Origin of the sequence: Streptomyces sp. NBC_01275 (assembly GCF_026340655.1) — a bacterium.
Taxonomy (GTDB): domain Bacteria; phylum Actinomycetota; class Actinomycetes; order Streptomycetales; family Streptomycetaceae; genus Streptomyces.
This window is the reverse complement of the sequence record NZ_JAPEOZ010000001.1, coordinates 7,554,274-7,611,944: the sequence shown is the minus strand read 5'-3', so window position 1 is coordinate 7,611,944 and position 57,671 is coordinate 7,554,274. Positions and strand designations below refer to the sequence as shown.

General features: G+C 72.6%; 30 protein-coding genes (1 of these 30 running past the window's edge). 9 read left to right on the top strand and 21 right to left on the bottom strand.

Annotated features, from left to right (window positions below; genetic code table 11):
• From kdpB to OG562_RS33560, 12 genes are all read right to left on the bottom strand, one after another.
• Positions 1 to 674: the 5' portion of a potassium-transporting ATPase subunit KdpB gene (gene kdpB, locus OG562_RS33615; protein WP_266404712.1), read on the bottom strand. The gene continues 1,456 nt to the left of window position 1, outside the view; 674 of the gene's 2,130 nt are visible here — the first part of the coding sequence; its start codon is at positions 672 to 674; the stop codon falls past the left edge of the window.
• Positions 671 to 2,335, bottom strand: a complete 1,665-nt coding sequence (kdpA, locus tag OG562_RS33610; RefSeq protein WP_266409654.1) for a potassium-transporting ATPase subunit KdpA — start codon at positions 2,333 to 2,335, stop codon at positions 671 to 673. The genes kdpB and kdpA overlap by 4 nt, the downstream gene beginning before the upstream one ends.
• Positions 2,336 to 2,367: 32 nt before the next feature.
• Positions 2,368 to 2,457 carry a K(+)-transporting ATPase subunit F gene (gene kdpF, locus OG562_RS33605; protein WP_009326374.1) on the bottom strand — a complete coding sequence of 30 codons (90 nt, stop codon included), beginning with the start codon at positions 2,455 to 2,457 and terminating at the stop codon, positions 2,368 to 2,370.
• Between the two features lie 300 nt (positions 2,458 to 2,757).
• Positions 2,758 to 4,044, bottom strand: a complete 1,287-nt coding sequence (locus tag OG562_RS33600) for a cytochrome P450 (RefSeq protein WP_266404708.1) — start codon at positions 4,042 to 4,044, stop codon at positions 2,758 to 2,760.
• Positions 4,045 to 4,094: 50 nt separating this feature from the next.
• Positions 4,095 to 4,883: a thioesterase II family protein gene (locus tag OG562_RS33595; protein ID WP_266404707.1), complete on the bottom strand. Its 789-nt coding sequence runs from the start codon at positions 4,881 to 4,883 to the stop codon at positions 4,095 to 4,097.
• Between the two features lie 15 nt (positions 4,884 to 4,898).
• A complete protein-coding gene (locus tag OG562_RS33590; protein ID WP_266404705.1) occupies positions 4,899 to 5,075 on the bottom strand; it encodes a hypothetical protein in 177 nt (58 codons plus the stop codon).
• Positions 5,075 to 5,875, bottom strand: a complete 801-nt coding sequence (locus tag OG562_RS33585) for an SRPBCC domain-containing protein (RefSeq protein WP_266404704.1) — start codon at positions 5,873 to 5,875, stop codon at positions 5,075 to 5,077. Before OG562_RS33585 ends, OG562_RS33590 begins: the two co-directional genes overlap by 1 nt.
• A gap of 5 nt (positions 5,876 to 5,880) precedes the next feature.
• A complete protein-coding gene (locus OG562_RS33580; protein WP_266404701.1) occupies positions 5,881 to 7,197 on the bottom strand; it encodes a cytochrome P450 in 1,317 nt (438 codons plus the stop codon).
• Positions 7,194 to 7,409 carry an MbtH family protein gene (locus OG562_RS33575; RefSeq protein WP_266404698.1) on the bottom strand — a complete coding sequence of 72 codons (216 nt, stop codon included), beginning with the start codon at positions 7,407 to 7,409 and terminating at the stop codon, positions 7,194 to 7,196. The genes OG562_RS33580 and OG562_RS33575 overlap by 4 nt, the downstream gene beginning before the upstream one ends.
• On the bottom strand, positions 7,406 to 31,780 hold the full coding sequence (locus tag OG562_RS33570; RefSeq protein WP_266404695.1) for a non-ribosomal peptide synthetase: 24,375 nt from the start codon (positions 31,778 to 31,780) through the stop codon (positions 7,406 to 7,408). Before OG562_RS33570 ends, OG562_RS33575 begins: the two co-directional genes overlap by 4 nt.
• A 191-nt stretch (positions 31,781 to 31,971) precedes the next feature.
• The gene (locus OG562_RS33565) at positions 31,972 to 34,038 is read right to left on the bottom strand and encodes an ABC transporter ATP-binding protein (RefSeq protein WP_266404693.1); all 2,067 of its coding nucleotides are present in this window, start codon (positions 34,036 to 34,038) and stop codon (positions 31,972 to 31,974) included.
• Between the two features lie 357 nt (positions 34,039 to 34,395).
• A complete protein-coding gene (locus OG562_RS33560) occupies positions 34,396 to 34,719 on the bottom strand; it encodes a DUF5132 domain-containing protein (RefSeq protein WP_266404692.1) in 324 nt (107 codons plus the stop codon).
• Between the two features lie 622 nt (positions 34,720 to 35,341).
• Between OG562_RS33560 and OG562_RS33555 the strand changes: the two genes are divergently transcribed.
• From OG562_RS33555 to OG562_RS33545, 3 genes are all read left to right on the top strand, one after another.
• On the top strand, positions 35,342 to 36,850 hold the full coding sequence (locus tag OG562_RS33555; protein ID WP_266409653.1) for a family 43 glycosylhydrolase: 1,509 nt from the start codon (positions 35,342 to 35,344) through the stop codon (positions 36,848 to 36,850).
• A gap of 44 nt (positions 36,851 to 36,894) precedes the next feature.
• Positions 36,895 to 38,343, top strand: coding sequence for a family 43 glycosylhydrolase (locus tag OG562_RS33550; RefSeq protein ID WP_266404690.1), 1,449 nt, complete (start codon positions 36,895 to 36,897; stop codon positions 38,341 to 38,343).
• Positions 38,344 to 38,408: 65 nt separating this feature from the next.
• On the top strand, positions 38,409 to 39,203 hold the full coding sequence (locus OG562_RS33545) for a polysaccharide deacetylase family protein (protein WP_266404687.1): 795 nt from the start codon (positions 38,409 to 38,411) through the stop codon (positions 39,201 to 39,203).
• A 70-nt stretch (positions 39,204 to 39,273) separates the two neighbouring features.
• Here OG562_RS33545 and OG562_RS33540 read toward each other — a convergent pair whose 3' ends face one another.
• Positions 39,274 to 40,491 (bottom strand): cytochrome P450, encoded by a 1,218-nt coding sequence (locus OG562_RS33540; RefSeq protein WP_266404684.1) that lies wholly within the window; start codon positions 40,489 to 40,491, stop codon positions 39,274 to 39,276.
• Between the two features lie 173 nt (positions 40,492 to 40,664).
• Here OG562_RS33540 and OG562_RS33535 point away from each other — a divergent pair, with 173 nt between their 5' ends.
• Entirely contained in the window at positions 40,665 to 41,105 is a 441-nt protein-coding gene (locus OG562_RS33535; RefSeq protein WP_266404681.1) for an SRPBCC family protein, read from the top strand.
• Between the two features lie 54 nt (positions 41,106 to 41,159).
• On the opposite strand, the gene OG562_RS33530 is transcribed toward OG562_RS33535, so the two are convergent.
• Positions 41,160 to 42,299, bottom strand: a complete 1,140-nt coding sequence (locus OG562_RS33530) for a hypothetical protein (RefSeq protein ID WP_266404679.1) — start codon at positions 42,297 to 42,299, stop codon at positions 41,160 to 41,162.
• A gap of 125 nt (positions 42,300 to 42,424) precedes the next feature.
• Between OG562_RS33530 and OG562_RS33525 the strand changes: the two genes are divergently transcribed.
• Positions 42,425 to 43,858 carry a lanthionine synthetase LanC family protein gene (locus OG562_RS33525; RefSeq protein ID WP_266404676.1) on the top strand — a complete coding sequence of 478 codons (1,434 nt, stop codon included), beginning with the start codon at positions 42,425 to 42,427 and terminating at the stop codon, positions 43,856 to 43,858.
• Here the strand turns inward: OG562_RS33525 and OG562_RS33520 are convergent.
• The 5 genes from OG562_RS33520 to OG562_RS33500 form a co-directional block, all read right to left on the bottom strand.
• Positions 43,810 to 45,006: an XdhC family protein gene (locus OG562_RS33520; RefSeq protein WP_266404674.1), complete on the bottom strand. Its 1,197-nt coding sequence runs from the start codon at positions 45,004 to 45,006 to the stop codon at positions 43,810 to 43,812. The two genes, OG562_RS33525 and OG562_RS33520, sit on opposite strands and share 49 nt — an antisense overlap.
• Before the next feature lie 85 nt (positions 45,007 to 45,091).
• Complete coding sequence (locus OG562_RS33515) at positions 45,092 to 46,549, bottom strand: NCS2 family permease (RefSeq protein WP_266404671.1); 1,458 nt, start codon at positions 46,547 to 46,549, stop codon at positions 45,092 to 45,094.
• Between the two features lie 88 nt (positions 46,550 to 46,637).
• A complete protein-coding gene (locus tag OG562_RS33510) occupies positions 46,638 to 49,058 on the bottom strand; it encodes a xanthine dehydrogenase family protein molybdopterin-binding subunit (RefSeq protein ID WP_266409651.1) in 2,421 nt (806 codons plus the stop codon).
• 62 nt (positions 49,059 to 49,120) lie between these two features.
• Positions 49,121 to 49,705 (bottom strand): (2Fe-2S)-binding protein, encoded by a 585-nt coding sequence (locus tag OG562_RS33505; protein ID WP_266404669.1) that lies wholly within the window; start codon positions 49,703 to 49,705, stop codon positions 49,121 to 49,123.
• Positions 49,705 to 50,604: a xanthine dehydrogenase family protein subunit M gene (locus OG562_RS33500; RefSeq protein ID WP_266404666.1), complete on the bottom strand. Its 900-nt coding sequence runs from the start codon at positions 50,602 to 50,604 to the stop codon at positions 49,705 to 49,707. The genes OG562_RS33505 and OG562_RS33500 overlap by 1 nt, the downstream gene beginning before the upstream one ends.
• Positions 50,605 to 50,945: 341 nt before the next feature.
• Here OG562_RS33500 and OG562_RS33495 point away from each other — a divergent pair, with 341 nt between their 5' ends.
• Positions 50,946 to 52,700 carry a PucR family transcriptional regulator gene (locus OG562_RS33495; protein ID WP_266404665.1) on the top strand — a complete coding sequence of 585 codons (1,755 nt, stop codon included), beginning with the start codon at positions 50,946 to 50,948 and terminating at the stop codon, positions 52,698 to 52,700.
• Between the two features lie 142 nt (positions 52,701 to 52,842).
• A complete protein-coding gene (locus OG562_RS33490) occupies positions 52,843 to 53,622 on the top strand; it encodes a hypothetical protein (protein WP_266404664.1) in 780 nt (259 codons plus the stop codon).
• Positions 53,623 to 53,696: 74 nt separating this feature from the next.
• Here OG562_RS33490 and OG562_RS33485 read toward each other — a convergent pair whose 3' ends face one another.
• Complete coding sequence (locus OG562_RS33485; protein WP_266404662.1) at positions 53,697 to 54,515, bottom strand: GntR family transcriptional regulator; 819 nt, start codon at positions 54,513 to 54,515, stop codon at positions 53,697 to 53,699.
• A gap of 170 nt (positions 54,516 to 54,685) precedes the next feature.
• Between OG562_RS33485 and OG562_RS33480 the strand changes: the two genes are divergently transcribed.
• A complete protein-coding gene (locus OG562_RS33480; protein ID WP_266404660.1) occupies positions 54,686 to 55,534 on the top strand; it encodes a (2Fe-2S)-binding protein in 849 nt (282 codons plus the stop codon).
• A gap of 338 nt (positions 55,535 to 55,872) precedes the next feature.
• Entirely contained in the window at positions 55,873 to 56,910 is a 1,038-nt protein-coding gene (locus OG562_RS33475; protein WP_266404658.1) for a DUF2637 domain-containing protein, read from the top strand.
• A gap of 132 nt (positions 56,911 to 57,042) precedes the next feature.
• Here OG562_RS33475 and OG562_RS33470 read toward each other — a convergent pair whose 3' ends face one another.
• On the bottom strand, positions 57,043 to 57,531 hold the full coding sequence (locus OG562_RS33470; RefSeq protein WP_266404655.1) for an ATP-binding protein: 489 nt from the start codon (positions 57,529 to 57,531) through the stop codon (positions 57,043 to 57,045).
• Between the last annotated feature and the right edge of the window lie 140 nt (positions 57,532 to 57,671).

The window sequence follows — 57,671 nt, the reverse complement described above, 5'->3', positions numbered from 1 at the left end:
ATCCGGTCGATGAAGGTCTCGCCGGGCTTCGTCGTGATCTTGACGACGATCCGGTCGGAGAGGACCTTCGTGCCGCCGGTCACCGCGGACCGGTCGCCGCCGGACTCCCGGATGACGGGAGCCGACTCGCCGGTGATCGCCGACTCGTCGACCGAGGCGACGCCCTCGACGACGTCACCGTCGCCGGGAATGACGTCGCCCGCCTCACAGACGACCAGGTCGCCGATACGCAGCTCGGTGCCGGGCGCCTGCTCCTCGCGGCCCCCCACGAGACGGCGGGCCACGGTGTCGGTCTTGGCCTTGCGCAGGGTGTCGGCCTGCGCCTTGCCCCGGCCCTCGGCGACCGCCTCCGCCAGGTTGGCGAAGACGACCGTCAGCCACAGCCAGACGCTGATGGTCCAGCCGAACCAGTCGCCCGGGTCCTTGAACGAGAACACGGTGGTCAGCACCGAACCGATCCACACCACGAACATCACCGGCGACTTGATCATCACCCGCGGGTCGAGCTTGCGGAAGGCGTCCGGCAGCGACCTGACCAGCTGCTTGGGATCGAACAGGCCCGCGCCGACCCGGCCCTCGGCGGGCTTGTGCCCGGAGGACAGGTCGCTGTGCGGGGCCCGGGTGGGCGTGGCAGTGGACATCGAGTCCTCGTGCTTCTTCGTGTCGGTGATCATGACGCCAGCCCCTCGGCCAGCGGGCCCAGGGCCAGCGCCGGGAAGTAGGTCAGACCGGTGATGATCAGGATCGCGCCCACCAGCAGACCTATGAACAGCGGTTTCTCGGTGCGCAGGGTGCCCGCGGTCTCCGGCACCGGCTTCTGCTCGGCCAGCGAACCGGCCAGCGCCAGCACGAACACCATCGGCAGGAACCGGCCCAGCACCATGGCCAGACCCAAGGTGCTGTTGAACCACTGCGTGTCCGCGTTCAGACCGGCGAACGCCGAGCCGTTGTTGTTCGCGGCCGAGCTGTAGGCGTACAGGATCTCGGAGAAGCCGTGCGCGCCGCTGTTGGTCATCGAGTTGCCCGGGGTGGGCAGGGCCATCGCCGCGGCGGTGAAGACGAGCACCAGCGCCGGGGTGATGAGGATGTACAGGGCCGCGAACTTGATCTCACGGGTGCCGATCTTCTTGCCCAGGTACTCGGGCGTACGGCCCACCATCAGGCCGGCGATGAACACCGCGATGATCGCCATGACCAGCATGCCGTAGAGGCCGGAGCCGGTACCACCCGGCGCGATCTCGCCGAGTTGCATGCCCAGCATGGTGATACCGCCGCCCAGACCGGTGAAGGACGAGTGGAAGGAGTCCACCGCGCCGGTCGAGGTGAGCGTGGTCGACACCGCGAAGATCGACGAGGCGCCGACCCCGATGCGCTGCTCCTTGCCCTCCATCGCACCGCCCGCGATCTGGAGCGCCGGGCCGTGGTGGGCGAACTCGGTCCACATCATCAGCGCGATGAAGCCGACCCAGATCGTGCCCATGGTCGCGAGGATCGCGTATCCCTGCTTGAGGGAGCCGACCATGATGCCGAAGGTGCGGGTCAACGCGAACGGGATGACCAGCAGCAGGAAGATCTCGAAGAGGTTCGTGAACGGGGTCGGATTCTCGAACGGGTGGGCGGAGTTGGCGTTGAAGTAGCCGCCGCCGTTGGTGCCGATCTCCTTGATGGCCTCCTGCGAGGCGACCGCACCTCCGTTCCACTGCTGCTGCCCGCCCATGAACTGACCGACCTCGTGGATGCCGGAGAAGTTCTGGATGGCGCCGCAGGCGACCAGGACGATCGCGGCGACGACGGAGAGCGGCAGCAGGATGCGTACGACGCCGCGCACCAGGTCGGACCAGAAGTTCCCGAGCTCACCGGTGCGGGAGCGCGCGAACCCTCGTACGAGGGCCACCGCCACCGCGATGCCGACGGCCGCGGAGACGAAGTTCTGCACCGCCAGACCGGCCGTCTGCACGACATGGCCCATGGCCTGCTCGCCGTAGTACGACTGCCAGTTGGTGTTGGTGACGAAGGACGCGGCGGTGTTGAAAGCCTGGTCCGGGTCGATCGCGGAGAAGCCGAGCGAGCCGGGCAGGCGGCCCTGGAGCCGCTGGAGCAGGTAGAGGAGGAGGACGCTCACGGCCGAGAAGGCCAGGACGCCGCGCAGGTACGCGGGCCAGCGCATCTCGGTGTTCGGGTTGGCGCCGATGCCCTTGTAGATCCACTTCTCGACGCGCCAGTGCTTGTCGGAGGAGTAGACCCTGGCCATGTAGGCGCCGAGGGGGACGTAGGCGAGCGCCAGCGCGGCTATGAGCGCGAGCAGCTGGAGCACGCCGGCGAGTACGGGACCCATGTCACCCGCTGCGGTAGCAGCTGATGTCATCGTCAGAACCTCTCCGGGAAGATCAGGGCGAGGACGAGATAGCCCAGCAGGGCGACGGCCACGACCAGACCGACGACGTTCTCGGCGGTCACAGCTTCGTCACCCCCTTGGCGACGAGGGCCACCAGCGCGAACACCGCGATCGTGGTGACGACGAAGGCCAGATCGGCCATCGCGAACTCCTAGAAGAGGCTCGGAACAGATGCGGACGGTTCGAGGAAACCCCCGTTCCGGCCGGATTCCGCCGCCGTTGACGCCTCCCTGACGCCGACGCCCCCGCCTTTGACACCCCTCTGACGCCACCGACTCCCGCTGCCTCTACATCCCTCCTCTACGCCCTCCTCTACACCCGTCCTCCAGCCCCTCCTCTACGTCGTCCTCCGCCTACGTCCTCTACACGCGCACCGCCAGTCGCGGCAGCCGTGGGGCCGTGCCCGGGATGATCGTGCGGCGCAGGCTCTCCGGGCCCTCGGCGAGGTGCAGGCCGGGGTGCCGGCGCAGCAGGGCGTCCAGGGCGATCTCGCACTGGAGGCGCGAGAGGGCGGCGCCGACGCAGTAGTGGATGCCGTGGCCGAAGCCGATGTGACCCTCGGTGCCGTCGTGCGGGCGGCGGGTGATGTCGAGGCGGTCGGGGTCGGCGTAGACGCGCGGGTCACGGTTGGCGGAGACCAGGACGAACTGGACGCAGTCGCCCTTGCGGATGGACGTGCCGCGGAAGTCGACGTCCTCGGCGGCGATGCGCATCCGCACCATGATGTCGGGCCCGCACCAGCGGATGAACTCGTTGACGGCGGAGAGCGTCAGGTCCGGGTCGGCCTGGAGGAGCTTGAGCTGGTCGGGGTGTGTGAGGAGAGCGGCGAGGCTGTTGACGACGAGCTGGGCGGTGTTGTCGTAGCCCGCCATGACCACGTTGAGGACCATGGCCACGGCCTCCTCCTCCGTCAGCCGGTACCGCTCGTCGTCGCGGGCGGCGGCGAGCGCGCTCAGCACGTCGCCGGCCGGCTCCCTGCGCCGCTGGTCGAGCAGGCGCAGCACGGTGTCGACCACGGCCAGGGAGGACTCCCGCAGCCGTTCGGGTTCCATGACCAGGATGTCGTCGCCCCAGCGCCGGAAGACCGCGCGGTCCTCCTCGGGCACGCCGGCCAGTTCGCACACGACGGTGACGGCCAGCGGGTAGGCGTAGCCGTCGACCAGTTCCAGGACGCCGTCGGCCGAGCGGCGGCCGAGGTCGTCCAGGAGGTCGGCGGTGAGCTGCTCGACCCGGGGGCGCAGCGCCTGCATACGGCGGGCGTTGAAGGCCCGGCCGACGGCTCCGCGCACCCGGGTGTGGTCCGGCGGGTCGGTGTCCAGGGCCGAGACGAGGAAGTACTTCTGGACCTCCTCCGGCAGGTTCAACATGTCCACCAGGGCGCGGCGCGGGTCCTCGCCGGTGTGGCCCTCGATCGCGTCGGGGCTGCTGGCGAAGCGGCTGTCGCGCAGCCCTTCGCGGACGTCGTCGTAACGGGTCACCACCCACACCGGCTGTGTGTCGGTCAGCCAGGCGCGCGCCACGGGCCCCTGTTCCCGGACTTTGCCGTACCCGCCGGCCGGGTCGGCGAGGAGAGCGGGGTCTAGGAGGTACAGCTCGTCGGGCGGGCGGGCGCCGAGGGGGACGTCGAGGCGGACGGTCGCGTTCTGCAATGTTCAACTCCTTTGCTGTGCAAGTCTGTTCAGGTACTCCGGACACCTGTTCAGGTGATCCGGGTGACGATGTCGGCGACGAGCCTCGCCTCGTGCGGGACGAGGTAGAAGTGGTCGCCCGGGAAGAGACGCAGCTGGAAACGTCCGGGCCCGGTCAGGTCCCCCCAGGCGCGGACGGCGTCCATGGGACAACTGGTGTCGTCGCTGCCCGAGTAGGCGGTGACGGGGGTGCGCAGCGGCACGGGACGCTCGGGGCGGTAGGTCTCGATGAGCCGGTAGTCGGCGCGCAGGGCGGGGAGCAGAAGCTCCCTCAGCTCGGGGATGTCGTACACCTCCGCCTGGTAGTCGCCCAGGCTCCGGACGGTGGCGAGAAGGGCCTCGTCGTCGCCCTCCGCGACACCGGCCGGGCGGGCGCGGTGCGGGGCGGCGCGGCCGGAGACCAGCAGGTGGGCGGGGCGCACACCCCGGGCCTCCAGCCTCAGCGCCACCTCGTAGGCCACGGCCGAGCCCATGCTGTGACCGAACAGGGTGAGCGGCAGACCGGTGTACGGGGCGAGGGACTCGGCGACGGCGTCGGCCAGCTCGGCCATGTCCTCGACGCACGGCTCCGCCAGCCGGTCCTGGCGGCCGGGGTAGCGCACGGCGAGGAGCTCGACGTCGTCGGGCAGCTGGGCGGGCCAACCGTGGAAGAGGTGGGCGGTGCCGCCTGCGTGCGGGAAGCACACCAGCCGACGGGCGGGCCGGGGCGCACGGCACCGGTGCACCCGCAGCCAACGGTCCGCCGTGCGCCGCCGAGGCGCGGGGAGCGCGGCGGCGGTCGTGGGGTGGGGCGGTGCCATGCGGCCTCCTGGCGTCTAACGAAACGCGCTGAACTGGCGGGAGTTGAGCAGGGACAGGAAGTAAGGGAGCTTGTCCACGGCCCGTTTGGGGACGTGCGCGGTCTGGACGGTGTCCCGGCGCAGATCGGTGACGACGAGCGTGAACACGCCGTCCTCCTCGACCAGTTCGGCGGAATACAGAGGCGTCTCCATCAGGGGGCCACCTCCGTCAGCCACTCGTCCCACGCACGCGTCGCGTCCTCGGGATCGACGTCGGGGGCGTACAGGTGATGGCCGAGCCACAGCGGCCAGTCCCAGGGACTGCCGTCGAAGAACCGGTACAGGGCGTCGCCGGTGCGCAACCCCAGGAAACCGGCGTCGAAACGATCGACGACCGCTTCGACGACCGCCTCCGCAGGCGCTCCGGCAGGCGGTCCGACAGCCGATCCGACAGGCGATCCGACGGCCGCTCCGGCCTGGTGCGGCAGGACGATCTTCACGGTGTCCCCCGCGCGGACCGGCCCGGTCATCCCGAGCCGTTCGCATACGGCGGTGAGGGCGCCGGGGGCGGCCGGGTCGGGGCGGACGGCCTTGACGTAGCGGGCTGGGCGGCCTGCGAAGTGGCGCAGGTACTCGGCGAGGCTGTGGCGGTAGAAGTCGAAGTGCCGCTCGGCGGCGTCGGCGCGGGTGTCCCAGCCGTCGTCGGGGCTGCCCGGGTGGACCCAGTGGATGCCCATGGACAGCCGGGTCCCGGTGTCGCCTTGCGCCTCCACGGTGTAGTCGAGGGTGTTGGAGAAACCGTTCTCGCCGTCGGACCGGCAGGCCAGCCGACGGGACGGCGCCCACTCCACGACCGTGGCCTGGCCGCGCGAGACGGTCCCGCCGACGCGGGGCTCGATCTCCATCGGGTACAGCCAGCCGAGGTTGCCCTCGCCGGTGGCGACCGCGTTCCACACCTGCTCGGGGGTCGCGGGCAGCACCTGCTCGCGACGCACCCGGAACTCGCGGGGCATGCGGGTCACTTCCTTTTCTGATCGGTGTACAGGACGGGCAGCGCCGTCAGTCGGCGTTGCAGCGGGTTGGGCCGCCACTGGAGTTCCGCGGCGGGCACGGCCAGGCGCAGGGAGGGCAGTCGGCGCACGAGCGTGCCGATGGCCAGCTCGGCCTCCAGTCGGGCCAGGGGCGCGCCGAGACAGAAGTGCGGCCCGTGACCGAAGCCGAGGTGACGGTGGGCGGGGCGGGTCAGGTCGAGCCGGTCCGGCTCCTGGTGCCGGTCGGGGTCACGGCCCGCCGAGGCCAGCAGGAGATAGACGAGGTCGCCGGCGGGCACGGTGCGCCCGCCCAGGGGCACGTCCTCGGCGGCCACCCGGACGATGGCCTGGCTGGGGCTGTCGTAGCGGACGATCTCGTCGACGGCCGTCCGGATCAGGGTCGGTTCGGCGCGCAGCCGGGCCAGTTGGTCCGGGTGGCGCAGCAGCGCGAGGACACCGTTTCCGATGAGGTTCGTCGTGGTCTCGTCGCCGGCGGTGATGAGCATGAAACAGGTCGAGAGCAGCTCGTGGTCGGTGAGCCGGTCGCCGCGCGCCTGTGCGGTGACGAGGGCGCTGATCAGGTCGTCGCCGGGGGCGGCGCGCCGCTGCCGGGCGAGTCCGGTCAGGTACGCCTCGAACTCGTCGACGACCCGCTCGGCGCGTTCGATGTCCTCGTGGATGCGGCCGAGCCCGCGGAACCACTCCTTCACCCGTTCCCGGTCGGCTTCGGGGATCCCGAACAGTTCGCAGACCACTGTGTGCGGGAGCGGCGACGCGACGGCGCTCAGCAGGTCGACGGGCTCAGCACCCTTGCCCTTGCCCTCGCCGTTGCCGTTGCCCTCGCCGGCGACGGCGTCGTCGACGAGCCGGTCGACCACCGTCTGGATCCGACCGCGCAGCTCCTCGACACGACGGGCCGTGAACGCCTTGTTGACCAGGCCCCGCAGCCGCGCGTGGTCCGGCGGGTCGGTGTTGCTCATGACCCGTCCGAGCCGCGCGGTCAGCCGGCTGAGGTCGCGCATCCGGCCGTCGCGGGCGACGAGCGCCCCGGTCATCCGCTCACGGTCGTTGGACAACCGCAGGTCGCCCAGGGCCTGTTCGACGTCCGCGTGCCGGGTGACGTACCAGACGCCCTGCGGTGCCCGGTACATCGGGCACTCGGCGCGCATCCGGGCGTAGGTCGGGTAGGGGTCGCGGCGGAACGCGTCGGACTGCATGACCGCCGCGAAGTCCACCGCCTCGCTGATCCCGGCCTCGCCGTCCCCCGCCTCGGTCTCCGCCACCCCGCCGATGACGGTGCTCACGAGGTGGCGTCCATCGCCTCGACGAGGCTCTTGGGGCGCATGTCGGTCCAGGTGCGTTCGACGTACGCCAGGCAGGCCTCGCGGGTGTCCTCGGGGTGGGCGACGGTCCAGCCGGCGGGGACGTCGGCGAAGGCGGGCCACAGCGAGTACTGGGCCTCGTCGTTGACGAGCACGAGGTAGGGGGCGTCCTGGTCCTCGAAGGGGTTGTTCACGACGGGTTCTCCTCAGTCGGGTGAGTCGGGTGAGTGGGGTGGGGACGGGCGGACAGTCGCCGCTGGATCTCGGTGATCCGGGCGGCGAGGACCGGGCCGATCTGGGCGAGCGAGCCCGGTCGGGTCATGCGGTCGTGGCGGGCGGTGATGTCGTGGGAGTCGATGCGACCGGCTACGTAAGGGCGCCAGACGTCCGCGCCCGGGGAGTCCTGTTCGCGGTCGATGGTGGAGTTGAACAGGAGCATGTCGCCGTGGAACACGTCGGGCCGGAAGACGAGGGCCAGGCTCGCGTTGTTGATCATGATGGCGACGACGGCCTCGATGTGCCGTTCCGTCAGTCCGGCCAGGGCGCTGCCCCGGCGGCGCAGGACCTCGACGACCTCCTGGTGGGTCAGCGGGTCCTCGCCCACCTCGTCCGGGTCGCAGTCCAACATGCCGACCAGGACGTCCCGTTCGCTGGGCACGGGCGGTTCGTCGAAGGCGAGGTCGGCGACCGGGTAGGCGTCGAGGATCGCGAGCAGGGCGGTGCGCTGCCGCTGGCGCTGGAGTTCCGTGGCGACGGCGTGCGCGATGAGCCCGCCGGCCGACCAGCCGAGGAGGAGGTAGGGGCCCTCCGGCTGGACCTTGCGGATCTGTTCGGCGTAGTCGGCGGCCATCTCCTCGTAGGAGGCGGGGCGTGGTTCGTCGCGGCCGAGGCTGCGGGCCTGGATCGCGTACACGGGGTGGTCGGGGGCCAGGTGGTTGAGCAGTCCGCTGTAGCACCAGCTGACGCCGCCGCCGGGGTGGATGCAGAAGAGGGGGGTCGCCGAGCCCTCCGGCCGGAGCGGCAGCAGGACGTCCAGGGAGTCGTCGGTGTCGCGCAGGGCGAGGCGCTCGGCGAGACCGGCGACCGTCGGGGTCTGGAAGAGGGTGCGCAGTCCGAGGTCGGCGCCGAGCGTGTCGCGGACGCGGGCGACCAGGCGGGCGGCGAGCAGCGAGTGGCCGCCGAGGTCGAAGAACCCGTCGTCGATGCCGACCCGGTCCCGGCCGAGCACCTCGGCGAACAGGTCGCACAGCACCTGCTCGTGCGGGGTGCGCGGACCGCGTCCGACGCCGTCCTCGCCGAGGCCGTACTCGGGTGCGGGCAGCGCGGCCCGGTCGAGCTTGCCGTTGGCGGTCAGGGGGAGGGCGTCCAGGGTGACGAAGGCGGCGGGGACGAGGTAGGCGGGCAGCTCACGGCGCAGCCGGTCGGCGACGGCGTGCGGGTCGAACTCCGGGTCGGAGGCGGCACCGGAAACGGAGGTGACTGTGTCTTCCCTCCGCTTCGCCCTCCCCTTCGCCGTCCCCATTTCCGTGCCCTTGTCCGTACCGCTTTCGGTGCCGCTTTCCGTCCCGTTGCCTACCGGCACCAGGTACGCGACCAGCCGTCGGTCACCGGCCCGGTCCTCGCGGGCGAGCACCGCGGCCTGGGCGACCCCGGGGCAGCGGGTGAGGGCGGCCTCGATCTCGGCGGGCTCGACGCGGAAGCCCCTCAGCTTGATCTGGTCGTCGGCGCGCCCGGCGAACTCCAGGGCGCCGTCGTCGAGCCAGCGGGCCAGGTCGCCGCTGCGGTACATACGCGCGCCGGGCGGGCCGTACGGGTCGGCGGCGAAGCGTTCGGCGGTGGCGGCGGGGCGGCCGGTGTAGCCGCGGGCCACGCCGGCGCCCGCGATGTACAGCTCGCCCACCGTTCCGGTCGGGGCGGGCCGCAGCCGGTCGTCGAGGACGTACAGCCGCATGCCGGGCATGGGCCGGCCGAGGGGCACGGAGCGGGCGGGGTCGGGCGGGGTGTCCATCCGGTGGAAGGCGGCGAAGGTGGTGGTCTCGGTCGGCCCGTAGCCGTTGACGACCCGCAGGCCCGGGCAGGCGTCCATCACCCGGGCGACCGCGGCCGCGGAGACCACGTCGCCGCCGGTCCACACCTCGCGCGCCCCGGCGAGCCCGGCGGGCTCCTCCTCGGCCACGAGCCGGAACAGCCCGGCCGTCAGCCACAGCCCGGTCACCCCGTGCGCGACGACGGTCGCACACAGTTCCCGTACGTCGAGACGGCCCGGCGGGGCGACGACGACCTGTCCGCCGCCCAGCAGCGGCGCCCACAACTCGTAGGTGGACGCGTCGAAAGCGACCGGCGCGTGCAGCAGCACCCGCTCATGCGCGCCGCCCGCCCAGCAGGACGCCAGAGCCAGCCCGGCCACGTCCGCATGGGTGACGGCGATGCCCTTGGGCCGGCCGGTCGAGCCGGACGTGTACATCACGTAGGCCAACTGCGAGGGCAGGCAGTCGACTTCGGGCGCGGTGGTACGGGACTCGGCCGCCAGGAGGGCGGTGAGCACGTCCTCGGTGAGGACGAGGGCGGCGCCGGTCTCGCGGACGACGAGGTCGATACGGGCGGGCGGAAAGCCGGGGTCCAGCGGAACGTACCCGCCGCCTGCCTTGACGACGCCCAGGATCGCCACGACCAGGTCGGTCGAGCGTTCCATGAGCACGGCCACCGGGGTCTCCGCGCCGACGCCCTGCCCGGCGAGGGCGTGGGCCAGGCGGTTGGCGCGGGCGTCGAGTTCGGCGTACGTGAGGGTGGTCCCGTCGGACGCCACGGCCACCGCGTCGGGGGTGGCCCGCACCCGCTCGGCGAACAGGCCGGGCAGGGAGCGGGCGGGCGAGCGGCCGGGCGAGCCGTCGGTCGAGCGGCCGGCCAAGACGCCGCTTCCCGTGTCGTTGTTGCGCACCAGCAGGCGGTGCCGTTCCTCGTCGGGGACGAGGTCGATCCCGACGACGGGGTCTGAGGGCCGGGCGGAGACCGCTTCCAGCAACCGGATCCAGCGGGCGAGAAGGGTGGCTACCGTGGGGGCGTCGAACAGGTCGGTGGCGTACTCGACCGCGCCGGTGATCCCCTCGGGCGCGCCGTCGTCGGCGTACCGCTCGGCGAGGCTGAAGGTGAGGTCGCAGCGCGCGGTGTCGGTCGGCACGCCCACGGGTTCGACGGTCAGGCCGGGCAGGGCGAAGGTCCCGCCGGGGGCGTTCTGCAACGCCAGCATCACCTGGAAGAGCGGGTGGTGGGCGAGGGAGCGGGCCGGGTTGAGGACTTCGACGAGGTGTTCGAAGGGCACGTCCTGGTGGGCGTAGGCCGCGAGTGCGGATTCCCTTACACGGCCGAGGAGTTCGGTGAAGCTCGGGTCGCCCGAGGTGTCCGTGCGCAGCACGAGCGTGTTGACGAAGAACCCGACGAGGTCGTCCAGCGCCTGGTCGGTGCGGCCCGCGACGGGACTGCCGACCGCGATGTCCGAGCCCGCGCCCAGACGGCTCAACAGGGCGGCGAGACCGGCCTGGAGGGCCATGAACATGCTGGCGCCGTGCTCGGCGGCGAGGTCGCGCAGCGCGCGGTGGAGCCGGGCGTCGATGTGCAGCGGCAGTCGCCCGCCCCGCTGCGAGGCGACAGCCGGCCGCGGCCGGTCGGCGGGTAGCGGGATCTGGTCCGGCAGACCGGCCAACGCCTGTGTCCAGTAGGCGAGTTGTGCGGCCAGCCGACTGTCCGCGTCGGACGCCTCGCCGAGCAGCTGCCGCTGCCAGAGGGCGTAGTCGGCGTACTGCACGGGCAGCGGCGCCCAGTGGGGCTCCTCGCCCGCGCTCCGGGCCGCGTAGGCGGCCGCCAGGTCCCGGGACAGCGGTCCCATGGACCAGCCGTCCCCGGCGATGTGGTGGACCGCGACCAGCAGGACGTGGTCGTCGGGAGCGAGCGCGAACAGCTCGGCGCGCAGGGGCGGTTCGACGGCGAGGTCGAAGCCACGACGCGCCGCGCCGGCGAGCAGCTCCGCCAGCCGCACCTCGTCCGCCGCGGTCACCGGCAGCTCCGGCCGGACCTCCAGCACCTGCTGGTACGGCACGCCGTCGGCCTCGGGGAACACGGTCCGCAAGCTCTCGTGCCGGGCGACCACGTCCCCGAGGGCCGTCCCGAGCGCCGCCCGGTCCAGTGGCCCGGTCAGCCGCAGCGCCAGCGGCATGACGTATGTGGCGGCGCTCGGCCCCTCCATCCGGTGCAGGAACCACAGCCGCTGCTGAGCGTACGACAGCGGCACGCGCTCCGGACGCTCCGCGTGGGCCGTCAGCGGGGGCCGGGCCTCCCCGGCCTCGTCGAGCCGTGCGGCGAGCAGGGCCGCCGTGGGGGCCTCGAAGAGGGCGCGGACGTCGAGTTCGGCGCCGAGGGCGGCGCGGACGCGGGAGACCAGCCGGGTGGCGAGCAGCGAGTGGCCGCCCAGGTCGAAGAAGCTGTCGTCGACGCCGACCCGGCCCACGCCGAGGACCTCGGCGAACAACTGGGTCAGCAGCTCCTCCTGCGGGGTGCGCGGCGCCCGCCCGCCGCCGACCGGAAGGTGTCCCTCGCCCGGTGCGGGCAGGGCGGCCCGGTCGAGCTTTCCGCTGCCGGTGAGCGGCAGCGCGTCCAGGACGACGAAGACGGACGGGACGAGATGGTCGGGGAGCCGTGTCCGCACGAAGTCCCGCAGGTCACGGGCGAGGGCAGCGGAGGTGCGGCCCCCGGCCTGCGTGTGGGCGGGCGTGTTGGCGAGCACGTCGGCGCGCCCGGTCCGGTAGGCCACGACGGGGGCGTCCGGGTCGTCCGGGGCGTGCGTCCGGGCGGGGTCGACGAGGACGACGTCGAGCGTGTCGGCGGCGTCGGACGACCAGGTGACGTGCACCCGCCGCCCCAGCGAGACGCCGAGCGCGTGCCAGACCTCGGGGTCGACTCCGGGAGCCGTGCCGACCCGGTCCCCGTGCGGCGCCGGATCCCTGTGCGGCGCCCGGTCTCCGTACCGCGCCTGGTCCGCGTGCAGCGCCCGGTCGGCCTCCGCTTCCCCCGTCAGCCGGGCGTTGGGCACGCCCGTGATGCGCAGGGCCGCCGGGTCGGTCGCCGTCACGAGGTCGCGTACGGCGTCGGGGGTGGACACGGCATGTCCCCATGCGACCTCCGCGACGGTGCCGTACTGCCGGGCGGGCCGGGTGTGCAGGGTGACGTCGTAGCGGTGGCGGGTGAGTTCGTTGTGGCTGCGGCCGCGTTTGATCTCCACGGCGACCGCGCCCACCGCGTCCACCCGGTCCGGCAGTCCGGCGAAGAAGTCGGGGTCGACGAGGAGTTCTTCCTCGCCGCGCACCGCCCGCTCGACGGCCCGGCGCAGCTCGGCGGGATCGGCGACGCCCCTGCGCTGCGACTGGACGGCCGTGGCCAGCGTCCGCAGCAGCCGCAGATTGCGCACGTCGCCGATGAACAGCGCGCCGCCGGGCGCGAGCAGCGAGGTCAACTTCCGTACCACGTCGAGCAGATAGTCGGCGCTCGGGAAGTACTGGACGACCGAGTTGAGCACGATGGTGTCGAAGCCGCCCGGCAGTCCGGCGACGTCGTGCGCGGGCCGGGTGTGCAGGACGACCCGCTCCGCGAGCGCCGGATCCTGTCGTACGTGCTCGGCGAGCGCGTCGACGGCCGTGGCGGAGAAGTCGGTGGCCCAGTACGCCTCGCAGTCCGGGGCGATGCGGGCCAGCAGCAGCCCGGTGCCGACGCCGACCTCAAGGACGCGCCGGGGCCTCAGCGCCCGGATCCGGTCCACGGTGGCGTCCCGCCACTCCCGCATCTCCGCCTCGGGAAGCGGACGGCCGTCGTAACTGCTGTTCCAGCCGGTGAAGTTCTCCCCGAGAGCGGTGTGCGCGGCCGCGACCGGCAGCGCGTCGTAGATCTCCCGCCAGCCGGCGATGTGGTCCTGCTCGCGACGGTGGTCACGCTCGAAGCGGGACGCGGTCGCGTCGGCATCGGCGGCGGCGGTGACAGGGGCGGTGGCGGTGGCGGTGGCGGTGGCGGTGGCAGGGACGACATACCCGACCAGCCGCTCCTCGCGTACGGCGACCACGGCCCTCCCGACGCCCGGGTGCTCGGCGAGCACGGTCTCGATCTCGCGGGGTTCGATGCGGAACCCGCGCACCTTGACCTGCTCGTCCGCCCGACCGACGAACTCCAACTCCCCGTCGGCACGCCACCGCACCACATCTCCGGTCCGGTACATACGAGCGCCCGGTCCGCCGAAGGGATCGGCGACGAAACGGCAAGCCGTCAGCCCCGGTTGGCGCAGATACCCACGGGCCAGACCCGCACCGGCGACATACAACTCACCCGGCACACCCGGCGGAACGGGTTGCAGCGCCGAATCCAGCACGTACACCCGCGCGTTGGCGATCGGCCGCCCGATCGAAGGCACCCCGCCCGACCCCGGCAGGGACGCGGTCAACGGCGCGCTCATCGTCGCGCACACCGTCGTCTCCGTCGGACCGTACGCATTGACCATCCGCCGCCCGGGCGCCCACCGCTCCACCAGCTCGGGCGCACACGCCTCACCCGCGACGACCAACGTCGACACCGAAGCCGACAGCGACTCCACCGCCGCCAACACCGAAGGCGGCAACGTCACATGCGTGATCCCCGAAGTCAGGCCCGCCATAGGGTCGTTCGCCGGGGGCAGCACAAGGGTCGCACCGGTGAGCAGGGCCGTGTACAGCTCGGAGACGGACGCGTCGAAGCTGGGCGAGGCGAACTGAAGCACCCGGCTGCTCGCGTCGATCGCGAACCGCTCGACCTGCGCGGCCACCAGGTGCGCGATGCCGGCGTGGCTGACGACGACGCCCTTGGGGCGACCGGTCGAACCCGAGGTGTAGATGACGTAGGCGGGATGCCGTACATCCACCGCCACCTCGGGATCGGTCGCCGGATGACCGTCGGCGAAGCCCACGTCGTCCACCACCAGCGCAGGTTGGGCGTCCACCAGCATGTGCGCGATGCGCGCCTCGGGATACTCAGGGTCTACGGGCAGATAAGCCGCACCCGCCTTCATCGTCCCCAGAATCCCGACCACCAGGTCGACGGAACGCGGCAGGACGAGCGCCACGACGTCCTCGACCCCGACGCCCCGCGCGAGAAGCGCGTGCGCGAACTGGTCGGCGCGGGCGTCTAGTTCGGCGTACGTCACCTCGGTCCCGCCCGACTCGACGGCGACCGCGTCCGGGGTGACTCGCGCCTGGCGGGCGAATGCGGTGGGCAGCGGGATCGGGGCGACGGGGACGGCGGTGTCGTTGGCGTCGTGCAGGAGGCGGCGGCGTTCGTCGGCGGAGAGGAGGTCGATGCCCCCGACGGGGCGGGCGGGGTCGGCGACGACGGCGTGCAGCAGTCGTGTCCAGCGGTCGACGAGGGCGGCGACGGTGGCGTGGTCGTAGAGGTCGGTGGCGTACTCGACCGCTCCGGCGATGCCCGCGGGGACGCCGTGGCCGTCGTACCGCTCGTACAGGTTGAAGCCCAGGTCGAACTTGGCGGTGCCGGTCGGCACGGCCATCGGCGCGACCCGCAGGCCGGGCAGGCCGAACTCGCCCATCGGCGCGTTCTGGAGGGCGAACATCACCTGGAACAGGGGGTGATGGGAGAGGGAGCGGGCCGGGTTGAGCTCCTCGACGAGGTTCTCGAACGGCAGGTCCTGGTGGGCGTAGGCGCCCAGGGCGTTCTCCCGGACCCGCTGGACCAGCTCCTCGAACGTCGGGTTCCCGGAGGTGTCGGTGCGCAGCACGAGCGTGTTGACGAAGAACCCGACGAGGTCGTCCAGCGCCTGGTCGGTGCGGCCCGCGATCGGGCTGCCGACGGGGATGTCCGAGCCTGCGCCGAGGCGGCTGAACAGCGCGGCGAGCGCGGCCCGCAGCACCATGAACAGACTCGCTCCCGAGCGGCGCGCGAGCCGGGCGAGTCCGGCGTGCAGCTCGGCGTCCAGCTCGAGAAGCAGGTGTGCGCCCCGGTAGGAGGCGACGGCGGGGTGCGGCCGGTCGGCGGGGAGTCGGAGCTGCTCGGGCAGCTCGGCCAACCTCTCTTTCCAGTAGCCGAGTTGGGCAGCGAAGACGCTGCCGGGGTCGCCCGGCTCGCCGAGCAGCGCGCGCTGCCAGAGGGTGTAGTCGGCGTACTGCGCGGGCAACGGCGTCCACTCGGGCTTGCGTCCGGCGCTGCGGGCCGCGTACGCCTCGGCGAGGTCGCGGGCGAGCGGTCCGGTGGACCATCCGTCGCCGGCGATGTGGTGCACGACGAGCAGCAGCACGTGCTCCTCGGCGTCCAGGGTGAACAGGTGTCCGCGCAAAGGGACTTCGGCGGCCAGGTCGAAGGGCCGGCGGGCCGCCTCGGCCAGCTCCCGCACCAGCCGGGACTCGTCGGTGCGCAGGGCACGCAGCCTCGGGCGCGCGGCGTCGGGGTCGAGCACCTTCTGGTACGGGGTTCCGTGCGCCTCGGGGAACACCGTGCGCAGCGTCTCGTGCCGGGCCACGACGTCCGCGAGCGCCTCGGTCAGCGCCCCTTCGTCGAGCCTGCCGGACAGCCGCAGGGCGAGCGGGATGTGGTAGCCGGCGCCGGAGCCCTCCATCTGCTGGAGGAACCACAGCCGGCGCTGGGCGAACGACAGCGGCGTCCGCTCGGGCCGGTCGACGGACGTCAGCGCGGGCCGGGCGCGACCGGCGCGGTCGAGGGCCGCGGCGAGTGCGGCCACGGTCGGCGTCTCGAACAGGGTGCGCAGGGCGATCTCCGCGCCGAGCACCGCCCGTACGCGCGAGACGAGCCGGGTGGCGAGCAGCGAGTGGCCGCCCAGGTCGAAGAAGCTGTCGTCGAGGCCGACCTGCGCGACGCCCAGCACTTCGGCGAACAGCTCGGCCAGCAGGTGCTCGCGCGGGCTGCGCGGCGGCCGCCCGGCGGATTCGGAGGCGAACTCCGGGGTGGGCAGGGCCGCCTTGTCCAGCTTGCCGTTGGGGGTCAGCGGCAGCGTGCCCAGGACGACGAACGCGCTCGGCACGAGGTGGTCCGGCAGCCGCTCCCGCAGAAACGTCTGGAGTGCGGCCGGCTGCGGGTCGGCGGCGGCGTCCCGTTCCGCGACGACGTACCCGACCAGCCGTCCCTCGCGCACGGCCGCCACGGCGTGCGCAACGGCGGGGTGCTCGGCGAGTGCGGTCTCGATCTCGCCGGGCTCGATGCGGAACCCGCGCACCTTGACCTGCTCGTCCGCCCGACCGACGAACTCCAACTCCCCGTCGGCACGCCACCGCACCACATCTCCGGTCCGGTACATACGAGCGCCCGGTCCGCCGAAGGGATCGGCGACGAAACGGCAAGCCGTCAGCCCCGGTTGGCGCAGATACCCCCGGGCCAGACCCGCACCGGCGACATACAACTCACCCGGCACACACGGCGGAACGGGTTGCAGCGCCGAATCCAGCACGTACACCCGCGCGTTGGCGATCGGCCGCCCGATCGAAGGCACCCCGCCCGACCCCGGCAGGGACGCGGTCAACGGCGCGCTCATCGTCGCGCACACCGTCGTCTCCGTCGGACCGTACGCATTGACCATCCGCCGCCCGGGCGCCCACCGCTCCACCAGCTCGGGCGCACACGCCTCACCCGCGACGACCAACGTCGACACCGAAGCCGACAGCGACTCCACCGCCGCCAACACCGAAGGCGGCAACGTCACATGCGTGACTCCGTTCGCGTGCGTGAGGCCCTCCAGCGGGGCCTCGGTCGGTGCGAGGACCAGGCGGGCTCCGGTGAGGAGGGCGCTGCACAGGTCCCAGAAGGAGGCGTCGAAGCTGGGCGAGCTGAGCTGGAGCACGCGGCTGGCGTCGTCGACGCCGAGCCGTTCGGTCTGGGCCGCGACCAGGCTGGGCACTCCGCCGTGGGTGACGACGACGCCCTTGGGGCGACCGGTCGAACCCGAGGTGTAGATGACGTAGGCGGGATGCCGTACATCCACCGCCACCTCGGGATCGGTGGCCGGATGACCGTGGGCGAAGCCCAAGTCGTCCACCACCAGCGCAGGTTGGGCGTCCACCAGCATGTGCGCGATGCGCGCCTCGGGATACTCAGGGTCTACGGGCAGATAAGCCGCACCCGCCTTCATCGTCCCCAGAATCCCGACCACCAGGTCGACGGAACGCGGCAGGACGAGCGCCACGACGTCCTCGGCCCCGATGCCCCGCGCGAGAAGCGCGTGCGCGAACTGGTTGGCGCGGGCGTCTAGTTCGGCGTACGTCACCTCGGTCCCGCCCGACTCGACGGCGACCGCGTCGGGTCGCCGGGTCGCCTGTCGGCGGAAGAGTGCGGGGAGCGCGGCTTGCTCGACGTCGGTGGGGCGGTGGGTGTGCAGCAGGGTGTGGCGCTCGTCGGGGTGGAGTACGTCGAGGGCGCCGATCGGGCGGTCGGGGGCGGCGACGGCGGCGGTGAGCAGGCGTACCCAGCGGGCGAAGAGGGTGCGGACGGTGTCCTCGTCGAAGAGGTCGGCGCTGTACTCGACGATCGCGTCGAGGCCTTCGGGCGTGCCGTCCGGGCGGCGGCGTTCGGTGAGGGCGAAGGCCAGGTCGAGGCGGGCGGTGCCGGTGCGCACAGGCTCCGCGGAGGTCTCCAGACCGTCGAGGGCGAAGTCGCCGTCGGGGACGTTCTGGACCGCGAGCAGGGTCTGGAAGAGGGGGTGGTGGGAGAGGGAGCGGGGCGGGTTCAGGGCCTCGACGAGGTGCTCGAAGGGCACGTCCTGGTGAGCGTAGGCGGCGAGGGCGGATTCCCTTACCCGGCCGAGGAGTTCGGTGAAGGTCGGGTCGCCCGAGGTGTCCGTGCGCAGCACGAGGGTGTTGACGAAGAACCCGACGAGGTCGTCCAGCGCCTGGTCGGTGCGGCCCGCGAAGGGGCTGCCGACGGGAATGTCGGCGCCCGCGCCGAGGCGGGTGTAGAGCGCGGCGAGGCCGGCCTGGAGAACCATGTAGAGGCTGGCGCCGTTTCGGCGGGCCAGGGCGGCGAGCGCGCCGTGCAGGTCGGCGTCCACACGGGTCGTGAGCAGACCGCCGCGGTGCGAGGCGCCGACGGGGCGGGGCCGGTCGACGGGCAGCTGGATGCGCTCGGGGAGTCCGGTGAGGGTGTCGGTCCAGTAGGCGAGTTGGCGGGCGTAGGTGCCGGCGGTGTCGGACTCGTCGCCGAGCAGGTCGCGCTGCCAGCGGGTGTAGTCGGCGTACTGCACCGGCAGCGGAGCCCACTTGGGCTCCTCCCCCGCACGCCGGGCCGCGTACGCGCTCGCCAGATCCCTCGACAGGGGGCGCAAGGACCAGCCGTCGGCGGCGATGTGGTGCAGGGCGAGGAGGAGGACGTGTTCGCCGGATCCCTCGCCCTCTCCTTCGCCGTCGCGGGATCCGTCGCCCTCGCCTGCGCCTTCGGCGGATTGCTGGCCGAGCGCGAACAGGTGGGCGCGCAAAGGAGGTTCGGTGGCGAGGTCGAAGTCGTGGCGGGCGGCCGCGGTGAGCAGCGCGGGCAGGTCGGTCTCGTTCGTGTCGGCGACCGTCAGGGGGATCCGGGCCTCGGCGGCGGACAGGATCCGCTGGCTCGGTACGCCGTCGGCGTGCGGGAAGACCGTGCGCAGGGTCTCGTGCCGGGCCACGACGTCCCCGAGGGCGGCGGTCAGCGCGGCCCGGTCCAGGGGGCCGCGCAGTCGCAGCGCGAGTGGCATGTGGTAGCCGGCGTCCGCGCCGTCCAGCCGGTGCAGGAACCACAGGCGGCGCTGGGCGAACGACAGCGGCAGCGGCTCGGTCCGCGCGCCCGGGGTCAGGGCCGGGCGGGCCGCGTCGGCGTCGGTCAGCCGGTCGGCGAGTCCGGCCGGGGTCGGGGCCTCGAAGAGGTGCCGCAGGGGCAGTTCGACGCCGAGGGCGGCCCGGACGCGGGACGCCAGCCGGGTGGCGAGGAGGGAGTGCCCGCCCAGGTCGAAGAAGTCGCCGTCGGCGTCGGCGTGGGGCAGGCCCAGCACCTCGGCGAACAGGTCGCACAGGATCTGCTCGCGCGGGCTGCCCGGGGCTCGTCCCGCCCGGGCGTCCGGAGGGGGCGCGGGCAGGGCGGCACGGTCCAGTTTGCCGTTGGGCGTGAGCGGGAGGGCGTCCAGGGCGACGATCGCGCTCGGCACCATGTAGTCGGGGAGGCGCTCGCGCAGGCCGTCCACAAGGGCGGCGGGCACGACGCTCGCCCCGGCGGCCGGGACGACGTAGGCGACGAGCCGGTCCTCGCGGAGCACCACGGCGGCCCGGGCGACCGTCGGCCGGCCGGTGAGGGCCGCCTCGACCTCGCCGGGTTCGATACGGAAACCGCGTACCTTCACCTGCTGGTCGGCGCGGCCGAGGAACTCCAGCTCGCCGTCCGCGCGCCGGCGGGCGAGGTCTCCGGTGCGGTACATACGGGTTCCGGGCGGCCCGTAGGGGTCGGCGACGAAGCGCTCGGCGGTCAGGGCGGGCCGGCCGAGGTAGCCGCGCGCCAGACAGGCCCCGGCCAGGTACAGCTCGCCGGGCGCCCCGGGCGGTACGGCGTTCAGCGCGGCGTCGAGGACGTAGGCGCGGGTGTGGTCGACCGGTCGGCCGACGGGCACCGGCAGCGGGCAGTCGTCGAGGTCGGCGGGCAGCGCGTACGCCGTGACGACATGGGTCTCGGCGGGCCCGTAGTGGTTGTGCAGCCGTCGGTCCGGGCGGCGGGCCTGGAAGCGACGCAAGGCGTCGCCCAGCCGCATCGCCTCGCCGGCCTGGGCGATCGTGCGCAGGTGGGGCAGGTCGCGGCCGTGCTCCTCGGCGGCCTCCGCCACGGCCTCCAGGACCAGCGTCGGCGCGTACAGCTCCTCGACGCGGTGCTTCTCCAGCCAGGCGGTGAGGAGTTCGGCGCTGCGCCGCTGCTCGTCGGTGGGGACCACCAGGGTCTTGCCGAACAGCAGCGCGGACAGCGTCTCCTGCACGGACACGTCGAAACCGGTCGCGGTGAACTGGGCGACGCGGGTGCCGGGGCCGCCGCCGATGCTGCGGTGGTGCCAGTGCAGCAGGTTGGCGAGCGCGGCCGACGGCATGACGATCGCCTTGGGGCGGCCGGTCGAGCCCGAGGTGTAGACGACGTACGCGGGATGGCGGCCGTCGAGCACGGTTTCCGGGTCGGTTGCAGAGTCCGTGTCGGGGTGCCCGGGGCCCGGGTCCACGGCCGCCGGGTCGTCCAGGACGAGGGCCGGGCGGGCATCGGCCAGCATGAACGCGCGACGTGCTGCCGGGTAGTCGGGGTCCACCGGCAGATAGGCGGCCCCGGCCTTGAGGACGGCCAGGATCGCGACGACGAGTTCGGGCGACCGGGGCAGCGTGAGCGCGACGACGTCCTCGGGGCCGATGCCCCGGCCGATCAGCGCGTGCGCGAGCCGGTTGGCGCGGGCGTCGAGCTCGGCGTACGTCAGGACGGCGTCCTCGAAGGCAGTGCCCTCGAAGACGGTGTTCTCGAAGACGAGGGCGGGGGCGTCCGGGGCGGCGCGCACCTGACGCCGGAACAGCTCGGGGAGGCTTGCGGTGACCGCCGTCGGGTGGTCCGCCGTCGGATCGCCCGCCGTCGGGGCGTCCGCCATGGCCGTCCCGAGGAGCTGGTCGCGTTCGTCGTCGAGGAGGACGTCGAGGCGGCTCAGCGGCCGGGCGGGGTCGGCGGCCGCCTGGCGCAGCAGCCGTGTCCAGCGGGCGAGGAGGCGTTCGACGGTGGTGTCGTCGAACAGGTCGGTGGCGTACTCGACGTAGCCGTGGACGCCCGCCGCCTCCCCCGCGCCGCGCTCCAGGAGGTGGAAGGACAGGTCGAACATGGCGGTGGCGGGCTGGACCGGCAGGATCTCGGTGTGCAGGCCCGGGAGTTGGAAGTCGCCGCGCGGCACGTTCTGCAGGGCGAGCAGCACCTGGAACAGCGGCTGGCGGGACAGCGACCGGGCGGGGTTCAGCGCCTCCACCAGATGGTCGAAGGGCAGCTCCTGGTGTGCGTACGCGCCGAGCGCCGACTCCCTTGTCCGGCCCAGGAGTTCGGTGAAGTCGGGGTCGCCGGAGGCGTCGGTGCGCAGGACGAGGGTGTTGACGAAGAACCCGACGAGGTCGTCAAGGGCCTGGTCGGTCCGGCCTGCGATGAGGCTGCCGACGGGGATGTCGTCCCCTGCGCCCAGTTTCTTCAGCAGGGCGGCGAGACCGGCCTGGAGCACCATGTAGAGGCTGGCGCCGTGCCGGCGGGCCAGGCCGAGGAGGTCGGCGTGCAGGTCGGCGTCGAGGGCGACGGGCAGCCGACGGCCGTGGAAGGACGGCGTCGCCGTGCGGGACCGGTCGGCAGGCAGCCGGATCTGCTCGGGCAGGCCGTCCAGCGCGGCCGTCCAGTGGGCCGCCTGCCGCGCGAACAGGCTGTCGGCGTCGCCGGGTTCGCCGAGCAGCTCGCGCTGCCACAGGGTGTAGTCGGCGTACTGCACCGGCAGCGGCGCCCACTGGGGCTCCTCCCCCGCACGCCGGGCCGCGTACGCGGCCGCGAGATCCCTCGACAGCGGACCCAGCGACCAGCCGTCGCCGGCGATGTGGTGCACGACGACGAGCAGCACATGCCGGTCGTCGGCGGTGTCGAACAGATGGGCCCTGACCGGCAGTTCGCTCGCCAGGTCGAAGGTCTGCCGGACGGCGCGGTCGAGCAGCGCGGGCAGCTCCGTCTCGTCGGTCCCGGTCGGAGGCAGGCTCAGGACCGGGTCGGTACGGGCCCGCTCGGCGCCGAGCACGAGCTGGTACGGCACTCCGTCGGCGAGCGGAAACAGGGTGCGCAGGCTCTCGTGACGGGCCACGACGTCGCCCAGGGCCCGGCCGAGAGCGGCGCGGTCGAGCGGGCCGGTCAGCCGCCAGGCGAGCGGGATGTGATAGGCGGCGCCGGTCCCGTCCAACTGGTGCAGGAACCACAGTCGGCGCTGCGCGGACGACAGCGGCATCCGCTCGGGCCGTACGGCAGGAACCAGCGCGGGCCGCGCTTCCCCCGCCGCGGTCAGTCCCGCGGCCAGCCCGGCCACGGTCGGCGTCTCGAACAGGGCGCGCAGTTCGAGCTCGGCGCCGAGGGACGCGCGGACCCGGGCGACGAGCCGCGTGGCGAGCAGGGAGTGACCGCCCAGGCCGAAGAAGTCGTCGTCGACGCCGACCCGTTCGACGCCCAGCACCTCGGCGAACAACTCCGCGAGCACCCGCTCCTGCGCGGTGCGCGGCGGCCGCCCGGCCTCGGTCGGCGTGAACTCCGGCGCGGGCAGGGCCCGTCGGTCCAGCTTGCCGTTGACGGTGAGCGGCAGCGCGTCCACCTCCACGAAGGCGGCCGGGACCATGTACTCCGGAAGGCGCGCCCGCAGGTGCTCCCCGAGGCGCTCCCGGAGGGCAGCGGCTGCGCTGCCCGGTGCGGGGACGACGTACGCGACCAGCCTGGTGTCGTCCGCACGATCCTGCCGCGCCACGACCGCGACATCGCGGACCTCGGGGCGGGCGGCCAACGCAGCCTCGATCTCGCCCAGTTCGATGCGGAAGCCACGCACCTTGACCTGGTCGTCGGCGCGTCCGGAGTACTCCAGGTCGCCGTCGGCGCGCATCCGGACCACGTCGCCCGTGCGGTACATGCGGCTGCCGGCCGGTCCATGGGGGTCGGCGACGAAACGGGCGGCGGTCAGGCCGGGGCGGCCCAGATAGCCGCGGGCCAGTCCGGGTCCGCCGACGTACAGTTCGCCCGCCACGCCCGTCGGGACGGGCCGCAGCCACCCGTCGAGCACATAGGTGCGCAGGTCCGGGATCGCCGTGCCGATCACGCTGGCGGGGTCGTCGACGGATCGTGCGTCGAGGGGGGTGTGGGTGACGTGGACGGTGGTCTCGGTGATGCCGTACATGTTCACGAGGACGGGAGCGTCGTCCGCGTGGCGGGCGTACCAGTCGGCGAGACGGGCGGGCTCCAGCGCCTCACCTCCGAACACCACCGTCCGCAGGGCGAGTTCAGTGCCCGGGTTCTCCCGGTCGGCCTGCATCAACTGATAGAACGCGGACGGCGTCTGGTTCAACACCGTCACCCGTTCCTCCGCCAGCAGCCGCAGGAACGCCTCCGGCGAACGCGACGTCTCGAACGGGACCACCACCAGCCGACCGCCGTGCAGCAGCGGACCCCACAGCTCCCACACCGAGAAGTCGAACGCGTAGGAGTGGAAGAGCGTCCACACGTCCTCCGGGCAGAACGCGAACCACTCCCGCGTCGCCGCGAACAACCGCACCACGTTCCCGTGCGGAACGACCACACCCTTCGGACGACCCGTCGACCCCGACGTGTAGATGACGTAGGCCGGGTGCTGCGCGGACAAGCGCACTCCGGGGTCGTGGTCCGCGAGGCCGTCCGCCTCCAGCGCCGCCAGGTCGTCGACGACCAGCACAGGGCGGGCGTCCTCGACCATGGACTCCCGTCGCGCCGCCGGATAGTCCGGGTCGAGCGGCAGATAGGCGGCCCCCGCCTTCAGGACGCCGACGACCGCGACCACGAGGTCGGCCGAGCGGGGCAGGGCCAGGGCGACGAGGCCCTCGGGGCCGACGCCCCGGCCGATCAACGCATGGGCGACACGGTTGGCGCGGCGGTTCAACTCGCCGTAGGTGAGTGACACCTGACCGGATGTCACGGCCACCGCATCGGGCGTCTGGCGCACCCGTGCCTCGAACAACCCCACAAGGCTGTCCTCGACGACGGACTCCACGGCTGCGGGCAGCGCCAACCGCCGCTCCGCCTCCGTCAGGACGTCGAAGCGGCTCAACGGCGTCCCCGGCTCGTCGACCGCCGCCCTCAGCAGCCGCACCCACCGCTCGCACATGATCCGGACCGTCTCCGGGTCGTACAGGTCGCCGGCGTACTCGACGAAGCCGTCCACGCCCTGCGGGGAGCCGTCGTCGCCGTGCCGCTCCGACATGGAGAAGATCAGGTCGAGCTTGGCCGTGGTGGTGGTGAGCTGGACGGTCTCGGTGCGCAGGCCGGGCGGGGCGAACTCGGCGCGGGGGGCGTTCTGCAGGACGAGCATGACCTGGAACAGCGGGTGGTGGGCGAGGGAGCGCACCGGGTTGAGGGCCTCGACGAGGTACTCGAAGGGCAGGTCCTGATGGGCGTAGGCGGCGAGGGCCACGTCCCGGACGCGGTCGAGGAGTTCGGTGAAGGTCGGGTCGCCGCCGGTGTCGGTGCGGAAGACGAGGGTGTTGACGAAGTAGCCGATCAGGTCGTCGAGGGCCTGGTCGGTGCGGCCGGCGATGAGGCTTCCGACGGGGATGTCGTCGCCGGCGCCGAGCTTGTTCAGCAGGGCGGCGAGACCGGCCTGGAGCACCATGAAGAGGCTGGTCCCCTGGGTGCGCGACAAGTCCTTCAGTTCCCGGTGCAGTTCGGCGTCCAGCCGCACGCGGACGAAGCCGCCCTGGTGGGAGGCGACGGCGGGGCGGGGCCGGTCGGTGGGCAGCTGGATCTGCTCGGGCAGGCCGTCCAGCGCGGCCGTCCAGTGGGCGGCCTGCCGGGCGAACAGACTGTCGGGATCGGCGGCGTCGCCCAGCAGCCGGTGCTGCCAGAGGGTGTAGTCGGCGTAACTCACGGGCAGGTCCGCCCACACCGGCTCCTCGCCCCGGCTGCGGGCCGCGTAGGCGTCGGCGAGGTTCTGCGCCAGCGGGCCGAGGGACCAGCCGTCGCCGGCGATGTGGTGGATGACCAGGAGGAGGACGTGGCTCTCGGGGGCGAGTGTGAACAGCTCGGCGTACAGGGGCAGATCGACGGCGAGGTCGAAGGGGCAGCGCAGCGCCTGCGCGAGGACGGCGTCCAGTTCGGCCTCGGTCGTGTGGTGCACGCGCAGCGGCAGCCGGGCCTCGTCGAGGGTGAGGATCCGCTGGTAGGGGGTGCCGTCGACCTGGGGGTAGAGGGTGCGCAGGCTCTCGTGGCGGGCCAGGACGTCGGCGAGGGCCCGGTCGAGGGCGGGGCGGTCGAGCGGGCCGGTCAGCCGCCAGGCGAGCGGGATGTTGTAGTTGGCGCTCGCGCCCTCCAGCTGGTGCAGGAACCACAGGCGGCGCTGGGCGAACGACAGCGGGACCAGTTCGGGCCGGTCGTCGTACGGGGTGAGGGCGAGGCGGGCCTGTCCGGCGCCCGCCAGACTCGCGGCCAGTCCGGCCGGCGTCGGGACCTCGAAGAGGGTGCGCAGCTCCAACTCCACGCCCAGGGTGGCCCGGACACGGGCGACCAGACGGGTCGCGAGCAGGGAGTGGCCGCCCAGGTCGAAGAAGCCGTCGTCCACGCCGGCCTCGGCGACCCCGAGGATCTCCGCGAACAGCTCGCACAGGATCTGCTCCTGCGGGGTGCGCGGTGCGCGTCCGGCGCCCAGCATGCCGGCCTGCGGCTCGGGCAGCGCCCGTCGGTCCAGCTTGCCGTTGACGGTCAGCGGCAGCGCGTCCAGCGCGACGAACGCGGCCGGGACCATGTACTCCGGGAGCTGGGCGCGCAGATGCTCGCGGAGAGTGGCGGAGTGCGCGATGCGGCCGGGTGCGGGGACGACGTACGCGACGAGCCGGGTGTCGTCGGCACGGTCCTGACGGGCCACGACCGCGACGTCGCCGACCTCGCCGTGGGCCGCCAACGCGGCCTCGATCTCGCCGAGTTCGATGCGGAACCCGCGCACCTTGACCTGGTCGTCGGCGCGCCCGACGAACTCCAGCGTGCCGCGCGCGGTGCGTCGTACGACGTCTCCGGAACGGTACATCCGGGTGCCGGGCATGCCGTAGGGGTCGGCGACGAAGCGTGCGGCGGACAGGTCGGGGCGGTTGAGATAGCCCCGGGCGAGACCGGCCCCGGCGATGTACAGCTCCCCGGCGACGCCCGGCGGCAGGGGGTTCAGGTGGTCGTCGAGGACGTAGAGCCGCAGATCGGGGATCGCGGCGCCGATCACGCTGGCGGCGCCCGTGACGGCGCTGTCGCGGGTGAGGGGGGTGTGGGTGACGTGGACGGTGGTCTCGGTGATGCCGTACATGTTCACGAGGACGGGAGCGTCGTCCGCGTGGCGGGCGTACCAGTCGGCGAGACGGGCGGGCTCCAGCGCCTCACCTCCGAACACCACCGTCCGCAGGGCGAGTTCAGCGCCCGGATGCTCCCGGTCGGCCTGCATCAACTGGTAGAAGGCCGACGGCGTCTGGCTCAACACCGTCACCCGCTCCTCCGCCAGCAGCCGCAGGAACGCCTCCGGCGAACGCGACGTCTCGAACGGGACCACCACCAGCCGACCGCCGTGCAGCAGCGGACCCCACAACTCCCACACCGAGAAGTCGAACGCGTAGGAGTGGAAGAGCGTCCACACGTCCTCCGGGCCGAACGCGAACCACTCCCGCGTCGCCGCGAACAACCGCACCACGTTCCCGTGCGGAACGACCACACCCTTCGGACGACCCGTCGACCCCGACGTGTAGATGACGTACGCCGGATGACGGGACGTCAGTGAGGTGACGACCGGGTCCGTCTCCGGGCAGCCCTCCGCCGCCACCGTCGCCAGGTCGTCGACGACCAGCACCGGACGGGCGTCGCCCAGCATGAACTCCCGTCGGGCCGCGGGGTAGTCGGGGTCCAACGGCAGATACGCGGCCCCCGCCTTCAACACGGCCAGCACCGCCACCACCAGCTCCGCCGAGCGGCGCAGGGCCAGGGCGACGAGGTCCTCGGGGCCGACGCCCCGGCCGATCAACGCATGGGCGAGGCGGTTGGCGCGGGCGTTCAACTCGCCGTACGACAGGGTCGTGTCCGCCGACACCACCGCCACCGCGTCCGGCGACTCGCGCACCCGTGCCTCGAACAGGTCCGCCAGAGTGGCCTCGGGCAGGGGCGTGGCGTCGGGTGCGGGCAGCAGGGTCTCGCGTTCGGCGTCGGTCAGGACGTCGAACCGGCTGAGGGGACGGTCCGGTTCGGCGACGGCCGCGTCGAGGAGTCGCAGCCAGCGTTCGGCCATCGCCTCGACCGTGTCCGCGTCGAAGAGGTCGGTGCTGTACTCCACTGCCCCGACCAGGCCGGCGGGTGCGCCGGTGGGGTCGGTGCGTTCGGCGAGGTTGAAGGTGAGGTCGCACTTGGCGGTGCCGGTGGGGACCAGGCTCGTCGCCACCTGCAGACCGGGCAGGTCGAACGCGCCCAGGGGGGCGTTCTGGAGGGCCAGCATCGTCTGGAAGAGGGGGTGGTGGGCGAGGGAGCGGGTCGGGTTCAGCTCCTCCACCAGATGCTCGAAGGGCAGGTCCTGGTGGGCGTAGGCGGCCAGCGCGTTGCGGCGGACCCGGTCGAGGAGTTCGCCGAAGGTGGGATCGCCGGAGAGGTCGGCGCGCAGGACGAGGGTGTTGACGAAGAAGCCGACCAGGCCGTCGGCGGCCTCGTCGGTACGGCCGGCGACGGGAGCGCCGAGCGGGATGTCGGTACCGGCGCCGAGCTTGTTCAGGAGGGCGGCGAGGCCCGCCTGGAGGACCATGAACAGGGTCGCTCCGTGGGCCTGGGCGAGGTCGCGCAGGCGCCGGTGCAGGTCGGCGTCGAGGTGCAGCTTCAGCTGGTCGCCGCGGTAGGTCGTGGCCGGCGGACGGGGCCGGTCGAAGGGGAGCTCGAGGCTCTCGGTCAGGTCGGCCAAATTCGTGGCCCAGAAGGCCAGTTGGCGGGCCGACAGGCTGTCGGGGTCGGTGGCGTCGCCCAGCAACTCGCGTTGCCAGAGCGTGTAGTCGGCGTACTGCACGGGCAGCGGCGCCCAGTCGGGCCGCTCGCCGCGGCACCGGAAGGCGTAGGCGCGGGTGACGTCGTCGGCCAGGGCGCCCAGGGACCAGCCGTCGCCGACGATGTGGTGGACGACCAGCAGGAGGACGTGGCTCTCGGGGGCGAGCGCGAACAGCTCGGTGTGGACGGGCGGCTGGGCGGCGAGGTCGAAGGGGCGGCGGGCCGCGGCGGTGAGCCGGTCCGGGAGGTCGGCCTCCGTGGTGTCGGTGACGGACAGTCGGGGCACGGCAGCGTCGGCGTCGGCGCCCAGGATGCGCTGGGAGGGCACCCCGCGTTCGTCGGGGAACACGGTGCGCAGGCTCTCGTGCCGGGCGACGACGTCCCGCAGGGCCGCTTCCAGGGCCGTACGGTCGAGCGTGCCGGACAGCCGCAGGGCCAGGGGGATGTGATAGGTCGCGCCGGTTCCCTCGATGCGCTGCAGGAACCACAGCCGGCGTTGCGCGGAGGACATCGGCACCGCGTCTGGACGTGCACGGCGGCGCAGCGCGGGGCGGGCGGGGCCGGTGTCCGTGGCGTCCAGGGCGGCGGCGACGCCAGCGGGGGTGGGCGCGTCGAAGAGGGCGCCGAGGCGCAGGTCGGCGTCGAGTGCCGTACGGATGCGGGCCAGCAGGCGCAGGGCGAGCAGCGAGTGGCCGCCGAGCGCGAAGAAGTCGTCGTCGACGCCGACCTGCGGCACGCCGAGCACGGCGGCGAACAGACCGCACAGCAGTTCCTCGCGGCCGGTGCGCGGGGCACGGCCCGGACCCTGGGAGCCCTGGAAGCCGGCCTGCGGCTCGGGCAGGGCCTTGCGGTCCAGTTTCCCGGTGGGGGTCAGGGGCAGCGCGGCGAGCCGGACGAAGGCGGACGGAACCATGTGGTCGGGCAGGCGGTCGCGCAGGTGGGCGCGCAGGCGGTCCGGGTGCGGTGCCGTGTCGGGCGCCTGTCGAGAACCCTTTCCGGACGCGGGGACGACGTAGGCGACCAGGCGCGGGCCGTCGGCGGCCCCGTCGGCGTCGCCGCGGGCCACGACGGCGACCTCGCCGACCTCGGGGTGGGCTGCCAACTGCGCCTCGATCTCGGCGGGTTCGATGCGGAACCCGCGGATCTTGACCTGGTCGTCGGCGCGGCCGACGTACTCCAGGACGCCCTGGGAGGTGCGCCGGACCACGTCTCCGGTGCGGTACATGCGGGTGCCGGGCGGCCCGTAGGGGTCGGCGACGAAACGGGCGGCGGTGAGGCCGGGGCGGTTCAGGTAACCCCGGGCCAGGCCCGCGCCGGAGAGGTACAGCTCGCCGGGCGCTCCGTCGGGCACCGGTTGCAGGGCGTTGTCGAGGATCTGGGCGCGGGCGCCGGTGACGGGGTGGCCGATCACGGGGCGGGGAGCGGCGGCGAGGGAAGCGGTCACCGCGTCGACCGTGCACTCGGTGGGACCGTAGAAGTTGAGGACGCGAACCCCGTCGGCGGCGCGCAGCTCCTGCCACAGCCGCTCGGGCACGGCCTCGCCGCCGACCACGACGACGGACGGCCGCCATCGGCCGGTGAGGAGGCCGTGGTCGAGGAGGACGCGGAGGTACGACGGGGTGGCGTTGACGAAGTCGAGGCGGTGGCGGTCGAGATGGTCGAGGAAGGCGTCCGGGTCGGCCCAGGCGTCGCGGTCCAGGACGTGCAGCTCGTGCCCGGCGAACAGACAGGCGAGCTGGTCCCAGGAGGCGTCGAAGGACACCGAGGTGGTCAGCGCCACCCGCATCCGGTCGGCGGCGTACAGGTCGCCGAGCTGGTGCCGGACCAGGTTCGCCACGGCCGCGTGGACGGCGACGACGCCCTTGGGCCGGCCGGTCGAGCCCGAGGTGTGGATGACGTACGCCGGGTGGCGGGGGTCGCGTGTCGCCTGCGGGGCGGTCGGCGGGTATGCGGCGAGGCGGGCGGCGGTGTCGTCGGCGTCGAGGACGACCAGGTCGGGGCCGTCGGGGCCGTCGGCGCCCGTGTCGTGGGGCAGCCGAGGCCGGATGGCGTCGTCGGTCAGCAGGACGGCGGGGCGGGTGTCGTCGAGGAGGGCGGAGAGGCGGGCGGCGGGATGGTCCGGGTCTAGGGGGACGTAGGCCGCGCCCGTCTTCAGGACCGCGAGGATCGCCGCGACCAGGTCGGCGCAGCGGGGCAGCGCGAGGGCGACCAGGCGCTCGGGGGCGACGCCGTGGGCGGTGAGGAGGTGGGCTACGCGGTTGGCGCGGGCGTCGAGTTCGGCGTAGGTGAGGGTGACGTCCGGGGCGACGACGGCCACGGCGTCGGGCGTGCGCAGCGCCTGCTGCTCGAACAGGTCGGCCAGGTGGCCCGGGTGAGCCGGGTGAGCGTCGGACCTGGGCGGAACTGCCCTACGGGCAGGGGGCATCGGCAGTGCGATGCGGCCGACGGGACGGTGGTCGTCGTCGGCTCGGGCGAGGCCTTCCAGGAGGGTGGTCAGGCCCTGCTGGTGGGCCTGGCGTTCGTCGTCGTCCCAGGCGTCGGCCGCGGCCTGGAGCTGGAGGTGCGGGCCGGTGCCGTCATGGCGGTCCAGCGCCCAGACGGCGAGTTCGGTGGCGGGGCCCTCGGCGAGACTGTGCGCGGTGGCCCGCAGGCCGGCGAAGCTCAGGTCGCTGTCGAAGGACATGATGTTGACGACCGCGGAGTAGGCCGACCCGGGGGCGCCGGGCAGGCCCAGGTCGCGGTGCATGTCCTCGCCGCGGTAGCGCTGGTGCCGCAGAGCGGCCCGCACCTCGGCGTCGACCTGGCCGAGCAGCTCGGACCAGGGCATGGCAGGCCGTACGGTCAGCCGCAGGGGCACCATGTTGGACACCACGGCCGGGGTGGCCGCCAGGACCGGGTCGGCGGGGGCGCGGCCGGTGACGGGGAGGCCGAGGAGGAGGTCGTGGGCCCCGGTGCGGCGGTGCACATAGAGGGCGGTGGCCGCGATCAGCACCCGTGACCAGCGGGTTCCGGCACGCTCGGCCAGCGTCCGCAGGGCCCGGCGTACGGGCTCGGCGGGCAGCGGGGTGTGCCGCGGGCCCGCGGTGAGCTGGCCGGCGGAGCGGCCGATGCGGGCGGGCTCGGGGAGGTCGGCGAGGCGCTGCGTCCAGTACGCGCGGTCGACCGCGCAGTGCGCGGAGGAGCGGTAGGCGGCGTCGCTGTCGACGACGTCCCGCAGCGGCGGGAACGGCGGGGGCTCCGGGGTGCGCCCTTGCGCCAGCGCCGTGTGGACGGCGGCCACCCGGCGGGCGATGAGGGCGTAGCCGAGGCCGTCCGAGAGGAGGTGGTGGTAGCTGTGGTACCAGAGGTGGCGGTCGTCGGACAGCTTGATCAGCGCCTGGCTGAAGAGGCGGTCCCGGGCGAGGTCCAGGGGGCGGAGCCGGTCGGCGGCCATCCACTCCACGGCTTCGTCGTACGGGGTGTCGTGCTCGCTCAGGTCGAGGTACCGGGGACGCCACTCCCCTACGTCCCCCGCGTCCCGCATGATCTGCCGCGGTCCGTCGATGCCGTCGTCGCCGTCTGCGCCGTCGGTGAACCCGACGTGCAGGGCCTCGTTCTCGGCGACGACCCGGCGCAGCGCCGTGCGCAACAGGTCGGTGTCGAGGGGCCCGGCGATGTCCACGTACTCGCCGATGCGGTACGTCGGGATCACCCCGTCGGTCCGCTGTTCGGCGAGCCAGAGTTCGCGCTGAGCCGCCGTCAGGGGCAGGGCGACGTCATCGCGAGCAGACATGGGGGTACCTCCAGAGGTGCTGTGGGGAGCGGGGACCGCCGGGCGCGGGGGCGGAAGACGGGGCGGCGAGAAGGGGTGGCGTCCGTCTCGCTCGGTGGGGGACGTACGACGGAGGGCAGGGCCCGCCCGCCCGGGGACTGGGCAGGGACGGGTCGGGGCGGGGCCGGGGCGGGGCGCGGGTCGGGGCCGGGTCAGGCCGCCTGTTCGCCCGCCTGCAGGCGCCACAGGGTGGCGTAGAGGCCGTCGCGGGCCAGGAGTTCGGTGTGGGTGCCCTGTTCGGCGACGAGGCCGCCCTTGTCGAGGACGTGGATCCAGTCGACGTTGCGGATCGTCGACAGCCGGTGGGCGATGATGATCAGGGTGCGGTTCTCGGCGAAGGTGCGCAGGGTGCGCTGGATGGCCGCCTCGGTCTCGTTGTCCACGGCGGAGGTGGCCTCGTCGAGGACGACGACGGGCGGGTCCTTGAGAATGGCCCGGGCGAGTGCGAGGCGCTGTTTCTGGCCGCCCGACAGGGCCGCGCCGCGTTCCCCGATCATCGTGTCGTAGCCGTCGGGCAGGGCCTCGATGAAGGGGTGGGCCTCGGCCATGCGGGCGGCGCGCACCAGGTGGGCGTCGGTGGCGTCGAAACTGCCGTAGCGGATGTTGTCGGCGATGGTGCCGTCGAAGAGGAAGGGATCCTGGGCGACGAATCCGACGGCGCGGCGCAGGCCCTGGCGGGAGAGGTCGCGGACGTCCCGGCCGTCGAGCAGGACGCGGCCGGAGTCGGTGTCCTGGAAGCGCATGAGGAGTTTGGCGATGGTGGTCTTGCCGGAGCCGGTGGGGCCGACGATGCCGGTGACGCGGCCCGGTGCGATGGACAGCGAGAGGTCCTCGAGGACGGGCGGGCGGCCGGGGTAGGCGAAGGTGACCCGGTCCAGGGTGACCGCGCCCTTGACGTCCTCGGCGTCCACCGGGTGGTCGGGGCCCACGGGTTCGGTGGGCAGGGCGTGCAGGTGCTGGACGCGGTCGTAGGCGGCGAGGGTGCGCTGGTACTGGTCGACGATGGAGCCGAGCCGGGTGAGGCGCAGCAGGACCTGTTGGGGCAGGCCGATGAGCGGGCTGAACACCTCGAAGGGGAGCGTGCCGTTGAGGACGGAGCGGCCGCCGAGGAGGAGCGTGCCGGTCATGGAGGCGGTGGTGCAGGCGCGGATGGTCTCGGCGTGGCGGACGGTGGAGCGGTCGGTACGGTGGTCGCTCTCGCGGCACACCTCGCTGAGCCGCTCGACGCGCTGAGCCTCGTACTCCTCGGTGCAGAAGCTCTTGACGGTGGCGCCGGCCTCCAGGCTGTTGACCAACTGGCTGTGCAGGGTGGCCTTGTGCTCGCTGGACACGGCGTAGTCGGCGGCGACGCGGTCGTGGTAGTGGAAGGACAGCCAGGCGACGATCGGCATCGGAAGGAAGGCGATCCAGGCGATCTGGGGCGCGAGGAGGAGGAAGGCGGGCACCAACACCAGGAAGCTGGAGGCGAGTTGGACCACGTCACCGGCTGAGTGGGCGAAGAAGGCGCCGAGTTGGGCGACCTCATCGGTGAGGGCGCCGGCGACCCGGGTGGTGCGTTCGCCTTCCAGGTGGCGGAGTTCGAGTCTCTGCACCTGCACGTAGGTGGCGTTGCGCCAGTCGTGCTGAACGGCCTGGCCGAGCTTGCGCCACTCCACGCCCGCCGCGTAGGAGAGGCCGGCGACGGCGGCGCAGGCCACGGCGGCGGCGCCCGCGAGGAACCACAACTGGGCGGAGGCGCTGGTCAGTCCGAGCGCGAGGAGCGGCGCGGCCTGGCCCTTGATGAGGACGAGGGCGATCCAGCCCAGGAAGAGTCCCAGCGCCACCTCGGTCAGCTGGCACAGGGCGGAGAGCCCGGAGGCGAGGCCGAGCCGGGGGGTGTGCGGGCCGACGATGTCGAGCAGGGACCGCAGGGAGGACGTAGGCCGACGCCGTGCCGTCTCACCGGAGGCGAAGACGGACCCGGAGGCCGAGTCGGCGTCGGAGGGGGAAGCGGTTGCGCCGGTGGCCGCGGCGCGCACGGCACGGCGTACGACGACGACCGTGGCGGTGACGACGGCGCCGAGGACGGCGAGCGGTCGGCGCAGGAGCTTCCCGGGCCCGAGGGCGAGGGCGGCCACCGCGGCGCCGCCGGCCAGGGTGAGGGCGGGGCCCGGGGCGCCTGTGCCGCGGGGCGGGGCGGGCGGCCGCCCCGCGGTCGCCGCTGCGGGCTCGGGATTCACCGCGGAGCGCGGTCGCGGGCAGTGGAATACGGCCGAGAGGGATTTCCGGATGGCGCCGCCGATCTCGACGGTTCCCAGGCCGGGGTCGTGGAGGACGAGAACACCTCCGGTGACCTCACTGACCCTGACCGCCCTAATTCCCGGAGTTTTCCCGAGTACCGTATCGAATACGGCCGCAAGATGCTTCTTTCCCGCCATCTCGGGAATCTTCCAGCGTTGCCGTCCGGGAATGGCGGAGCACATTCTCAGCGAATACGTGCGCACGTCGTCCCGAGCGGTCCCCGTTGCGGCCGCGGCCCCCACCAGCAATGTCATGTTCAGTAGATCCCGAGCTGTTTCTCTGAGGAGCGTGGGTGTTCAGTGCGCCTTGGCGGTGGCCACGGCGGGCGGACGTCCCTTGCTGGACGGCTTCGGGTGGGCGTCGGTCACCGGGGACTTCTCCGGGGCGGCGGCGGGCTCGGGCTCGGCGCCCGCGCCGGACATCTGCGCGGCCACGACCTCTGCGGTGACCTCGGCGGCGAGATCCTGCAGGCCCTCACTGGCCTCGTGCGCGGCGCGCCTCACTTCCAGCACCAGCCCCACCGAGGTCTTCACCAGTCCGCGCATCAGCGGCTTGACGACCCGCTTGGCCAGGGGTGCGGCGATGAGGCCGATCAGGAACGGAGGAACTACGGGCGGCATGAATCGACCCCTTCATTCTTTGACATTCTCAGCAGGAGTGGCAGGAGTGGTCTTCGAGAGTGGTCTTCGAGAGTGCTCTTCAAGCATTCTTCATTGCTCACGAACCCGACTCAGCGTATCCGAGGCGCGCGGGCGGAAACCAAGCCGATTCCGGCACCGTCACCCGGAAGAGTAATACGACGTCTGCGAGCGGGGCGGATTCAGGCCACGGGCCCGATGTGCCCGGGCGGGACCGGACGCCGCAGGGTCTGTGCAATCAGGCGTCCGAGGCCGACCTGAAGGCGCATCTTTACCCAGGCATTTCACAGAGCGTGCATCATACAAGTGGCCAGTAAATGCGGTGCGAACCACCGATGGATAATCGTTCTTATGAACGCCGGAGCCCCACGACCCCGGCCGCCCGGCCGCGATCGGGGCCGCCCAGCGGGCGAGGCCGCCGCCGCCAGGGTCGCCATGGGGGCGAAGTCGGCCGCACGCAAGGAGAGCGCGTCCGTCCGTGACGCCGACGATGTCGGCGAGGCTGTCGAAACCATTGACGGGGACATGCAGGCCGCTTATCTTCTGGCCGAAGTTACGAACTACGTTCGAAATTACGGACAAGGGACGGTCCTGTATGCCTCGGATGTACCGTCGGCGCCCCGCTGCGCCCGCGACGCACCGCAGCCCCCTGCTCGTCTGCATCCTGGCGCTCCTTCTCGCCCTGGTCGCGGCGACCCAGCCGGTGTCCGCGGCCGACGGCCGCCCGTACACCAACCCGGTGAAGTCGGCCAAGGGCGCCGACCCCTGGCTGGAGTACTACGACGGGAACTACTACCTGATCACCACGACGTTCACGGGCGTCCTCGGCATGCGCAAGTCGCCGACCCTGGCGGGTCTCGCCACCGCGCCCACCGTGCAGGTGTGGTCGGACACCACCTCGACCCGCAACACCAACATCTGGGCGCCGGAGATCCACCAGTTCAACGGCCACTGGTACCTGTACTACTCGGCCGGACAGGGCGGGGTCGCCTGCTGCGACTCCCAGCGCACCCATGTCCTGGAGAGCGCCGGCACGGATCCGCTGGGCCCCTACACCTACAAGGGCTCTCTCACCGGCTCCAACCTGACACCGGGCGGCTGGCTGATCGACGCGAGCGTGCTGCAGAACAACGGCAAGCTGTATCTCGTCGGAAGCGGTTTCGTGAACGGCAGCGCGCAGAGCCTGGTCATCGCGCCGATGAGCAACCCGTACACCCTTTCCAGCAGCGCCTTCACGGTGATCTCCAGCCCCACGCTGAGCTGGGAGACGTCGGGCGCGCCCGTCAACGAGGGGCCCGAGCCGCTCTACCACGACGGCCGTACGTTCCTCACCTTCTCCGCGAGTTACTGCCAGACCGCCGACTACAAACTCGGCCTCCTCGAACTGACCGGATCCGACCCGCTCAGCCCGGCGTCGTGGACGAAGACCCAGACGCCCGTCTTCCAGCGCAGTGACGCGAACGGCGTCTACGGCCCCGGCCACAACGGTTTCTTCACCTCGCCGGACGGCACCGAGAACTGGATCGTCTACCACGCCAACTCCTCCGCGAGCGGCGGCTGCGGCAACGGCCGGACGACCCGGGCGCAGAAGTTCACCTGGAACGCCGACGGCACCCCGAACTTCGGCGCCCCGGTCGCACTCGGCACGACGCTGCCGGGCCCCTCCGGGGAGACGGCGGCCACCCCGACCTCGTACACCCTGGTCAACCGCAACAGCGGCAAGTGCCTGGACGTCGAGGGCGGTTCCACGGCCAACGGCACGAACGTCTTCCAGTGGACCTGCAACGGCGGGACCAACCAGAAGTGGCGGATCGAGGACCAGGCCGACGACACGAGCCGGCTGGTGAACGTGGCCACCGGCGGGGTGCTGGACACCGCCGACTGCTCCACCGCCGACGGCGCGGATCTGCGCCAGTGGTCGTGGCTGAACAACAAGTGCCAGCGGTTCCGGCCGGTGTTCACCGCGAGCGGCGACTACGTCCGGCTCGTCGGCGAGAACAGCGGCAAGGTCGCCGACGTCGCGAACTGCGGAACCGCCGACGGCACGGACGTACGGCAGTGGACCTGGCTGAACAACACCTGCCAGCAGTGGCGTCTCGTGCCCGCCGCCTGACCGCCCACCGCTCGACCGACCCCCACCGGATCTGGAGAACTCCCTTGAGACGCAACGCCGTACGGCTGCTCCTGGCCGTCCTCGTCTCCCTCGCGGCCGTCCTCACCGGCCTGGGCGCCCCCGCCCAGGCCGCGGTGCCCGACTCCCCCGCGGTGACGTACACGAACCCGATCGCCGAGCAGCGCGCCGACCCGCACATCTTCAAACACACCGACGGCTACTACTACTTCACCGCCACGGTCCCCGAGTACGACCGCATCGTGCTGCGCCGGGCGACGACCATCCAGGGCCTGTCGACCGCCCAGGAGGTCACCATCTGGACCAAGCACACGAGCGGGATCATGGGCGCGCACATCTGGGCCCCGGAGATCCACTTCATCGACGGCAAGTGGTACGTGTACTTCGCGGCCGGGTCCACGAGTGACGTGTGGGCGATCCGGATGTACGTCCTGGAGGGCGCCGGCGCCAACCCGCTCACCGCGACCTGGACCGAGAAGGGCCAGATCAAGACCACGTGGGAGAGCTTCTCCCTCGACGCGACGACGTTCGTCGTCAACGGGGTCCGCTACCTCGCCTGGGCGCAGCGCAACCCGGCCGAGGACAACAACACCAGCCTGTTCATCGCGAAGCTCGCCAACCCCTGGACGATCCAGGGGACTCCGGCGGAGATCTCGCAGCCGACGCTGTCCTGGGAGACCATCGGCTACAAGGTCAACGAGGGGCCGGCGCTGATCCAGCACGGCGGCAAGGTCTTCCTGACGTACTCGGCCAGCGCCACCGACGCCAACTACTGCCTGGGCATGCTGACCGCCTCCGCGACGGCCGACCTGACCGACCCGGCGTCCTGGACCAAGGGGACGCAGCCCGTCTTCACGTCGAACGCCTCGACCTCGCAGTACGGGCCGGGCCACAACTCGTTCACGGTCTCCGAGGACGGCAAGTCCGACATCCTCGTCTACCACGACCGCAGCTACAAGGACATCACCGGCGACCCGCTGAACGACCCCAACCGCCGCACCCGCGTGCAGAAGCTGTACTGGAAGGCCGACGGCACGCCCGACTTCGGCATCCCGGTGGCCGACGGGGTCACCCCGCAGCGCTTCTCCTCGTACAACTACGCGGACCGGTTCATCCGGCACTGGGAGTACCGCGCCCGCATCGAGGCGGGCGTCAGCCCGCTGGCGGACTCGCAGTTCCGCGTGGTGACCGGTCTGGCCGGCAGCGGCACGGTCTCCCTGGAGTCGGCGAACTTCCCCGGCTACTACCTGCGGCACAAGAACTTCGAGGTGTGGCTGGAGAAGAGCGACGGCACCTCGGCGTTCGCCTCCGACGCGAGTTTCTACCAGCGGGCCGGGCTCGCCGACTCGGCGGGGGTCTCGTACGAGTCGTACAACTACGCGGGCCGCTACATCCGGCACTACAACTACCTGCTGTACGTGCAGACTCCGAGCACGGCGACGGACAAGGGGGACGCGACGTTCTACGCCCAGTGAGGGCGTGAGGGGGCGCGACGCCGAGACTATACATAAGGTGTATACAGCCTATGTATAGTCTCGGCATGCCTTCTCTGACCCAGAAGATGAAGAACACGGGGGCCAGGTTGCGTGCCGTCGCCGTCCCGGCGGCGGCCGTCTGCCTGGCGGTCGCACTCACCGGCTGCGGCCGGGCCGACATCACCGCTCCGAGCTCCGCCCGCGCGCACCCCGCGACCACGTCCACCGCCCAGGCCGCCCGCTTCGGCTCCGTCGACTGCCGTGAGGTGAAGTGCATCGCGCTCACCTTCGACGCGGGCCCGAGCGAGAACTCCGCACGGCTGCTGGACATCCTGAAGGAGAAACAGGTTCCGGCGACTTTCTTCCTGCTCGGCAAGCGGCACATCGAGAAGTACCCGGAGCTCGTCAGACGCATGGCCGACGAGGGCCACGAGGTGGCCAGCCACACCTGGGACCACAAGATACTGACGCGGATCGAGCCGGACGAGATACGCGAGGAACTCCAGCGCCCCAACGACGAGATAGAGCGCCTCACCGGCCGCCGGCCCACCCTGATGCGCCCGCCGCAGGGCCGCACCAACGACACCGTGCACGAGATCTCCCGTGAGCTGGGCCTCGCCGAGGTGCTGTGGACGGTGACCGCCAAGGACTACACGACGACCGACTCCGCGCTGATCCGCAAACGCGTCCTCGCCCAGGCGGACCGGGACGGGATCATCCTGCTGCACGACATCTACGACGGGACCGTGCCCGCCGTGCCCGGGATCATCGACGCGCTGAAGGAGCGGGGGTTCGTGTTCGTGACGGTGCCGCAGCTGCTGGCGCCGGGCACGGCGGAGCCGGGGAAGGTCTACCGCTGACCCACCCCGTCAGGTACGGCGGGCTCACCCTGTCAGGTGCGGCGGGCTCACCCTGTCAGGTGCGGCGGGCTCACCACGTCAGGTCCAGCCGGTGCGGGGAGCGGTGGATCATCGTGGGCCGCATGACGACCGGCCGATCCTCGGCGAGCCGCAGCCCCGGCAGCCGACGCGTCAACTCCGCCAGCGTCAGCCGGAGTTGTTCGCGCGCCAGCTGGGCTCCCGGGCAGGCGTGCGGGCCGTGGCCGAAGGCGAGATGGCGGCCGGGCGGGCGGGTGATGTCGAAGACGTCCGCGCGCGGATGCTGCTCCGCGTCCCGCCCGGCCGCGCCGAACGCGACGAACAGCGGGGAGCCGGCGGGGAGTTCGGTGCCGGCGAGGGTGAGCGGCCGGGTGGTGACCCGGCGGAAGCCCTGTAACACGCCGTCGTAGCGGGCGGCTTCCTCGACGGCCGCCGGGATCCGGTCCGGCTCCGCGCACAGCAGCTGCCACTGGCGGGGGTGCCGCAGCAGATGCAGCACGGTCGTGGCGATCAGCGCGGTGGTGGTGAGATGGCCGGCGATCAACAGGTTCTGGAGATGGGAGACGGTCTCGTGCCGTTGCTCCAGGGTGAGTTCGCCGGGTCCCGCGGCCACCGACGCGACGATCTCGGAGCACAGGTCCTCGCGCGGCCGTGCATGGCGTTCACGCGCGTACCGGTCGAGGACGCGCTGCATCGCCACCACGTCCTCGGCGGCGGCGATCTGCTCGTCCTGCGCCAGCGGCCGGAACAGCAGTTCCTCGGCGCGGCGCCCGCCGTGCACGACGGTCGGCAGGTCCTCGGGGTCGAGCCCGACGATCCGGCCGACGACCTCGCCGGGCAGCCGCTCCGCATAGGCGGCCCTCAACTCCACCCGCCCGTCCCCGGCGAACTCCTCGACGAGGGCGACGACGCGCTCGGCGGCGTACGGCAGGACGGCGGTCACGCGGGCCGGGGACAGGCCGCGCACGATCGGCGCGCGCAGTCGCCGGTGCCGCTCGCCGTCGACGCCGACGACCACCGGCCGACCGCCGAAGCCCCCGCCGAGCACGGCGAACGCGGCGGGGGCCGGCTGTACGTCGGGCCGCAGCGACCCTTCCGACGAGAAGTCCTCCGGCCTGCGCAGCACTTCGCGTACGTCGGCGTCGCGGGCGACCAGCCAGGCGTCCAGCTCGGGCACGTGCAGCAGCCCGTCCGCGCGATGGGCCCGGCCGTAGAGCGGGTACGGGTCGCGCTGCACGTCGTCCAGTCTGCCCAGCCCTGTGCGGTCCACGGGAGCCTCCCGGCCGGTGGTGGTACGGGGTCGCGCCCATGGTGCCGTACGGACGGGCGAGCCGGTAGGTGACCTACGGACGTCGTGCACACGGGAGGGAAGTCGACTGCGCCAACGGTGTGAGCCGCCGGGGAACGTATCGCCGGACGGCGTGGACTCCCTACGATCACTACGTGGTCACCTTCCAGCTCGAACGCACGCCTCCGCTCTCCCTCGACGAGGCGTGGCGTCGGCTCACTCACTGGCGTCGGCACGGCGACGTGGTCCCGCTGACCCGGGTCCGCGTGCTCACTCCCCCGCCGACCGGTGAGGGCACGGTGTTCGTGGCGCGTTCGGGGCTCGGCCCGCTCGCCTTCGACGACCGGATGGAGGTCACCGTGTGGCGACCGCCGGCCGACGACGAGCCGGGCCTGTGCCGGCTGGAGAAACGCGGCCGGGTCGTCCTCGGCTGGGCCGAGATCGAGGTGTGGCCGGGCCCCGGCGGGCGGGCCCACGTCATCTGGCGCGAGGAGCTGAGGGTGCGCTTCCTGCCGTCCTTCGTCGACCCGCTCCTTGCCGCCTCGGCCCGTACGGTGTTCGGCCGGGCGATGAACCGTCTGCTGCGCCGCCCATGACCGCCTGAGACCGCCCGTGACCGCTTGCGACTGTTCCCGGGTCCAGATCGTGGCTCAGGACGCCGAGGTGCGTCGTACGACCTTCCCCTCGCCGTCCGCGTCGAGCGAGGCCGCTCCGCCCGGGCCGGTCACGGTGATGCGCAGGGCCAGGGAGCCGGTGAGGTGGTCCGCGGTGAGCTGCCAGGTCTGCGGGGAGCTCACGCCGAGGGTGGTCCTGGCCTCCCGGACCAGGGCGGGGATGCGGTCGTAGGGCAGGGAGTCCAGGTCGAAGCGGGGGGCGGCGGAGCCGTCGGGGGCGAACACCACGGACAGGAGCCGGTCCTGGACGACGAGGGTGATCGCCTGAGGCTCGGCCTCGCCCTTCTCGCCCTTCTCGCCCTTCTCGCCCTTGGTCAACGAGTCGACGGCGCGGCGCAGTTCGCCCTTGTCGAGCAGGGACCGGCCCGGGCCGAGGGCGACCGTGCCGGACATCGACGACGTGGTGACCGTGGTGGACGACGAGGAGGTGGAGGAGGACGTGGAGGAGGAGACCGACGGCTTGTCGGAGGCGTCCGTCCCCGAGCGGTCCTGGTCGAACAGCTCCGCGCGCAGCGGCAGGACGACCGCGGCCGCGCCGAGCAGCAGGCCGACCAGGACCATGAGGCCGAACCCGTCGGGCTCGGGCGGCCGTCGCACCAGGGCGGACTCGGGCGCGGAGTCGAGCTGTGCGTCGGCCGCCCGGCGCTTCCACTCCGGCGTAGGCCGCTTGACGATCCGGGCCCGCCACGGCCGGTCCGGCGGGTACTCGACGACCAGGACGTCGCGCCGCCGGTAGTCGGGGAGGTCGACCAGGTTGACGTCCTGGGTGAGCTCGACGCGGTGGGCGGGCGCGTCGTCCGGCGCGACCGTGAGGACGAACGTGATCGGTATGTCCCCGGTCTCGCTGGAGCCCGCGCGCAGTTCCTCGATCATCGCGAGCGCCGTGCGCGGCACGACGGCCGACTCGCGAACGCGTCTGGGCATGCCGATCACCAGGCGGAGCAGGAGATAGGCCGACGGCAGTGCCACACCGGTGATCAGCAGGGGGACGTTCTCGATGACGCCGCCGACGACCAGAGCGGCCGGCGTCCCCCCGATGACACCGCCGTTCAGGAACCCGCGCGCGAGGGCGGCCGGACGGGCGGGGGCCGGCGCCGCACCGCTGGTGATCGTCATGCGGGCGATTGTGCCGCGCCCGGGTGACCGCGGGAAGGCCTTCCGGTGACCACCGGTGATCCAGTCGGCCCCACCGGCCCGAAACCCTCTGGGCGGACGCCGTATCCGCATGTCAGGGTGGGTCCATGACGGTGGCGGAGACGACGACGGACGAGGTCGAGGCGCTCGCGGTGGACGCCCTGCGCTGGGTTCGGGGCGTCGCCCGGGACACCGGGGGCGGTGAGCTCGGCTGGCCTGTCAGGCCCTCGGACGACGACGTGGAGCCGATGCTCTACAACGGCACGGCCGGGGTGATCCCCGTACTCCTGGAGGCCTGGCGACACTTCGGCGACGACGCCTACGGCGACAGCGCCCTGCGGGCGGCGCGGTCGCTCGCGGCCGTCGTCGACGACCATCCGGACGACTCGCTCTACTTCGGCCTCACCGGCATCGCTCTCGTGCTGCGCGCCGTCCATCGTGAACTGGGCGACTCCGCAGCCGACTTGGCGGCCGACCGGGCGTTGGCGCGGGTGCGGTCGCGCTTCGACGGAACGCGCTGGGGCGAGTTGTTCGAGCTGATGGGCGGCAACGCGGGCATCGGTCTGGGTGCGCTCCAGGCCGGCGACCCGGACCTGGCCATGCTCGCGCTGGAGCCGTACGCGCGCACCGCCGACGTGACGGAGGCGGGCGTCAACTGGGAGTTCCGGCTCGGCAAGGAGTCGCGGCTGCACCATGTCTCGCACGGCACGCTCGGGATGGTGTACGCCCTGGCCGCCGTCGGGGCCGCCGTGGGGCGTACGGATCTCGTCGACCTCGCGCGGGCCGGGGCCGCGGACGTCGTGGCCCGCGACGAGGCCGGGCCGGAGGGCTTCCTGGTCCCCCACTCCGACCCCCAGTACCTTCCCGACCGGATCGACCGCCACAGCTACGGCTGGTGTCACGGCCCGGCCGGAGACGCACAGGCCTTCCGGCTGCTGCGGGACGTCCTCGCCGAGCCCGCCGACTGGTCCGCCCTCGCCGACCGCTGCTGGCACACCGTGACCCGCTCCGGCCTGCCGCGCCGGCTGCGGCCCGGCTTCTGGGACAACAACGGCCGCTGCTGCGGCACTTCGGGAGTACTGGCGCTGGCCTGCGACCGGATGGCCGAACAGACCGACTCCGCCCACTCGTATGACTCCTCCAGTTCCTCCAGTTCCTCCAGTTCCTCCGGCTCCTCCGGCTCCTCCGGCTCCTCCGGGCCAGCCGACTTCGCCGGGGTCCTGGTCGCCGACATCGCCGCGCACGCGACCCGGGACGCCGACGGCGCCCGCTGGTCCAACGTCGAGCACCGCAACACCCCGAGCGACCTCGAACCGGAGACCGGGTGGGCGATGGGCAACGCGGGCATCGCCCGAGAACTGCTGCGCTACGTCCGGCTGGACCGGGGCGGCGACCCGCGCTACGCGTTCACCTGGCCGGACCAGCCTCCGGTGCGCAGAACGAAGGACCGGGCAACCCCCTTGCAGGAGAGCACAGTTCGGGCAACCACCGCTCAGGCCACGGAACCGATACGGCCGGCCGGCGTCGACGTCACGTCGTGATGGATCGGCGTGTGCGCGCCGGTCAGCGGGACCCCGCTGCCGCCCCGCCGGTTCGCCACGATCTCCGCGGCGATCGACAGCGCGGTCTCCTCGGGCGTACGAGCGCCCAGGTCGAGGCCGATGGGTGAGCGCAGCCGCGCCAACTCCAGCTCGGTGACGCCGACTTCGCGCAGGCGGTCGTTGCGGTCGAGGTGGGTGCGGCGGGAGCCCATCGCGCCGACGTAGGCGACCGGCAGGCGCAACGCCAGCCGGAGCAGGGGTACGTCGAACTTGGCGTCGTGGGTCAGCACGCACAGGACGGTTCTCGCGTCCACCTCCGTGCGCTCCAGATACCGGTGCGGCCAGTCGACGACGATCTCGTCGGCCTCCGGGAAGCGGGCCCTCGTCGCGAAGACGGGACGCGCGTCGCACACCGTCACGTGGTAGCCGAGGAACCTGCCGACCTTCACCAGCGCCGACGCGAAGTCGATCGCGCCGAAGACGATCATCCGGGGCGGAGGCACGGAGGACTCGACGAGGACGGTGAGCGGGGCCCCGCAGCGGGAGCCCTGCTCGCCGATCTCCAGGGTGCCGGTGCGGCCCGCGTCGAGGAAGGCGCCGGCCTCTGCGGCGACCGTGCGGTCCAGTTCGGGATGGGCGCCGAAACCGCCGTCGTAAGCGTTGCCGTCGTAAGCGTTGCCGTCGTAGGACCCGTTGCCGTACCCCCCGTCGGAGCGGACGAGCAGGGCGCGGCCCACGAGGTCGGTCGGGCCGGTCACGATCCGGGCCAGTGCGGCCGCCTCGCCGCGTGCGGCGGCCCGCAGGCCCGTGGCGATCACCGGGCGGACCGGGTCCCCGACCCGCACCGGGGTGACGAGGATGTCGATGATCCCGCCGCAGGTGAGGCCGACGGCGAAGGCGTCGTCGTCGCTGTAGCCGAAGCGTTCGAGGACCGACTCCCCGTCGTCCAGGGCCTGTTGGCACAGTGCGTAGACCGCGCCCTCCACACAGCCGCCGGAGACCGAGCCGATCGCCGTGCCGTCGGCGTCCACCGCGAGGGCGGCGCCCGGCTGGCGGGGCGCGCTGCCGCCGACGGCCACTACGGTGGCGACGGCGAAGTCACGGCCCTGCTCGACCCACCGGTTCAACTCCTCGGCGATGTCCAGCATGTCTCGGTCTCCTTAACGGCGGTGGTGTGGTGGGGCTTTCACGGGGTCTTCCGCGGAGTCTTCCGCGAGGTCTTCCGTGGAGCGGCTAGTGCACGCCCAGCCAGCTCTCAAGAGGATGGAGGGCGAAATAGACCAGGAAGATGCCTGTCAGGCCCCACATGAACCCGCCGATCTCGCGGGCCCTGCCCTGAGCTGCCTTGATGGCCACGTAGGAGATGACGCCCGCGGCGACGCCGGCGGTGATGCTGTAGGTGAACGGCATCAGGACGACGGTCAGGAACACCGGGACAGCGGTTGCGCGGTCGGACCAGTCGACGTGCCGGGCGTTCATCAGCATCATCGCGCCGATGACGACCAGGGCGGCGGACGCGACCTCCTGCGGGACGATCGCGGTCAGCGGGGTGAAGAACAGACAGGCCGCGAAGAACAGGCCGGTGACGACCGAGGCGAGACCCGTGCGGGCTCCCTCGCCCACGCCCGTCGCCGACTCGATGAAGACCGTCTGCCCGGAGCCGCCCGCCACCCCGCCGATCGCGCCGCCCGCGCCGTCGATGAACAGCGCCTTGGAGAGGCCCGGCATCCGGCCCTTGTCGTCGGCGAGCTTCGCCTCGGTGCCGACGCCGATGATGGTGGCCATGGCGTCGAAGAACCCGGCGAGGACGAGGGTGAAGACGATCAGCCCGACCGTCATCGCGCCGACCTCGCCCCAGCCGCCGAACTCGACGTGCCCGAAGAGCGAGAAGTCGGGCATCGAGACGGCGCTGCCGTGCAGTTCGGGGGCGCCGGCCGCCCACTGCCTCGGGTCGACGGCCCCGGTGGCGTTCAGGACGGCGGCGACGACCGTGCCGGCGACGATGCCGACGAGGATGGCGCCGGGGGTGTTGCGGGCCTGGAGCATGAAGATGAGAAGCAGGGTGGCGGCGAACAACAGGACGGGCCAGCCCGCGAGTTCGCCCGCCGGGCCGAGGGTGAGCGGGGTCGCCTCGCCCTGGTGCACGAAGCCGGACTTGTAGAAGCCGATGAGGGCGATGAACAGGCCGATGCCCATCGTGATGCCGTGCTTGAGCGCGAGCGGGATCGCGTTCATGATCATCTCGCGTAGGCCGGTGACGACCAGCAGCATGATGACCACGCCGTACAGCACGCACATGCCCATCGCCTGCGGCCAGGTCATCTGCGGGGCGACCTGGGAGGACAGGACGCCGGAGACGGACAGGCCGGCGGCGAGCGCGAGCGGCGCCTTGCCGACGAAGCCCATCAGCAGGGTGGTGAACGCGGCGGCGAACGCCGTCGCGGTGATCAGGGCCTTCTGGCCGAGCGTGTCGCCGGCCGCGTCCTTGCCGGACAGGATCAGGGGGTTGAGCAGCAGGATGTACGCCATCGCCATGAAGGTGGTGACGCCGCCGCGCACTTCGCGCGCGAGGGTGGATCCCCGCAGGGAGATGTGGAAGTACCGGTCGAGCCAGGCCCGTCCGGCCGGGACGCGGGCGCCTGCGCCCGCGTCCTCGGCCGTGGTCCTGGGCTGCACTGACTGCTGGGTCATGGTGCCGTCTCCCAAGGTTCAAAGGGGTTTGGGAAGGTGCACGACCCGGGGGACGGCCCGAGACGAACTTGCCGTACTGCGCCGGGAGTTACGCGGTTCCCGTCAGGTGCTCGGGGCGTACCGGCGTCCGGTTGAGCTCCAGCCCGGTCGCGTTCCGGATCGCCGCGAGGACGGCGGGAGTCGACGACAGGGTCGGCGCCTCGCCGACGCCGCGCAGCCCGTACGGCGCGTGGTCGTCGGCGAGTTCGAGCACGTCGACCGGGATGGTCGGCGTGTCGAGGATGGTGGGGATCAGATAGTCCGTGAAGGAGGGGTTCCTGACCTTCGCCGTCTTGGGGTCGACGATGATCTCCTCCATGACCGCCACGCCCAGCCCCTGGGTCGTGCCGCCCTGGATCTGACCGATCACGGACAGCGGGTTCAGCGCCTTTCCGACGTCCTGCGCGCAGGCCAGCTCGACGACCTTCACCAGGCCGAGCTCGGTGTCGACCTCGACGACGGCGCGGTGCGCGGCGAAGGAGTACTGGACGTGTCCGAAGCCCTGCCCGGTGCGCAGGTCGAAGGGCTCGGTCGGCCGGTGCCGCCACTCGGCCTCGACCTCGACGGCCTCGTCCTCGAGCACGTCGACCAGGTCGGCGAGGACCTCGCCGGCGTCGGTGACGACCTTTCCGCCCTCCAGCAGCAGCTCGGCGGTGGCCCAGGCCGGGTGGTAGGAGCCGAACTTGCGGCGGCCGATCTCCAGGACCTTCTCCCGGACCAGCTCGCAGGAGTTCTTGACCGCGCCGCCGGTGACGTACGTCTGCCGGGAGGCCGAGGTCGAGCCCGCCGAGCCCACCTGGGTGTCCGCCGGGTGGATGGTCACCTGGGCGACGCCGAGCTCGGTGCGGGCGATCTGCGCGTGGACGGTGACGCCGCCCTGGCCGACCTCCGCCATCGCCGTGTGCACGGTGGCGACGGGCTCGTCCGCGATGACCTCCATACGGACCTTCGCCGTGGAGTAGTCGTCGAAGCCCTCGGAGAAGCCGACGTTCTTGATGCCGACCGCGTAACCGATTCCGCGGACGACGCCCTCGCCGTGCGTGGTGTTGGACAGACCGCCGGGCAGCTGCCGTACGTCGGCGCCCTCGCTGCTCTCCCACTGGCGCTCCGGGGGCAGGGGCATCGCCTTGACGCGGCGCAGGAGTTCGGCGACCGGCGCCGGGGAGTCGACCGCCTGTCCGGTCGGCAGGAGGGTGCCCTGCTCCATCGCGTTGCGCTGCCGGAACTCCACCGGGTCCAGGCCCAGTTCCTTCGCCACCTTGTCCATCTGCGCCTCGTAGGCGAAGCACGCCTGGACCGCGCCGAAGCCGCGCATCGCGCCGCAGGGCGGGTTGTTGGTGTAGAGGGCGACGGCCTCGATCTCGACGTCGTCGACGACGTACGGGCCGATGCCGAGCGAGGCGGCGTTTCCGACGACGGCCGGGCTGGCGGAGGCGTACGCGCCGCCGTCGAGCACGATGCGGCACTTGACGTGGGTGAGCTTGCCGTCGCGGGTGGCCCCGTGCTCGTAGGACAGCTTGGCCGGGTGGCGGTGGACGTGCCCGAAGAAGGACTCGAAGCGGTTGTAAACGATTTTGACGGGTTTTCCGGTGCGCAGCGCCAGCAGACAGGCGTGGATCTGCATCGACAGGTCCTCGCGGCCGCCGAACGCGCCGCCGACGCCGGCCAGCGTCATCCGCACCTTGTCCTCGGGCAGGCCGAGCACGGGCGCGATCTGGCGCAGGTCGGAGTGGAGCCACTGGGTGGCGATGTAGAGGTGGACGCCGCCGTCCTCCTCGGGCACGGCGAGGCCGGACTCGGGGCCGAGGAAGGCCTGGTCCTGCATGCCGAAGGTGTATTCGCCCCGGACGACGACGTCGGCCCGCTCGGCGGCCGCGGTCGCGTCGCCGCGGACGATCGGCTGGCGGTGGAGGATGTTTGGGTGCGGGACATGCCCGCTGTGGTGGTCGGCGCGGCCCTCGTGGACGAGGATCGCGTCGGGCGCGGTCGCGGACGCCTCGTCGGTGATGACCGGCAGTTCCCGGTACTCCACCTTGATCTTGGCGGCGGCGCGGCGGGCGGTCTCCGGATGGTCGGCGGCGACGATCGCGACCGGCTCGCCGTGGTGGCGGACCTTGCCGTGGGCCAGGACGGGGGTGTCCTGGATCTCCAGGCCGTAGTTCCTCACGTCGGTCGGCAGGTCGTCGTACGTCATGACGGCGTAGACGCCCGGCGTGGCGAGGGCCTCGGACGTGTCGAGGGAGACGATCTCCGCGTGGGCGACCGGGGAGCGCAGGATCTGGCCCCAGAGCATGTCCTCGTGCCACAGGTCGGAGGAGTAGGCGAACTCGCCGGTGACCTTGAGGGTGCCGTCCGGGCGGAGCGTCGACTCGCCGATGCCGCCCTTGGTCCGGGTGCCTTGTGTGATCTTGGTGGGAGTGCCGAGGGGAGCGCTCTTGACGAGCACGTCGGCAGGCACGGCGGCAGGCATGGCGGTAGGCACGTCGGCAGGCATGGCGGCAGGCATGTCGATGGGCATGTCGGTAGGCATGGTCAGACCGCCTCTCCCTGCCGGGCGGCCGCGAGGCGGACCGCGTCCATGATCTTCTCGTAGCCGGTGCAGCGACACAGGTTGCCCGAGAGCGCCTCGCGGATGTCCGCGTCGCTCGGGTTGGGGTTGCGCTCCAGCATCTCGTCGGCGGCGACCAGCAGACCCGGCGTGCAGAAGCCGCACTGGACGGCGCCGGCGTCGATGAACGCCTGCTGGACGGGCGAGAGTTCGCCGCCCTCGCCGGTCTGGGAGTCGGCGCCCTTGGCCTGCCACCCCTTGGCCTCGTCGAGGGACGTGCCGCAGGCGCCGGCGGCGCAACCGGCGTGCTCCGTGCGCTGCTTGGCGAACTCCGCGAGCCCTTCGACCGTGACGACGTCCCGGCCCTCGACCTGCCCGGCGGCGACCAGGCACGAGCACACCGGCACCCCGTCCAGACGGACCGTGCACGATCCGCACTCGCCCTGTTCGCAGGCGTTCTTCGAGCCGGGCAGTCCGAGCCGCTCCCGCAGCACGTACAGCAGGGACTCGCCCTCCCAGACGTCGTCGGCTTCCTGCGGACGTCCGTTGACAGTGAAGTTGACGCGCATTACGCGGCGCCTCCCTTCCGGTACGAGGCGCGGCCGGCGCCGCGGTAGGACTCCCAGGTCCAGGTCAGCGTGCGGCGGGCCATGACGCCGACGGCGTGGCGGCGGTAGCTCGCGGTGCCCCGGACGTCGTCGATCGGGTTGCAGGCGGCGGCGCACAGGTCGGCGAACTGCTTGGCGACGGACGGGGCGATGATCTTTCCGTTGTCCCAGAACCCGCCTTCTTCGAGTGCCGCGTTCAGAAAGTCCTCGGCGGTCCTCGCCCGGACGGGGGTCGGCGCGGCCGAGCCGATGCCGGTGCGGACGGTCCGGGTCTCGGGGTGCAGGGCGAGACCGAAGGCGCACACGGCGATGACCATGGCGTTGCGGGTGCCGACCTTGGAGTACTGCTGCGGGCCGTCGGCCTTCTTGACGTGGACGGCGCGGATCAGCTCGTCGGGGGCGAGCGCGTTGCGCTTCACGCCGGTGTAGAAGTCGTCGATCGGGATCCGCCGCGTCCCGCGCACCGACTCGGCCTCGACCTCGGCGCCGGCCGCCAGCAGGGCGGGGTGGGCGTCGCCGGCCGGGGAGGCGGTGCCGAGGTTGCCGCCGACTCCGCCGCGGTTGCGGATCTGCGGGGAGGCCACGGTGTGCGAGGCCAGGGCCAGCCCCGGAAGTTCGCCGCGCAGCGCCTCCATGATCCTGGTGTACGGCACGGAGGCGCCGAGCCGTACGCTCTCCTCGCCGACCTCCCACTCGTAGAGGTCGCCGACGCGGTTGAGGTCGAGCAGGTACTCGGGCCGACGGTGGTCGAAGTTGATCTCGACCATCACATCGGTGCCGCCCGCGATCGGCACAGCGGTGGGGTGCTCGGCCTTCGCGGCGAGCGCCTCCTCCCAGCTGGCGGGGCGAAGGAAGTCCATGACCGGCTCTCTTCTTCGTCTCGTGAGTCTAGTGAGTCACGTGTGCGTCGTTCGGATCGAGCCAGAATCGGGTGCGGCGGGCCCGGCTCGTTCATGTCCTGTTCACGCTCAGTGGGGCCAGTACACAGGGCTGTACTCCAACGGGGTCAGTCACCGAAACCATGAAGGAGTTGGCTGGTCGACCCAGGCATCTTGTAGATTCGTATGAACAGAGGCCTTCGGCAACCTCCTCGTTTTCCTGTGGAAACGTAGGAAACAAGCCTGGCGATCGAAGAACGCGGCGGCGACTGCGCGAGCAGGATCCATCGTAGATTTCTAGACAAGGAAACGGCGGCGACGAGATGCGGCTGCGCGCACTGCTGGACACCGATGCGCTGGGCCTCAGGCTCCTCGGCGGCGAGGACGAGCTGGACCGCTCGGTACGCGGTGTCATGACCACCGACCTGCGGGACCCGAGCCGCTACCTCTCCGGCGGCGAGCTGGTGCTGACCGGCCTGGCGTGGCGCCGGGACGCGGCGGACTCCGACCCCTTCGTCCAGATCCTGGTGCAGGCCGGGGTGACCGCGCTGGCGGCCGGCGAGGCCGAGCTGGGGGCCGTCCCCGAAGACCTGGTCGCGGCCTGCGCCCGGCACCGGCTGCCGCTGTTCGCGGTGCACGAGTCGGTGGCGTTCGCGACGATCACCGAGCACGTCGTACGGCAGGTGTCCGGCGAGCGCGCGGGGGACCTCGCGGCCGTGGTCGACCGGCACCGCCGGATGATGACCTCGGGCCCGGCGGGCGGCGGCCCGGACGTGGTCCTGGACCTGCTCGGCTCCGACCTGGACCTGCGCGCCTGGGTCCTCTCCCCCGCCGGACGGCTCATCGCGGGCCCCAAGACGGCGGGCCGGGGGCTCCCGGTCGAGGTGTGCGCGAAGCTCGCGTCGGAGCATCTGGCGGCCGTCCGCGGCGGCCGGCGCGGCCCGCACCGCACGGCCCTCGGCGGCACGACGTACTCCCTGTTCCCGATCCACAGCACCGGCCGCTCCCCACAGCTCCCGCAGGCCGCACCTCCCCAGCAGTCCCCGCAGTCTCCGCGAGACGCACGGGATACACGGGTCGCACGAGATGTACGCGACCTGCGGGACGTACGCGAGAGTGTGCTGTCGGACTGGCTGCTGGCCGTCGAGGCGGACGCCGGGGAGTGGGCGGCGGAGCGGCTCGACCTGCTCCAGGGCGTCACCCAGCTCATCGCGGTGGAGCGCGAGCGCCGGGACGCGGCGCGCACGGTGCGCCGACGGCTCGCCCAGGAGGTCCTGGAGCTGGTCCAGACGGGCGCGGCCCCGTCGGAGATCGCGGCGCGGCTGCGGGTGGCCGCGCCGGTGCTGCTGCCCGGTCTGGGGGCCGCCCCGCACTGGCAGATCGTGGTGGCGCGCGTCGAGTGGGAGGGCGCCGGGATCGAGGCCGGGCCGGCCGCCCAGTCGCTGCTGGAGGAGATCCTGGTCGACCCGCTGGCCACCGGCCCCGAGCCCTCCGACCGCATCGCCGTCGCCCACACCGGCGACGAGGCGATCGCCCTGGTGCCGCTGCCGTCGGTGTCGAGCGAGCACGACGGCTCCGAGACCGGCGTCCTGGCCGACGCGCTGCTGGCAACCGTCCGGGAGCCGCTTTCCTCAGGTCTCGACGGCGACGGCCGGCTCACGCTGGGCGTCAGCGCGGCCGTGCACTCGGCGGAGGGGCTGCGCGGGGCGCTGGAGGAGGCCCGCCACGCCCGGCGGGTGGCCGCCGCCCGCCCCGGCCGGGTGTGCGCCGCCGGGCACCAGGAGCTGGCCTCGCACGTGCTGCTGCTCCCCTTCGTCCCCGACGACGTCCGGCGGGCCTTCACCGCCCGGCTGCTGGACCCTCTGCGCGACTACGACCGCCGCCACCGCGCCGAGCTGATCCCGACGCTGGAGGCGTTCCTGGACTGCGACGGCTCCTGGACCCGGTGCGCCTCCCGGCTGCACCTGCACGTCAACACGCTGCGCTACCGGGTCGGACGGATCGAGCAGTTGACGAGTCGTGACCTGTCGCGCCTCGAGGATAAGCTGGACTTCTTCCTGGCGCTGCGGATGAGCTGAGGACGAAGCCGAAACCTCCCGGGGCCAGAGTCCCACGACTTTGTGAAATCCTTCACCCGCCCCCTTGGCCCGGTGCCGCGGTTCGTGCTGAGATGCGCGCACCACTCACTCATGGCTCGACGGCGCGCTCGGGGAGGGCAACGTGGCGTATTCCGCCATGTCCGGTACTGGAACGACCTCAGGTGACGACCCCCTCCAGACCGCGGTATGGCGGCTGCGCTCGCGGGCCTGCTGGGCCGACGCCGCCGCTCTGCTCCCACCCGACACCGCGCAGGGCTCGATCCAGCGGGCCGGACTGCTCGTCGAGCGCTGTATGTACACCGAGCAGGGCTGGCAGGACGCCGAGGACGCGCTGCGCACGGCGGAGGCGCTCGCCCACGACGACGAGGAGCGCGGCGCGGCCGCCTGCGAACGCGGCCAACTCGCCTACGCGGCCACGCTGCACGGGGTCCGCGACCGGGTCGACGAGGCGCGCGCCGCGCTCGGCCGGGCGGCCGCGCTGATCCCTCCGGACGCGCCGGGCCGAGCGCTGCTGGACTTCCGCCGCGGACTGCTCGCGGAGAACATCACCCGCTCCCCGCAGGCGGCCCGGGCCGCGTACCGACGGGCGCACACGGCGGCCGCGGCCCACTCCGACTCGCTGCTGCTGTCGTTCACCTGGCGCCACCTCGCCGGACTCGCCCTGCGGGACGGCGAGGTCGCCGAGGCCCGGCACGGCTTCGCCGAATCCCTGCGGATCCGGGAGGAGTTGGGCTACCTCGTGGGCACCGCCCCGGCGCTCGCCTCCCTGGCGGACGCCGAGGTCGAGCCCGAGGCGTCACGGCTACGGGAGGAGGCGGGGCGGCTGTTCCGGCTGCTGGGGGGCGTACCGACGTGGCTGGCACGGCAGTTGGCGCCCACGCCTCCGGCTGCGACGGCGTAAGGGGCTACGCGCCGGGGGGCGCCTGTCGACGCCGGTCCCACGGCGAGCGTCCCAACGCCGACGAACGACCGGGCTCAGCCGGCGCCGGCGAAATGCCTGCGCACAAGCGACTGCACCAGTTCCAACTCCCCCGAGCCCAAGGCGTCCAGCAACGCGCCATGCTCCGCCGCGTCGGCGACGAGATCCGCCCGCCCCCGCGACGCCGCCCCTCCGACCAGCGGCCACTGAGCCCGCCGGTGCAGATCCTCCGCGACCCCGACCAACTGCTCGTTGCCGGACAGCGCGAGCACCCCGCGATGGAAGACGCGGTCGGCCTCGGCATAGGCGGCCCGGCACCCGGAGGCGGCCGCGCGCACGGTCGCGTCGGCGAGGGGCCGCAGTTCGGCCCACCGCTCGGCCGGCACCGTACGGGCGAGCCGCAGCATCACCGGCACCTCGATCAGCGCCCGCACCTCGGCCAGCTCGGCGATCTCGCGGGCGCCCCGCACGATCACCCGGAACCCCCGGTTGGGGACGACCTCGACGGCGCCCTCCAGCGCGAGCTGCTGCATCGCCTCGCGGACCGGCGTCGCGGAGACCCCGAAGCGCTCGCCGAGGGCGGGCGCCGAGTAGACCTCGCCCGGCTTCAGCTCTCCGGAGACGAGCGCGGTGCGCAGCGCGTCGACGATCTGGCCGCGCACGGAGGCGCGCTGGACGACCGGCCGAGGGCGCGGGATCGGCGTCTCGCTGTGGGTGTGCTCACCGCGCGCGGACCCCGTCGGACCGCACCGGTCGACGTCCGCGTCGACCGTCCGCGGCACCTGCGCGGGCACCCGTGCCGCCTGGCCGGCGCCGCCCAGTGGAGTCCCGGGAGTCCCCATGGCGCCGGCGGAGCCCTGCGCACGCTGCTCCACGGGTCCTCCTCGGGACGTGTCGGCACTTGGGGTCATTACTGCGGGTTGTTACTCGTCCGTCAAGCACCTTAGGCGTACTGGCCGCCAGTTCAAATCCCGACCATACTGACTAAGGTAAGGCTTACCTTTAGTCACTTGCCTTCCGTCACTCGTCGAACGGTGGTCCCGGCATGCCCACAGCCCCGTCCGCCACGGCGGCGGCCTACGCCCGCCTCGCGGAGGTCTTCCCCGACCTGACCGTCACGGAGCTGGGACCCGCCGAGCCCGCACCCCGGGGCGGCGGCTGGGTCTCGGCGGCCGAGCTCGCCCAGGGCGGGGCCGCGCTCGAGGCGTTCCTGGCCTGGGACGCGGCACAGACCCTGCGCGACTACGGACACCGGGCGCGCCCGGACGTCGTCGCGAGCTTCGGACTGCACCGGTACGCCTGGCCGGCCTGCCTGCTGATCACCGTCCCCTGGTTCCTGCACCGCCGGGTGCCGCGCCACCCCGTGACGCAGGTCTCGTACGACCGTACGGGCGACGGGATGCGGATGGCCGTACGCCCGCCCGCGTCGTTCGCCTGTCTGCCGGGCGACCCGGCGGCGGCGCTGCCGGGGGCGCGGACGGTCCCGGACGAGGAGGCGCTGCGGGCGGAGGTGCGGGCCGCGCTCGCCGAGCACCACGAGCCGGTGCTCGCCGGGTTCGGGCCGCTGGCGCGGCGGCGCGGCCGGGCGCTGTGGGGCATGGTGACGGACGAGATCGTGGAGAGCCTCTGGTACGTCGCCTCGCTGTTCGGCGACGGCGAGCAGGAGCGGGCGCAACGCGAGCTGGAGCTGCTGCTGCCGGGCGCGACCCGCCCGTACGTCGGTTCGGCGGCCTTCCGTGAGCTGACCGGTCCGGACGGCGAGCCGCTGCCCACCCGGGACCGGGCGAGCTGCTGCATGTTCTACACGGTGCGCGCCGACGACGCCTGCGAGACGTGTCCGCGCACCAGCGACGCGGAGCGGATAGCCAAGCTCACGGCCGCCGTCGCGAGTTGAGGGGCGCTCAGGCACCCCCGGAGCAGGGCCCGCCGGACCGTCCCGTAGGATCACCCGCGACGAGACTCCCTGCGGTTGCTCCCCTACGGTCAGTCCCTTTGGTTACGGGCACTTCACAATTTCCTCACCTGCCACGGGAACTTTCCGTGGAACCACCCGTACGGGTAGTCTTATTCGAACTCAACTCCCGCCCCTCAAGCGGCAGTTCGAGCAGAACGTCGCCCTGGGCATCCCCTTGCACCTCCTTGGCGGCCTCTTGCCCCGAAACCCCCTGAGGGACGGCGGGATTGGGCCACTATGGCGGGCGTTACGCCCTATCCCAATGCAAGGGACCCCAGATGAGACTGACCGACATATCGCTGAACTGGCTGCTTCCGGGCGCCGTACTGCTCCTGGGCATGCTGGCGGCGGTGGCGGTGCTCGCGCGCGGCAAGCGCTCCTCCGGGGCGAACGCGAACGCGGACGACTCGTGGGAGCGCACCGAAGAGCGCCGCAGGCGCAAGGAAGCCATATACGGAACCGCTTCCTACGTCCTTCTGTTCTGCTGCGCGGCCGTGGCCGCAGCCCTCTCCTTCCACGGACTGGTCGGCTTCGGCCAGCAGAACCTCGGGCTGACCAACGGCTGGGAGTACCTGGTGCCGTTCGGCCTGGACGGCGCGGCGATGTTCTGCTCCGTCCTCGCGGTGCGCGAGGCCAGCCACGGTGACGCCGCGCTCGGCTCCCGGATACTCGTGTGGACGTTCGCGGGCGCGGCGGCCTGGTTCAACTGGGTGCACGCGCCCAGGGGCCTGGGACACGACGGCGCCCCGCAGTTCTTCTCCGGCATGTCCCTCTCCGCGGCCGTGCTGTTCGACCGGGCCCTGAAGCAGACCCGCCGGGCCGCCCTGCGCGAGCAGGGTCTGGTGCCGCGTCCGCTGCCGCAGATCCGCGTCGTGCGCTGGGTGCGGGCCCCTCGCGAGACCTACAAGGCCTGGTCGCTGATGCTGCTGGAGAACGTGCGCAGCCTGGACGAGGCCGTCGACGAGGTCCGCGACGACAAGGTGCGCAAGGAGGAGACCAAGCTGCGTCGTCGCGAGCAGCAGCGGGTCGAGCGGGCGCAGCTGAAGGCGATCAGCCGGGGCCATCGGGGCTTCCCGGGCCGTGGCGGCCGGCAGGCCGAGCCCCCGGCGGCCCTGGAGCGGGCGACCACCGCGGAGCCCGCCATAGCCAACTCGACGGAGCAGCTGCCCACTCGCTCCCGTCACTCCCTGCAGCCCGTGCGCCACGGCTCGGACTCGATGAGCGTCGACCTCACCGCGGAGGACGACACAATGGCCCTGCCGCGTCTCGACTCCCTCGAGCGCAAGCTCAAGGACCTGGAGCAGCAGTTCGGCTGACGGACCGGCTGACGGACTGACGGTCCGGCAGGGAAGCTTCAGACGGTCCGGCAGGGAAGCTTCATGGGAAGGGGGCGCGACCACGACGGTCGCGCCCCCTTCCCGTGGTTCTGTCGCCGGTCGTCCCGGCGGTCACGCCGCTCGGGCGTCCAGCTCGAACCAGACGACCTTCCCGACCCCGTGCGTCCGCACCCCCCAGGCGTCCGCGAGGGACTGCACCAGGACCAGGCCCCGGCCGTGCGTGCCGTCGTCGGTGCGCGGCATCCGCGGGCTCGGTCGGCGGGCCACGAAGTCCCGCACCTCCACCCGCAGGCCGTCGGGACCGACCGTGGCCGTCAGGACCGCGTCGTCGTCGGTGTGGACGAGCGCGTTGGTGACGAGCTCGCTGGTGAGCAGTTCCGCCGTCTCCGACCGCTCGGGCTTCCCCCAGCCCTGCAGCAGTTCGCGCACGGCCCGGCGCGCCTCGGGCACCGCCCGTAGATCCGCCCGCCCGAGTCGGCGACTGAGCTGCGGCTCCCCCGTCCGCTCCGCCGTGTCGTCGGCCGTCTCCTCCGCTGTCGGCCTTGCCGCCGAGGCGCTCGCGATCGCCGTCGGACCGCTTCCTCGTGCCTGCCTCTCCATGACCCCCGCCCGCGTGTCGATGTCGGTTCCCCTCCTGCTCGAACACGTTCACGGGGATCCTTGCCCGGTCGACACCGCGCCAGTCATGTCCAATCGTCGACGACCGGGTGTTCGGCCATGTCCTGACACGGCCGAGACAG

Bases quoted from the DNA above. Each gene is read 5' to 3' on its own strand.
- kdpA (WP_266409654.1), bottom strand. From the start codon at position 2,335: ATGGGTCCCGTACTCGCCGGCGTGCTCCAGCTGCTCGCGCTCATAGCC.
- OG562_RS33595 (WP_266404707.1), bottom strand. From the start codon at position 4,883: ATGGCACCGCCCCACCCCACGACCGCCGCCGCGCTCCCCGCGCCTCGG.
- OG562_RS33590 (WP_266404705.1), bottom strand. From the start codon at position 5,075: ATGGAGACGCCTCTGTATTCCGCCGAACTGGTCGAGGAGGACGGCGTG.
- OG562_RS33585 (WP_266404704.1), bottom strand. From the start codon at position 5,875: ATGCCCCGCGAGTTCCGGGTGCGTCGCGAGCAGGTGCTGCCCGCGACC.
- OG562_RS33570 (WP_266404695.1), bottom strand. From the start codon at position 31,780: ATGTCTGCTCGCGATGACGTCGCCCTGCCCCTGACGGCGGCTCAGCGC.
- OG562_RS33560 (WP_266404692.1), bottom strand. From the start codon at position 34,719: ATGCCGCCCGTAGTTCCTCCGTTCCTGATCGGCCTCATCGCCGCACCC.
- OG562_RS33555 (WP_266409653.1), top strand. From the start codon at position 35,342: ATGTACCGTCGGCGCCCCGCTGCGCCCGCGACGCACCGCAGCCCCCTG.
- OG562_RS33545 (WP_266404687.1), top strand. From the start codon at position 38,409: ATGCCTTCTCTGACCCAGAAGATGAAGAACACGGGGGCCAGGTTGCGT.
- OG562_RS33530 (WP_266404679.1), bottom strand. From the start codon at position 42,299: ATGACGATCACCAGCGGTGCGGCGCCGGCCCCCGCCCGTCCGGCCGCC.
- OG562_RS33525 (WP_266404676.1), top strand. From the start codon at position 42,425: ATGACGGTGGCGGAGACGACGACGGACGAGGTCGAGGCGCTCGCGGTG.
- OG562_RS33520 (WP_266404674.1), bottom strand. From the start codon at position 45,006: ATGCTGGACATCGCCGAGGAGTTGAACCGGTGGGTCGAGCAGGGCCGT.
- OG562_RS33515 (WP_266404671.1), bottom strand. From the start codon at position 46,549: ATGACCCAGCAGTCAGTGCAGCCCAGGACCACGGCCGAGGACGCGGGC.
- OG562_RS33510 (WP_266409651.1), bottom strand. From the start codon at position 49,058: ATGCCTGCCGCCGTGCCTGCCGACGTGCTCGTCAAGAGCGCTCCCCTC.
- OG562_RS33505 (WP_266404669.1), bottom strand. From the start codon at position 49,705: ATGCGCGTCAACTTCACTGTCAACGGACGTCCGCAGGAAGCCGACGAC.
- OG562_RS33500 (WP_266404666.1), bottom strand. From the start codon at position 50,604: ATGGACTTCCTTCGCCCCGCCAGCTGGGAGGAGGCGCTCGCCGCGAAG.
- OG562_RS33495 (WP_266404665.1), top strand. From the start codon at position 50,946: ATGCGGCTGCGCGCACTGCTGGACACCGATGCGCTGGGCCTCAGGCTC.
- OG562_RS33480 (WP_266404660.1), top strand. From the start codon at position 54,686: ATGCCCACAGCCCCGTCCGCCACGGCGGCGGCCTACGCCCGCCTCGCG.
- OG562_RS33475 (WP_266404658.1), top strand. From the start codon at position 55,873: ATGAGACTGACCGACATATCGCTGAACTGGCTGCTTCCGGGCGCCGTA.
- OG562_RS33470 (WP_266404655.1), bottom strand. From the start codon at position 57,531: ATGGAGAGGCAGGCACGAGGAAGCGGTCCGACGGCGATCGCGAGCGCC.